The organism is uncultured Algoriphagus sp. (assembly GCF_963974835.1).
Taxonomy (GTDB): Bacteria; Bacteroidota; Bacteroidia; order Cytophagales; family Cyclobacteriaceae; genus Algoriphagus.
The window spans coordinates 57,672-115,342 of the sequence record NZ_CAXBET010000002.1 but is presented as its reverse complement, the minus strand read 5'-3'; the positions used below and the strand labels follow the sequence as shown (position 1 = coordinate 115,342).

At 40.1% G+C, this 57,671-nt stretch carries 42 protein-coding genes (2 of these 42 cut by a window edge); 28 read left to right on the top strand and 14 right to left on the bottom strand.

The annotated features are described in order from the left end of the window. Positions 1-302 carry the 3' end of a hypothetical protein gene (locus AACZ73_RS06585; RefSeq protein WP_339876514.1) on the top strand. Its footprint begins 325 nt before the window's first position, so only the last 302 of its 627 coding nucleotides appear in the window; its start codon lies off the left edge, out of view; it ends in the stop codon at positions 300-302. A gap of 45 nt (positions 303-347) precedes the next feature. Here the strand turns inward: AACZ73_RS06585 and AACZ73_RS06580 are convergent, their stop codons facing one another. Together AACZ73_RS06580 and AACZ73_RS06575 are read right to left on the bottom strand one after the other, a co-directional pair. Then, positions 348-3,212: a PD-(D/E)XK nuclease family protein gene (locus AACZ73_RS06580; RefSeq protein WP_339876512.1), complete on the bottom strand. Its 2,865-nt coding sequence runs from the start codon at positions 3,210-3,212 to the stop codon at positions 348-350. Further along, positions 3,205-6,423: a UvrD-helicase domain-containing protein gene (locus AACZ73_RS06575; protein ID WP_339876510.1), complete on the bottom strand. Its 3,219-nt coding sequence runs from the start codon at positions 6,421-6,423 to the stop codon at positions 3,205-3,207. The genes AACZ73_RS06580 and AACZ73_RS06575 overlap by 8 nt, the downstream gene beginning before the upstream one ends. Before the next feature lie 174 nt (positions 6,424-6,597). On the opposite strand from AACZ73_RS06575, the gene AACZ73_RS06570 reads away from it, so the two are divergent. Together AACZ73_RS06570 and AACZ73_RS06565 are read left to right on the top strand one after the other, a co-directional pair. Continuing rightward, positions 6,598-8,751: an alpha-glucuronidase family glycosyl hydrolase gene (locus AACZ73_RS06570; RefSeq protein WP_339876508.1), complete on the top strand. Its 2,154-nt coding sequence runs from the start codon at positions 6,598-6,600 to the stop codon at positions 8,749-8,751. 96 nt (positions 8,752-8,847) lie between these two features. Next, positions 8,848-9,333, top strand: coding sequence for a VOC family protein (locus AACZ73_RS06565; RefSeq protein WP_339876506.1), 486 nt, complete (start codon positions 8,848-8,850; stop codon positions 9,331-9,333). A gap of 18 nt (positions 9,334-9,351) precedes the next feature. On the opposite strand, the gene AACZ73_RS06560 is transcribed toward AACZ73_RS06565, so the two are convergent. Beyond that, the gene (locus AACZ73_RS06560; RefSeq protein ID WP_339876504.1) at positions 9,352-10,188 is read right to left on the bottom strand and encodes a lysophospholipase; all 837 of its coding nucleotides are present in this window, start codon (positions 10,186-10,188) and stop codon (positions 9,352-9,354) included. Between the two features lie 208 nt (positions 10,189-10,396). On the opposite strand from AACZ73_RS06560, the gene AACZ73_RS06555 reads away from it, so the two are divergent. Both AACZ73_RS06555 and AACZ73_RS06550 read left to right on the top strand, forming a co-directional pair. Next, entirely contained in the window at positions 10,397-10,972 is a 576-nt protein-coding gene (locus AACZ73_RS06555; protein WP_339876503.1) for a DJ-1/PfpI family protein, read from the top strand. 134 nt (positions 10,973-11,106) lie between these two features. Continuing rightward, on the top strand, positions 11,107-12,330 hold the full coding sequence (locus tag AACZ73_RS06550) for a serine hydrolase domain-containing protein (protein ID WP_339876501.1): 1,224 nt from the start codon (positions 11,107-11,109) through the stop codon (positions 12,328-12,330). A 68-nt stretch (positions 12,331-12,398) separates the two neighbouring features. On the opposite strand, the gene AACZ73_RS06545 is transcribed toward AACZ73_RS06550, so the two are convergent. Then, the gene (locus tag AACZ73_RS06545) at positions 12,399-13,232 is read right to left on the bottom strand and encodes a 1,4-dihydroxy-2-naphthoyl-CoA synthase (protein WP_339876499.1); all 834 of its coding nucleotides are present in this window, start codon (positions 13,230-13,232) and stop codon (positions 12,399-12,401) included. 109 nt (positions 13,233-13,341) lie between these two features. On the opposite strand from AACZ73_RS06545, the gene AACZ73_RS06540 reads away from it, so the two are divergent. The 4 genes from AACZ73_RS06540 to AACZ73_RS06525 all read left to right on the top strand — a co-directional run bounded on the left by AACZ73_RS06540 (position 13,342) and on the right by AACZ73_RS06525 (position 16,892). After that, positions 13,342-14,409 carry an AMP-binding protein gene (locus AACZ73_RS06540; protein WP_339876497.1) on the top strand — a complete coding sequence of 356 codons (1,068 nt, stop codon included), beginning with the start codon at positions 13,342-13,344 and terminating at the stop codon, positions 14,407-14,409. Next, positions 14,406-14,834, top strand: coding sequence for a DUF2141 domain-containing protein (locus AACZ73_RS06535; protein WP_339876496.1), 429 nt, complete (start codon positions 14,406-14,408; stop codon positions 14,832-14,834). The genes AACZ73_RS06540 and AACZ73_RS06535 overlap by 4 nt, the downstream gene beginning before the upstream one ends. A 140-nt stretch (positions 14,835-14,974) precedes the next feature. Then, positions 14,975-15,736 carry a hypothetical protein gene (locus AACZ73_RS06530; RefSeq protein ID WP_339876495.1) on the top strand — a complete coding sequence of 254 codons (762 nt, stop codon included), beginning with the start codon at positions 14,975-14,977 and terminating at the stop codon, positions 15,734-15,736. 70 nt (positions 15,737-15,806) lie between these two features. Then, complete coding sequence (locus tag AACZ73_RS06525; protein ID WP_339876494.1) at positions 15,807-16,892, top strand: toll/interleukin-1 receptor domain-containing protein; 1,086 nt, start codon at positions 15,807-15,809, stop codon at positions 16,890-16,892. On the opposite strand, the gene AACZ73_RS06520 is transcribed toward AACZ73_RS06525, so the two are convergent. Both AACZ73_RS06520 and AACZ73_RS06515 read right to left on the bottom strand, forming a co-directional pair. Beyond that, entirely contained in the window at positions 16,882-17,655 is a 774-nt protein-coding gene (locus AACZ73_RS06520; protein ID WP_339876492.1) for a LexA family transcriptional regulator, read from the bottom strand. The genes AACZ73_RS06525 and AACZ73_RS06520 overlap by 11 nt on opposite strands. Further along, positions 17,652-17,909: a hypothetical protein gene (locus AACZ73_RS06515; protein WP_339876490.1), complete on the bottom strand. Its 258-nt coding sequence runs from the start codon at positions 17,907-17,909 to the stop codon at positions 17,652-17,654. Before AACZ73_RS06515 ends, AACZ73_RS06520 begins: the two co-directional genes overlap by 4 nt. Positions 17,910-18,264: 355 nt before the next feature. Here AACZ73_RS06515 and AACZ73_RS06510 point away from each other — a divergent pair, with 355 nt between their 5' ends. Then, a complete protein-coding gene (locus tag AACZ73_RS06510; RefSeq protein WP_339876489.1) occupies positions 18,265-21,009 on the top strand; it encodes an outer membrane beta-barrel protein in 2,745 nt (914 codons plus the stop codon). Positions 21,010-21,696: 687 nt separating this feature from the next. Beyond that, positions 21,697-22,689, top strand: a complete 993-nt coding sequence (locus AACZ73_RS06505) for an LLM class flavin-dependent oxidoreductase (RefSeq protein WP_339876487.1) — start codon at positions 21,697-21,699, stop codon at positions 22,687-22,689. A 30-nt stretch (positions 22,690-22,719) separates the two neighbouring features. On the opposite strand, the gene AACZ73_RS06500 is transcribed toward AACZ73_RS06505, so the two are convergent. Together AACZ73_RS06500 and AACZ73_RS06495 are read right to left on the bottom strand one after the other, a co-directional pair. Next, positions 22,720-25,137: an ABC transporter permease gene (locus AACZ73_RS06500; RefSeq protein WP_339876485.1), complete on the bottom strand. Its 2,418-nt coding sequence runs from the start codon at positions 25,135-25,137 to the stop codon at positions 22,720-22,722. 253 nt (positions 25,138-25,390) lie between these two features. Then, positions 25,391-27,637 carry a Tex family protein gene (locus tag AACZ73_RS06495; RefSeq protein ID WP_339876483.1) on the bottom strand — a complete coding sequence of 749 codons (2,247 nt, stop codon included), beginning with the start codon at positions 27,635-27,637 and terminating at the stop codon, positions 25,391-25,393. A gap of 266 nt (positions 27,638-27,903) precedes the next feature. Between AACZ73_RS06495 and AACZ73_RS06490 the strand changes: the two genes are divergently transcribed. The 7 genes from AACZ73_RS06490 (at position 27,904) to AACZ73_RS06460 (ending at position 36,916) form a co-directional block, all read left to right on the top strand. Further along, positions 27,904-28,491, top strand: a complete 588-nt coding sequence (locus tag AACZ73_RS06490) for a TlpA disulfide reductase family protein (RefSeq protein WP_339876481.1) — start codon at positions 27,904-27,906, stop codon at positions 28,489-28,491. A gap of 188 nt (positions 28,492-28,679) precedes the next feature. Next, positions 28,680-31,070: a hypothetical protein gene (locus AACZ73_RS06485; protein ID WP_339876479.1), complete on the top strand. Its 2,391-nt coding sequence runs from the start codon at positions 28,680-28,682 to the stop codon at positions 31,068-31,070. Between the two features lie 5 nt (positions 31,071-31,075). Continuing rightward, positions 31,076-31,774 carry a hypothetical protein gene (locus AACZ73_RS06480; protein WP_339876478.1) on the top strand — a complete coding sequence of 233 codons (699 nt, stop codon included), beginning with the start codon at positions 31,076-31,078 and terminating at the stop codon, positions 31,772-31,774. Then, positions 31,774-33,048: a cation:proton antiporter gene (locus tag AACZ73_RS06475; protein ID WP_339876477.1), complete on the top strand. Its 1,275-nt coding sequence runs from the start codon at positions 31,774-31,776 to the stop codon at positions 33,046-33,048. The genes AACZ73_RS06480 and AACZ73_RS06475 overlap by 1 nt, the downstream gene beginning before the upstream one ends. A gap of 160 nt (positions 33,049-33,208) precedes the next feature. Then, a complete protein-coding gene (locus AACZ73_RS06470; RefSeq protein ID WP_339876476.1) occupies positions 33,209-35,545 on the top strand; it encodes a glycoside hydrolase family 95 protein in 2,337 nt (778 codons plus the stop codon). Between the two features lie 57 nt (positions 35,546-35,602). Then, positions 35,603-36,253, top strand: a complete 651-nt coding sequence (locus tag AACZ73_RS06465) for a hypothetical protein (protein ID WP_339876474.1) — start codon at positions 35,603-35,605, stop codon at positions 36,251-36,253. A gap of 69 nt (positions 36,254-36,322) precedes the next feature. Then, positions 36,323-36,916: a hypothetical protein gene (locus AACZ73_RS06460; protein WP_339876472.1), complete on the top strand. Its 594-nt coding sequence runs from the start codon at positions 36,323-36,325 to the stop codon at positions 36,914-36,916. Positions 36,917-37,016: 100 nt separating this feature from the next. On the opposite strand, the gene AACZ73_RS06455 is transcribed toward AACZ73_RS06460, so the two are convergent. After that, the gene (locus tag AACZ73_RS06455) at positions 37,017-37,625 is read right to left on the bottom strand and encodes a hypothetical protein (protein WP_339876471.1); all 609 of its coding nucleotides are present in this window, start codon (positions 37,623-37,625) and stop codon (positions 37,017-37,019) included. Positions 37,626-38,001: 376 nt separating this feature from the next. Between AACZ73_RS06455 and AACZ73_RS06450 the strand changes: the two genes are divergently transcribed. The 4 genes from AACZ73_RS06450 to AACZ73_RS06435 all read left to right on the top strand — a co-directional run bounded on the left by AACZ73_RS06450 (position 38,002) and on the right by AACZ73_RS06435 (position 43,239). After that, positions 38,002-38,772, top strand: a complete 771-nt coding sequence (locus AACZ73_RS06450) for a Ku protein (protein ID WP_339876469.1) — start codon at positions 38,002-38,004, stop codon at positions 38,770-38,772. After that, positions 38,772-41,189, top strand: a complete 2,418-nt coding sequence (gene ligD, locus AACZ73_RS06445) for a DNA ligase D (protein WP_339876467.1) — start codon at positions 38,772-38,774, stop codon at positions 41,187-41,189. Before AACZ73_RS06450 ends, ligD begins: the two co-directional genes overlap by 1 nt. 183 nt (positions 41,190-41,372) lie before the next feature. Further along, on the top strand, positions 41,373-42,647 hold the full coding sequence (locus AACZ73_RS06440) for a sorbosone dehydrogenase family protein (protein ID WP_339876465.1): 1,275 nt from the start codon (positions 41,373-41,375) through the stop codon (positions 42,645-42,647). Positions 42,648-42,852: 205 nt separating this feature from the next. After that, entirely contained in the window at positions 42,853-43,239 is a 387-nt protein-coding gene (locus tag AACZ73_RS06435) for a hypothetical protein (RefSeq protein ID WP_339876463.1), read from the top strand. A 772-nt stretch (positions 43,240-44,011) separates the two neighbouring features. Here the strand turns inward: AACZ73_RS06435 and AACZ73_RS06430 are convergent. Beyond that, positions 44,012-44,722, bottom strand: a complete 711-nt coding sequence (locus tag AACZ73_RS06430; RefSeq protein WP_339876461.1) for an NUDIX domain-containing protein — start codon at positions 44,720-44,722, stop codon at positions 44,012-44,014. A 90-nt stretch (positions 44,723-44,812) separates the two neighbouring features. Here AACZ73_RS06430 and AACZ73_RS06425 point away from each other — a divergent pair, with 90 nt between their 5' ends. Further along, entirely contained in the window at positions 44,813-46,456 is a 1,644-nt protein-coding gene (locus tag AACZ73_RS06425) for a carboxylesterase family protein (protein ID WP_339876459.1), read from the top strand. A gap of 278 nt (positions 46,457-46,734) precedes the next feature. On the opposite strand, the gene AACZ73_RS06420 is transcribed toward AACZ73_RS06425, so the two are convergent. Then, positions 46,735-48,993 (bottom strand): helix-turn-helix domain-containing protein, encoded by a 2,259-nt coding sequence (locus AACZ73_RS06420; RefSeq protein ID WP_339876457.1) that lies wholly within the window; start codon positions 48,991-48,993, stop codon positions 46,735-46,737. Between the two features lie 110 nt (positions 48,994-49,103). On the opposite strand from AACZ73_RS06420, the gene AACZ73_RS06415 reads away from it, so the two are divergent. Then, positions 49,104-49,733 (top strand): FMN-binding negative transcriptional regulator, encoded by a 630-nt coding sequence (locus AACZ73_RS06415; protein WP_339876456.1) that lies wholly within the window; start codon positions 49,104-49,106, stop codon positions 49,731-49,733. A gap of 235 nt (positions 49,734-49,968) precedes the next feature. Next, on the top strand, positions 49,969-50,343 hold the full coding sequence (locus AACZ73_RS06410) for a PRC-barrel domain-containing protein (RefSeq protein ID WP_339876454.1): 375 nt from the start codon (positions 49,969-49,971) through the stop codon (positions 50,341-50,343). A gap of 108 nt (positions 50,344-50,451) precedes the next feature. Here AACZ73_RS06410 and AACZ73_RS06405 read toward each other — a convergent pair whose 3' ends face one another. Continuing rightward, positions 50,452-52,086, bottom strand: coding sequence for a hypothetical protein (locus AACZ73_RS06405; protein ID WP_339876452.1), 1,635 nt, complete (start codon positions 52,084-52,086; stop codon positions 50,452-50,454). A gap of 270 nt (positions 52,087-52,356) precedes the next feature. Between AACZ73_RS06405 and AACZ73_RS06400 the strand changes: the two genes are divergently transcribed. From AACZ73_RS06400 to AACZ73_RS06390, 3 genes are read left to right on the top strand one after another with little or no spacing between them, the layout of a single operon-like run. After that, complete coding sequence (locus AACZ73_RS06400) at positions 52,357-53,157, top strand: endonuclease/exonuclease/phosphatase family protein (protein ID WP_339876450.1); 801 nt, start codon at positions 52,357-52,359, stop codon at positions 53,155-53,157. A 21-nt stretch (positions 53,158-53,178) separates the two neighbouring features. After that, on the top strand, positions 53,179-54,039 hold the full coding sequence (locus AACZ73_RS06395) for a DUF1080 domain-containing protein (RefSeq protein ID WP_339876448.1): 861 nt from the start codon (positions 53,179-53,181) through the stop codon (positions 54,037-54,039). A 2-nt stretch (positions 54,040-54,041) separates the two neighbouring features. Next, complete coding sequence (locus AACZ73_RS06390; protein WP_339876447.1) at positions 54,042-55,283, top strand: DUF2264 domain-containing protein; 1,242 nt, start codon at positions 54,042-54,044, stop codon at positions 55,281-55,283. A gap of 89 nt (positions 55,284-55,372) precedes the next feature. Here AACZ73_RS06390 and AACZ73_RS06385 read toward each other — a convergent pair whose 3' ends face one another. Next, positions 55,373-56,785 (bottom strand): Gfo/Idh/MocA family oxidoreductase, encoded by a 1,413-nt coding sequence (locus AACZ73_RS06385; protein WP_339876445.1) that lies wholly within the window; start codon positions 56,783-56,785, stop codon positions 55,373-55,375. A gap of 300 nt (positions 56,786-57,085) precedes the next feature. Next, positions 57,086-57,671 carry the 3' portion of a hypothetical protein gene (locus AACZ73_RS06380; RefSeq protein WP_339876443.1) on the bottom strand. The gene runs 455 nt beyond the window's last position, so only the last 586 of its 1,041 coding nucleotides appear in the window; its start codon lies off the right edge, out of view — the gene reads right to left on this strand; it ends in the stop codon at positions 57,086-57,088.

The window sequence follows — 57,671 nt, the reverse complement described above, 5'->3', positions numbered from 1 at the left end:
TGGGTATTGGGTCGGCCATTTTGGAGGAAGAAATAGAGAATGAATGGAGTAAAAGCTGGTACCGTGGGGGCTTGATGTTTAGTCCTTCCTTTGGTGTCAGCTTTCCTTCCCACAAAGGCAATTCTGCCCTTTCACTGAGTATTGCCTACAAAAGACAGGACATTTCCTATTTCCTAGGAAGTTTGGCCAATCTAGGTACACAGACCATCGCTTCGGATCAACTACCACCTGGATTCAGCTCCTTGAACCAAACTGAATATTTATATAGAAGTATAGTTTTCAGAATCGGGATTATGTATTGAACTATTTGCTTCTCTTTTTTGAGCGAAAATGATCACTATTTAAAATCACCTCCCACAAATTTCCTTATACGGACAATAACCACATTTTTTCAAATCATCTGTTTGGTCAAAAGGAACTTCAGGATTGTAGATATCCTCCAAAAGTGATTTTAGACCTGCCCTATAATCCTGTTCAAATTGTCTGTAATCATCAACTTCAATACCTGTCTTATAAGGCAGTTTCTGTTGTAAATATGGATTGAAATCATCCCCAAACATTTCCCTTAGATTGAAAATGGCGGGTTTAAGAGGCAAGGTATTGCTAGGATTTGTAGCCTGATAGATCAATCCATAAAACATCGTTTGCATCGCTGCTTTATTTCGGGACTTATGCTCACGATCAAAAAGTGACTCTACATCAGGGAAAGTCTTATTGTCCTGACCTGATTTGTAATCGATCAGCCTTACAGAACCGTTATGCTCATCCACACGGTCAATGATTCCTTTTAAAGACACTGTTTGCATTCCTGCGGAGGTTTCAATAGGCAGGCCCGCAGTATATTTTTTCTCTTTCTCCAGAGAAATCAACTTAAATGGCGTAGAATCCTCATCAATTTTCAATATCTGATGCAAATATTTCTGCAACACATCACGTGCGATGGCCATTTGCCCATTCAGTTTTGTATCTACTTCATCTTCTAAATGGTAGAATTGGCGTATGGCCTTCTCAATTGCCGGAAACACCCAATTCTTACTCAACTCATCGAAATCTGTCTTTTCCAGCAAAGTTCTATTCCTTCGCTTCGCAAAATCCTGGTATAAAATCTCCATGCTCAGGTGAGCCAGATTTCCAAAAACTGCAGCGTCGATCTCCTCACTTACCTCCTGCTTTTCCTGAATATTTGCCAGATATTGAAGGTAGAATTTCAGCCTACAATCCAGAAATACGCTTAGGGCAGACGGTGAAAATGAAGTCTGCGATTTTCCATGCTCATCGATCAGATACTTGTCCAGCAGGCTTAAAACTTCTGAATCCTTTTGGATCGTAATCTCTTCCGGAGATTTCTGATCGATAGGTATGAAAACAACCTCTTCCTCCATCTCTCTTCCAAGCTCCACTCCCATTTGCTGCATGTAACGGCTCTTTTCTCCAGCTTTTCCCTGATCGGAAGCTGTAGTATAAATCATGTGAACTTCATCCGCACTATGCAATAATCTATAGAAGGTATAGGCATAAATCGAGTCATTCTGCTCTTGCACTGGCAAGCCAAAGGCTTTTCGAATATTAAATGGGATCATGGAATTTAGCCCGGCAGAAGGCGGAAAACTATCCTCATTCATATTGCAAATGATCACTCGCTTGAAGTCAAGGTTTCTGGATTCCAACACGCCCATGATTTGTAAACCTTGTAGTGGTTCTCCTTCGAATGGCAATTTGACCTCCCGGAAAACTTGACGAAAAAGGCGAATAAAGAATTCCCTATTAATGGAAAGAATATCCTGTCCTGCAAAAATCTCTCGTAATCTCGTTAGTTGCTTGAAGCATTGATACAAGTAAGAACGCTGCAAAGGTTCCTCTTTCAATCGCTCAGCCAAAGCTTCCATTAGCTTAGCCAGATAATGAAAAAGAGAATCATTCTCCAATTTTTGGAAAATCAACTGGTATAAATCTCCCCCTTTATGAAGCTTTTCTGCTGAAACATGAATTTGGTTCAGAAGCTGCATTTCTTCCATCAAGTTCTCAGCATATCCCGGATTGGCACTTTTGAGATAGATGGAGCTTAAGAGATTTTTTACGGCAGTATGATAAAACAATATTTTCCCATCCTCTTCTTTGATGAATCGCTGCATCTCCAGCACAGCTTCCAAAAAGGAATAAACCGGCGCATTTTTCACAGGATAACCCATGGTTACGTTCACCTTATCGACTTGCACAGGAAGTGTATGCAATACAGGAAAGAGCATTTGCTCGTCTGGCAAAATCACCACGGTTTCTTCCCATGCTTCCCCAGCAGGAATTTTCTCCAGAATTGAACCAACCAAATTCGCCTGATTTGTCTTCAGAGGTGTTGCATAGGTCTTGATCTTTGCTTTTCTATCATCAATCTGGGTGGGAATATGTTCTGGAAAAGTGGGTCCAAAGATTTTGTCCTTTTGATAATCACGAAAAAATAAACCAGCTTCCTGTACTTTATCTTCAAAATAATAGGCATCGATATCCCAATAAATCTTTGCTCCAAAAGCGGTAAGGTAATGCTTGATCAAAGCCTCTTCAGTTCCTGTGAAAGCATTAAAACCAACAAAATGATGCACTTTCTCAGGTCGAGGAATGCTTTCCAAAGCCTCAGCAACTTTTCTATACAACATCCCGGAATAAGCCAAACCGGATACGGCAAGCGAAGACTGAAAACTTGTGTAAAGCGGACTGAGCAATTGCCAGAACTTCAAAAATTTCTCCTGATGATCCCTATCCTGATTTACAAATGATGCCCAAAATTGCCGAATCAAATCTATTTGACTCTCAGTCAGAAAACTCAAATCCGACTCTAATTCCTTGATTTCAGACAAATGATGGTAGAGTTTACCAGCATCCGCCATGAACTGATCCACATCATTGAAATCCTTCAGGATCATTTCTCCCCAGAAATAGAATCGATCGAAAGTCTCGGCTTCAGGATTGAGATCTTGGTAGACTCGATACAACTCAAAAATTAAGGTCAAATCATCAGCAGGTCTGTTTCCTGCCAGATCATAGAATATCTCTTCGATAGTCTTCACTTCAGGCATCCAAGTAGGTTCGCTGATCAAACTCCCAAGGTGTTGAGTGAAAAATAATCCTGCTCGCCTATTAGGCAGTACGACGGTGAGCTTTTGCAGATCAACTCCACTTTCGAGGATTTCTTTGGCTGTATTTCTTAAAAAACTATGCATTGATTTCCTCTATTACTCCTGTTTCTAAATAACATAAATAGCCCTTAGTTGGCTTCTGTGATAGCTTTGACACCAATTCCATGTATTCTCTCACTTGATTGGCATAGCGACTTTGAGCCTCACCCGTTTTAAAATCCACGATCACAGCTTCACTTTCATTTAGGATAATCCGATCTGGTCTTTTCTGCTTTCCTCCTGGTAAAAGAATCCCCTGTTCTGCCAATAAAATACCTTTGGTGCCAAACCAGGAAGCAAAAAGTGAATCTTGAAATAGATGCACCAATTGCTGCTCAACTAGCTGTTTTTCCTGCTCATTCAATCTGCCTTCGAAATAGAATGACTGCAAATTCTGTAATGCTGAAGCCTTGTCGGCAGACAATTCCAATATCTCATGCACGATTAAGCCAAACTTCTGCTTCTTCCGCTGCTCCATTCCTTCCATCGAAAAGTCAACCGCATATTTCTTAAGTGTAAGCACTTCAGCCCAGTTTTTATATGCCCATCGAAGTTCCGGAGATTTTCTAGGAAGTATTGATTTCACTTGATTTACAGGCCAGTCGCCTAACTCAAACACTTTTGACTCTGAGTCATAATGAGAAATCAAGCTTAAATTAGTTTCTGGATCGGTATGGGATTGAACCAATTGCTGAAGCTGAACTTCGATTGAATTCTGGGAACCGATTTTCTCCTTGTATGGTATAAAACCAATAAAGAAATCCTCTGCTCTTGTTAGCGCCACATATAGCATATTTAAGCTGTCTAAATAGGCCATCGTAGCTTCATCAGCATAAGTAGCGCTGAAGTCCGAATTCGCCAAATCCCCACTTAATGTCAACGGAATAATAGCGGAAAGCCCTTTCTCTCTATCCTCAAATGGTGACCACACCACATTGCCCTTCGTAATATCAAAGATGGTCCACTTCAAGAAAGGCATCATAACTACCTTAAATTGCAGACCTTTTGACTTATGAATTGTGAGAATCCGCATCGCATTATGACCATCAGGGATTTTGACGGTGCGCTTAGTCTGATTGATTTCCCACCATTCCAAGAAACCGCTCAAATCCGCCCTATTATTGGCTGTGAAGTCATATACAGCCTCTTTAAATCCTGAGATATAAGCCTTTTCCAGGCCCAACTCCATCAATCCAAGCACTTTGATCAACTCCTCCAGAGCTTCCATCAGCGGCAATTGAAGCATCAAAATTTCCTTTTCCTGAAATTGCTTAACCTGCTTTTCCAGAAAGACTGGCATCTTATCCAAAGCAAACAATTCGTGGTCTACGGGAGCGTCCATTAGCACCGCCAGATAATACCACATGGTTTTATACTGAACTTTATCGGCAGGATTGTGCAGGTAATTAAAGCCAGAAACGAGCGCTTTTACCGAAGCAGCTTTATTTAGATACATGGATTCATCGGAAAGTACATCGAAACTGTATGCGGTGTCTGGATGCTCCGCAGCATAGCTCATCATGCAATCCGCTATCGCTTCACCATCTGATCTTGTTCTCACCAGAAAAGCGATATCCTCCAGTTCATAGCCATGATCCTGCAACTCCATGACCCGCTCAGGCAATTTTCCTAGAACGATCTCATCGAACTTACCCTCCTCTTCTTCATCCTTGGGATCAATAAATTCCAGTTTAACCTTCCCCTTAAAAGTGGATTTTTCCTTTTTAGGGGAAATTTTCTGAAAGGAATCTGCATAAGCTTGAGAAAGAATTTGTGCATTTTCAACTCCATAACTTGAGCCCAAAACCTGCTCCATTGCCTGTGGCAAAACCTTAAAAACCGCATTATTGAAATTGATGATATTGGGAAGGCTGCGGAAATTCGTGTCCAGATTCTCCAATTGAATGCTTTCCTTTCCGATTTCATCTTCCACTTGCGAAAGCAACAACTTCATCTCACCACCTCGCCATCGATAGATCGATTGCTTCACATCTCCTACCAATAAATTGGTTTGCCCTTGACCAAGGGAATTTTCTAGCAGCGGTTTGAAACTATCCCATTGAAAACCAGATGTGTCCTGAAACTCATCAATCAGGTAGTTTTTGTACTGATTGCCAACTTTTTCATAGATGAAAGGCGTATCATTTCCTTTGGTGATTTCCTTTAGAAATTCATTGGCATCGGAAATAAGTAGAATATTTTCCTCGTCTTTGATTAGCGTAAGTTCGTCTAGAAGATTCCTAAAAACCCCATAGACATAACTATTCTTCGCAATGGCCTGAAGTGTGTTCCACTTGCCTGTAAGAACCAAAATTTGATGTAGAATCTGATTTAAGCCTTGATCGTAGGCTGATAGAATAGCATCAATCTGTTTACTTGACTTCGAAAACCAAGAATCTGGGTAATCAATTTTTCCTTGTTGAGAATCCGAAAGAATTGGTAGCGGCTGATTTCTATCTCCGAATTTCTCAAACAGTTTCGCAAAAGATCTAGAGCCTCCGGCAAAATCCGCCCATTCCAATCCATTTGTAATGCGAATAGCCTCTGCTTGTTTGCCTAACTCCTTTGATAAGTTGACAATCTCATTTTTACGCTCCCTTACAAAAGACTGTAGTAAAGTGATATTTTCTTTATCCTTCAGAAACTCCTTGATTTCAGGAGCATATTTTTTAAAATCTTCCTGAAAAATCTGCTGACCTAAGCCCCGGATATTGCGTCTAATATCCCAGGATTTTCCATTTTGGATTTGCTCGTAGGCATAGTCCACCAACCATTTGTGCAGAAATTCATCCTCCATTACAAGCATTACTACCCGATCTACTACGCGCTCCAAAACTGCAGTTTGATCCAATTCCACATCAAATTTGGCATTCAGGTCAATCTCCCGGGCAAAGGCTCGCACCACTTTTTGGAAGAAACTATCGATGGTACTCACAGAGAATCTTCCATAATCATGAAGAATCGCAGTGAGTGTCTGCTGAGCCAATAGTTTTAGGCCGGCTTCATCAACTTTCAAGGAGCTCATCAGTTCAGAATCCATCTTTTCATTTGGATTCACTTGATTCCGTAGTCGTTTCAGTTCCTCCACGATCCTCTCCTTCATCTCCTGCGTAGCTTTATTTGTAAAAGTCACCGCAAGGATTTGCTTAAAGGCATGAGGACTTTGCAGTGCAAGTTTTAGATATTCCAGCGTCAGCGTGTAGGTTTTACCCGAGCCGGCGGAGGACTTGTAAATGATGAAAGGTTTTTGATCCATAAGGGAAAAAGTATTGGAACTAAGATAAGGAAGGGCGTGAGTTTAAAGGCAATTGAAAATTGGATTTGACGAAAATTGTCAGGATAAAAATCAAGTATTAAAGTACTTCATTCAAAATCAAACCCTTGGATTTAGCGGTGAATTTTCGATCTTTTAGCCTCAAACCCAAAACCTATGCGTAAACCAATATATCTATTGGCCATCATATGGCTGAGCATCACCATATCAACTTTCGCCAACGACGGCTACAAACTTTGGCTGGATTATCAACCCATCAGCGATTCACAATTAAAATCTCAAGTCGAACCTCTCTTGAGTGGAGTTTACTTTTTCGGTGAAAATCCTACTTACGAAGCCATCCGAAATGAGCTGAACATGGCTTCACAAAGCATGATTGGCAAGGCCCCAACTTACTCCAAAGAGCGATTGCAAAATACAAAGCTTTGGATAGGTACACGGGAGCAACTTTCACAAGTACTTTCACTAGATCAACAAACTCAAATCAAAGCACTTGGAGACGATGGATACTGGCGGGGACCAGTGGAATTGGACGGAAAATCGTATTTTACTATAGTGGGAAACCAACCTGTTGGCGTGCTTTACGGCGTCTATAATTGGCTGAATTCTATTCAAAGTAAGACTTTCGATAAGGACATAGAAATAGCTGACAGTCCGAAAATTAAGTTGAGAATGTTAAACCATTGGGACAATCTCGATCGTACTGTCGAAAGAGGCTATGCTGGTTTCTCAATCTGGGACTGGCATAGGCTTCCAGGTTATGTTGATCCACGCTATATTGACTATGCCAGAGCCAATGCATCTATCGGAATTAACGCAGTATCGCTAACTAACGTGAATGCAAATGCCTTGATCCTCACCACGGATTTTATGAAGAAAGTGAAGGTTTTGGCAGACATTTTCAGACCCTACGGTATCAAAGTTTTCCTCACTGCTCGCTTCTCAGCTCCCATCCAACTTGGAGGTTTGAAAACTGCTGATCCTCTTGATCCAGAAGTGATAGCTTTTTGGCAAAAGAAGACTGACGAAATCTATTCTTTCATTCCAGATTTCGGAGGATTTCTGGTCAAAGCGAATTCCGAAGGACAACCTGGTCCGCACGAATATGGAAGAAACCACGCTGAAGGTGCTAATATGTTAGCTGAAGCTTTGGAACCACATGGAGGAACTTTGATTTGGAGGGCTTTTGTCTATTCACATGAGGACGATGTTGATCGGCACATGCAGGCAAACAATGAGTTTGAACCATTGGACGGTAAGTTTAAAGAGAATGTAATCATCCAAATCAAAAACGGAGCTATAGACTTTCAGCCCCGAGAGCCTTTTCATCCGCTTTTTGGCGCTATCAATGAAACAAATGTGGGCATGGAATTCCAAATCACTCAGGAATACCTAGGACAAGCCACACAACTCGTGTTCTTAGCTCCTATGTGGGAAGAAGTGCTAAAGACCAAAACTTTCCGCCCTGCTCCGAGCTCCACTGTTGCAAGTATTCTAGAGGGAAATGAAAGCGGACAAAAGCTTACCCTGATTGCTGGGGTATCAAATATCGGAACGGACCGCAACTGGACAGGGCATTTATTCGGCCAGTCGAACTGGTATGCTTTTGGGCGACAGGCATGGGATCCAAATCTGGAATCCAAGCAAATCGCCGATGAATGGATCAAACTTACTTTCGGAACTAATCCTGAAGTACTGAGCAAAATCGAAGAAATCATGCTCGATTCGCATGAAGCAGCCGTGGATTACATGACTCCGCTTGGGTTGCATCATATCATGGGCAGGAGTCATCATTACGGCCCTGGACCTTGGGTGATGGGAGGAAGAGCAGATTGGACTGCCCCTTATTACCATCAGGCGGATAGTCTGGGAATCGGCTTTGACAGAACTAGCAAGGGAAGTGGAGCTCTTGAACAATACGCCCCTGAAGTAGCTAAAGCTTGGTCCGATCCAAATGAGATTCCGGAGAAATATTTACTTTGGTTCCATCATTTGCCATGGGATTATACTCTAAAAGATGGAAACACCCTTTGGGAAGGTATAGCCTATCACTACGATAGAGGAGTGAAAGAAGTAAGAGAAATGCAAAAAACTTGGGCGAGTCTAGAATCGGAAATTGATCCTGCTGAGTTTGATCACGTTCGCCAACTTTTGGAAATTCAGGACGAAGAGGCAGAATGGTGGAGAAATGCCTGTTTACTTTACTTTCAGACTTTCTCTAAAAAACCATTCCCGGCTGATATAGAGCAACCAGAAGGAGATTTGGAGTATTACAAGAGCTTAATGTTTCCTAACGCACCGGGCATATAAATTTGAGATTTCCTATTTGAGATTTGAAATTTCCTCGGCAGTTTGCCACTAATCTGCAATCAGTTCGGTTAATTTCAAATCTCAGATTTCAAATTCATGAATTCCTACACCATCCCCTCAGCTGCCCGAATTGGGCATGTTCATTTAAAGGTTTCCGATCTTCAACGCTCTCTTGATTTCTTTCAGGGTTTGCTCGGCTTTGAGCTGGTTACTATGTATGGACAGGATGCCGCATTTATTTCCGCAGGTGGATATCACCATCATATTGGATTGAACACCTGGCAAAGTAAAGGCGGAAAACCAGCGCCTAAAAACACTGCTGGCCTTTTCCATACTGCCATAGTTTTACCAACAAGACGCGACCTTGCGGTTCTTTTGAAAAGACTAGTGGATGCCAATTACCCGCTTACAGGTGCTGCAGACCATAGAGTTTCTGAAGCTTTATATCTGGATGATCCAGATGAAAATGGTGTGGAATTGTATTGGGACAGACCAAAAGAAGAATGGCCAACGAATCCAGATGGAAGTATCATGATGTATACCAGACAATTAGATATCAATGGTTTAATGGCAGAGATATAAAGTATCAATTTAAATTTTTCAAATTCTCTTTTCTACCCAGTTCACTATTAGCTGAATCACTTCTTCCCTATCCAAATCATTGATCAATTCATGGTAGCCTCCTAGAAAAATTTGAAGGGATTTATCTGACGATTTAGCTTTTTGGAAAAGCAATTCTGACCCTTTGGGATTGGTCAATCCATCATTTGAACCGTGGATCAATAAAACAGGTAAATCAAATTCAGAGGCATGACTTTGGATGTAGCGCATGAGCTGAAGTAGTTCATACCCTGTCCGGGCGGGAATGGCTTCGGTATACACCAATGGATCATTCAAATACTTCTCTACTTCTGCAGGAATTCTAGAAACTTTATTAGCATCTAATTTCAACGCCTTCAACTTCGGGAAATACTTACTGATGATACTTGATAGGGCCATTAGGATTTTTGAAGTGCCCTCAGCCTCTTTTATGGCGGCAGAACTCAAAATTACCCCAGTGGCTTCAGGCTTATACTTTAGCACATAAGCTGCTACCAAACCACCTCCCATACTGTGTCCATAAATAAATGCTGGAAGTCCCGGTGAGTATGATTTGACTTTCCCAAAAAGTGCATCGATATCCTTCAGATAATCCTCTGCAGATTCGTAATAAGCAGTGGGTTTTCCTTTTTCTGATTTTCCGTGACCACGCCCATCAAAGGAGAAAACAGAAATTCCAGCCTCAACAAACTTTTCTGCTAAATTAACATATCGCGAACTATGCTCTCCTAGCCCATGAACGAGAAGCAAAGCTGCCTTCGGAAATTCCGGCATCCAGGCCTGCAGATGCAATTCTTTGCCATCATGCGTTTTATAAGTGGTTTCTAGATGATTCATGGTGCATTTAATAACTGGTTAGAAATGATAAGTTGCACAGAAAATCGTAAGCTAAAAATAGCTGGCCTCAAATACCTGGCTTTTACTTGTTGCGTTTAGCAAAACTTAACCAAGGATTAACCTCAGTGCTTTTTCATTTTCTTAAATTAGATAAACTAAAAAAGGTAGAGTCTCTACCCACTTTTCTAACCAACTAATTCAAAAACAAATGAAAAAGATATTATTCCTAACCGGAGATTTTGCAGAAGATTACGAGACAATGGTGCCAGTGCAAATGTTGGAAATGGTAGGCTATGAAGTGCATTCTGTATGTCCTGAAAAGAAAAAAGGAGAAACCATCAAAACGGCCATCCATGACTTCGAAGGCGATCTGACTTATACTGAAAAGCCAGGACATAATTTTATGCTGAGCTACTCTTTTGATCAAGTTGACGTAGATGACTATGTAGGCTTGGCAATCGCAGGTGGTCGTGCACCGGAATACTTAAGGTTGAATAAAAAGGTTTTGGAGATCGTGAAGCACTTCTTTGATACCAACAAGCCAGTGGCTGCGGTTTGCCATGGTATTCAGATCCTAACAGCAGCGGGTGTGGTAAAAGGCAGAAAGCTGACCGCCTATCCAGCTGTAGGACCTGAAGTGACGATCGCAGGGGGAGAGTTCCAAAACATTCCTGCAACTGATGCTTATGTCGATGGCAACTTGGTAACTTCTCCAGCTTGGCCAGGCCATCCCGCTTGGATCCGTGAGTTTTTGAAAGTTCTTGGAGCAAAAATCACCCTTTGATAGCTAACCAAAAAGTAATTGAGAAGGCCCTTTCGGAAAATTTCTGAAAGGGTTTTTTCTTGAGTATTAGAAATTGAAATTGCTAAATTTAGAGAAAGACCCAAGTTAACCTTTAACATTAACCACCAGACCTCATGTTTAAAAATCACTTACGATTACTTTTTATTGCGCTCCTGCTTCTCGTCAACGGAGTTTTGGCACAGACACTTCACCATGAACAAACTAAGCTTTCTCCTGAACGCTTAGAGCGCTATGACAGCTATTTGCAGAAAGAAATAGATGCAGGGAGGCTAGCAGGCGCAGTCACTTTGATTTATAAGAATGGCGAACAAGCACATCAAAAGACCTTAGGATATAGTGATTTGGATTCCAAAGCTCCGATGAAAGCAGATCAGATTTTCTATATCCAGTCCATGACCAAGCCTGTCATAACAACTGCTTTTATGATGCTTTATGAAGAGGGGCACTTCCTTCTCAACGATCCTGTAGAGAAATATCTGCCTTGGTTTAAGGATTTGAAAGTGGCAGTAGATCCTAGTAAAGGAATCGCTGGAGGAACTGTTCCTGCCGAATCGAAAATCACCATTGCCATGCTTTTAAGCCATACCTCAGGGTTATCCCATGGCATTGCTGCTGGAAAACTAGAAGAGGAAATTAGAAGTGCTATTTACAGCCCAGCACATAAAACTATTGAAAGTAGAATCAAAGCTATGGTCACGATGCCTTTGATCGGGCAACCTGGGAAACAATGGTATTATTCTGCGTCTCCTGATGTTCTTTCTTTATTGATTGAAACATTTTCAGGCATGACTACAGACAAGTTTTTACAAGAAAGACTTTTTGATCCGCTGGGAATGTCAGATACCGGGTACAATTTGAATGAGGAACAAAAAAGCCGAATGGCTACACTTCATACATATAATCAAGATGGAAAACTGATTAAAGCTCCTAGCCAAACTCCAACCTCAGGAAACACGGTTTTTGCAGGGGCAAATGCTTTGTTTAGTACTGCTTCCGATTATTCCAAATTTGCAAGAATGCTACTCAATGGTGGTGAATGGAATGGAAAACAATACCTCAGTCCAAAAACTGTAGAAATCATGACTATGGATCAAATTGATGGACTTTATCAGGCACCCGGCCAAGGTTTTGGGTTCGGGTTTGCAGTGGTGACTGACCTTGCTGATGCAAATGCTTTGGGATCAGAAGGCACATACTATTGGAGCGGCGCATATTGCACCTACTTCTTCATAGACCCCAAAGAAGACATGGTCTCTATCATGATGACTCAAACCGCCCCTTACAGTGGTTTCTATGATCAAAAAATGCGACAGTTTGTTTATCAGGCGATAGAATAGAAAAAATGGTTCGAGACACATATCTCGAACCATTTTTTTATCCTTCAGAATTTAGCTTTCTGAATTCTTTAAGGTATCCACTTATTCTTCCCAAAATCAGGCTTTCTCTTCTCCAAGAAAGCATTTCTACCTTCTTTAGCTTCCTCAGTTCCGTAAGCCAAGCGCGTTGCTTCTCCAGCAAAAACCTGCTGACCAACCATGCCGTCATCAGTCAAGTTCATCGCAAACTTCAGCATCTTTATGGAAGTTGGAGACTTAGCCAAGATCTCCTGAGCCCATTCGTAAGCAGTTGACTCTAATTCAGCATGTGGAATCACTGCATTCACCATTCCCATTTCATAAGCTTCCTGAGCGGAATAATTTCTTCCCAAAAAGAATATCTCACGCGCTTTCTTCTGCCCAACCATTTTAGCCAGATAAGCTGAACCATAGCCTCCATCAAAGCTGGTCACATCAGCATCAGTTTGCTTAAAGATCGCATGTTCTTTACTTGCCAATGTCAAATCACAAACTACGTGAAGGGAATGCCCTCCTCCTACTGCCCATCCAGGTACCACGGCAATTACAACCTTTGGCATAAAGCGAATCAAGCGCTGCACTTCCAAAATATTCAATCGGTGATAGCCGTCTTCACCCACATAGCCTTGATTTCCTCTAGCTTTCTGATCTCCGCCAGAGCAAAATGCCCAACCACCATCTTTTGCAGAAGGCCCTTCCCCACTCAATAATACAACTCCAATCGAGGTGTCTTCCTGTGCATCGTAAAATGCATCATATAATTCCGCAGTAGTTTTAGGGCGAAATGCATTTCTCACTTCCGGGCGATTAAAAGCGATTCTGGCGACGCCATCGCATTTTTTATAGGTAATATCTTCGTATTCTTTTGCTGTGATCCAGTTCATATCTTTCGATTTGGGTAAAAATCTAATTCTTTTGCAAGATAACAGGCTTCCCTGAATTTTGAAGTCAGGATTATTACCTTCGGGAAAGCCAAGCTCAAGACTAAAGCAGATGTTTCTACTTACTTACGGCAATCATACTTTCCAGACAGAGGAGGACTTTGAGTTAGAAACTAGTGACTTCCCAAACTTTGCTAAAGCAGCCATTCTATTTTGCAAGGAATGGCTTTCAGGGAAAGACACTTTTGAACAGCAAACTTCAGGCTCCACTGGAACGCCAAAAAAAATTGAGATTTCTCGAGCTCAAATGATTGCCAGCGCGCAAGCTACTCAGGCTTTTTTCCAAGCAGACAAAAACACAAACTTGCTCTGTTGCTTAAATCCTAGCTATATCGCTGGCAAAATGATGCTTGTTCGTGCTTTAGAATGGAATAGCAAAATCGAACTAATAGAACCTAGTTCAAATCCACTTTTAGAGATAAATAACATTCCTGATTTTGTCGCAATGGTTCCTCTTCAGGTTGAAAATAGCATTGTGGATAAGTCTTCACTGGAAAAGTTGAAAAGGATAAAGCATCTCATCATCGGAGGAGCGCCTATTAGCGCTGGACTGAAGGATAAACTTATCGCTAACGACATTCACGCCTTTCAAACTTATGGAATGACAGAGACGGTTTCTCATATCGCCTTGGCAAAAATACAAACAGGAGAATTGACATATCAAGTACTTCCAGGAGTAGAATTTGGTATAGATGAGCGGAACGCGCTTTGGGTGAAATCGGCAGTAAGCAAGAATGAGCAAGTACAAACTAACGATCTGGTGGTATTGCTCGATAAGGAGTCCTTTCGCTGGCTGGGAAGAATTGACTTTGTCATCAACTCAGGAGGCGTCAAACTTCATCCTGAAATTTTGGAATCAAAAGCAGAAAGTACCATTCAGAGTTTCTATCCGAATTCCCAATTTTTCTTTTTTGGAATGAAAGATGTAAGACTAGGTGAAAAATTATGCTTGGCTATTGAAGCGACGGAAAACAACCTAAATAATGCCTCAAAGCTTCAAAAAGCATTAGAAAATGTGATGAGTAAATACGAAGTACCAAAAAACACTTTTGTGATCTCTTCGTTTTCAAGAACAAGTAGCGGCAAAATAAACAGACTAAAAACCATTGATTTGCTATGAAGCTGGCACTTTTAAGCTTTTTCTTATTCATTAATTTCACACAACCAAAAAGTGAATTGGGGACTATTGAATTGGTTGTTTCAGAAACCTCCTCTGATGAAGGTGTAATTCAACTTCTTATTTTTGATCAAGAAGACGGTTGGCCAGATTCACTCGATGAGGCTTGGAAAATGGTCACCATTCCAATTAAAAATGGTATTGCTAAGAAAACCATACCTAATGTGTCCCCAGGAAATTATGCGATTACCGTTTTTCATGATCATGATAAAAATGGCCAAATCAGAAAAAACAAAGTTGGATACCCTTTGGATGATTTTGGCTTTTCTAACAATCCGAGCATAGTCTTTGGAATCCCTTCTTTCCACAAATGCAGCAAAAAAGTGGCTGCAGGCAAAGCCACACTTTTTGAAATTGAGTTGCGCTAAGAACTTTTGAGGTAAAAGACCTACTTTTGCAGCAATGTAATCGAGCAATCCCCAAGCATCGATCAGAAGTCTGCTGATTATTCTTGCGAGATTCTTCCCGCTAGTTATCTGGGTGACTTTAAAAATTGAATTACAAACAGATGAAAAAGAGTAACGAACGCGCAAGCGGAATTGTCATTGAATTTGATTCAGGAATCATCCCACCTCCTTACAGTCATGTGTATAGAATGTCACTGGATTGGAGCAATTCTGAATTAAAGGCAGATTTAGAACTGCATTATACCGATAGAGAAGACTTGACTGAAGACGAAATTCTTGATGAAGGATTCACCTTAAATGATGATTTCAGCTTTAAAGGTACACTTGACTACGTTTGGAAAAAAGTGGTCTCAATGGAATTTGAGAAGACAAAATGGAGCGGTAGACAAATAGAAGAAGGAGGTTTGATGCTTTCGGCTTTGGAAAATGGAAAACCTGGTCCAGCAAAAGCACCAGTCAACCAAGAAGCTTGGCAGATGCTAGCTCAGGATGTGATTCAGGCAATCTATGAAACGTCCAAGAAGGAAGCTCCGCTAACTGTGAATTACCGCCAAGTGACAAATGAGGAAAGTGTTGACTGTTCCATCACGATGAATTTCTCGAATCGTGAAGCTGTTTTCGCTTTAAAAAACGAATCCAGAATCATAAACTGGGAATATGCAGTTCAGCTATTGAAATTAGTATTCTCACCTGACTATAATTATGAAATTGCCAAAGAAACACCCGGTACCAAACGTGGTTCATATATTGAATGTGGCGATGGGTATTGGCATGAGCTCGGCAAGGGGGTAATCAACCTTGACACTTCTTTCGATGCAGTTAGTAGAATAAAGGATGGTTTTGAAAACTTGATTGAAGAATAAAATTAGCCCTGCGCATTGCAATTAAGAACCTGATTCGCTTAACTTTAACTAGCACGAATCAGGTTTTTTTATGGAAAAGAATAAAATTTTTCTTAGTCACAGACACTCCGACACTCAAAGTGATTGTCATCGCATCAGAGAAACACTCCAGGAAGAATTTGGAGAAGATGCTGTTTTCTTAGATATAGAAAACCTTGAGCCTGGAATCCGATTTGCAGATGCCATCGATAAAGCCCTAAAAGAAAGTAAAGTGGTGCTAGTCGCAATAGGACCTGACTGGTTTGGTGATCCTGATGAAAATGGAATTACGCGGCTATTCCAGCCGAAAGATTGGGTTCATAGGGAAGTTAGTGCTGCTCTAGCTAGACCAGATACCCGAGTGATTCCTTTATTGCTCAAAGGCGCAAGCAGACCTACTGCTGATCAGCTACCTGAGGATTTACAAGAATTGGCCGATCTGCAAACCTTCGAAATTTCGATCACCAGATGGAAATATGATTTAGGAGTTTTAGTCGAAGCACTCGCCAAACTTATTCCTAGAAAAAAGAAACCTAATCCAGATCCTACTCCTCGCCCTACACCAATTCCAATTCCTAAACCGCAGAAAAGCTGGTGGGGGAGAAACTATCTTTGGGTGCTCGGGATTTTTGTGGTACTTATTATCATAATCATTAGTAGTGAGGATTTTCAGCAAGGTTATCAAGAAGGCTCTAATGACGTTAATAACGATCAAACCGAACAGTTCAATGATGAGGCTAGCCAAACCGACATCAATACCCTCAGGGAAGAGGTACCTATTGGAAATGAAGTCAATAGCAGTATAGGAAGTTCAGAATCGAATGGTGCAGTTAAAAATGATGTAAATGGATATTGGCTCCTATCTGATAATCAAGGCAATACCAGCACTTTGGTATTCAATCAAAACAAACAGGATTTTGAGTTTATTGAGTACAATGTATTCAATGTAGCAATAGGACAAGGCACTGGTTCAATCAACCAAAACGAACTTTCTGCTGACTATTTTAATTCGCTCGTTCAAATAAACGGTAAGCTAAACTTATCATCATCCCCAGATGGTGAGAGTTGGTCTGGAAGCATTTATTTTCCTGATTTAGAGACAAGCAGTCCTGTTACTATAAAAAGAATTAACCCTTAAGAGTCCTCAGATCAGCACGGATATCAGATATCATTTCACCAAGATCTTCTAAGGTCAAGGGCTTTTTCTTATCGCCTGGATTTGGGAAATCGGTGCTGATGAAAGCCTTTGCTTCCCAAACTTCTATTACAGTTTCACCTTTCACCTCGTAAGGTTTGTAATGTTCATTATCCGAAACCAAAAAAAGCTTTCCGTTATCGCTCAGGTAATTGAACACACGTTTATAAACGACTCCCTCTGTCTCTGTGACCAACACATAGGTTTTGCCACTTTTGATATCTTTCAACTGATCGACATAAGCACCGATAACTATGGTGCCTGAAGTCAGTGGAAGCATGGAATCTCCCGCTAGCTCAAAAGCCCGATAAGTAGCTTGCTTAGAAAGCGTAGGAATCTGAAACTGCGGTAAACTCTCCATGTATTCCGTATCAGCAAAACCGTTCAGGTATCCAGCTGAAGCCTTCTGCCCTACCAGCGTGATATTTTCCTTGTCATTTTCGTCACATGCAATTGTCAGAATATTGACTCCTCTTTTTTGGATTGCCTTTCTTCCTTTGCCTTCTATATCATGGTTAAGAAGTTCCTCCATCCCTACATCCAGTACATCACATAATTTACCAAGCGTCAGAAGCTTTGGTTCGGACCTGCCATCTTCGTAGGCAGAAATCATCGTACGTTGGACATCCAGCTGATCTGCGAGATCATTTTGAGTGATTCCTTTTTGCTTACGCAAAAACCGGAGGTTGGAGGAAAGATATTTCATGCTGAATACAAGTAAAAGTTGTGATCCTCAGGTGATGCAGGAATAGGGAAAAATGGATTCATATTTAAAGCAGAATTTCTTCTTCTCTCCATTCGCTTTTTGATTTCATCAATAATTTCACCGACCGGCTTTGGACCATTCACCAGCAAGTAGCCGTATTGTGGTTTTACTTCATCCTCGATAAAAAATTTCACTTGGCAATTACCTGATGCCAATGTCTTGGTTGTAATACTGATCTTTTCTTGGTTTTCCATAACTGATTCTTTTAACATCAGCTAAGATAGAATGTTGTTTTTATAAACACAATCATGTCTTAAAAATTAACATTTTACTGACTCAAATTGTCAAATCTTAAAGAATCTGGTTTAAGATGTTTATTATCAACATATTATTTTCCTCTAGGAAAAATTGAGTAAGAATAGAATATCTGTGGATGAAGGGAAAATATGCTGCTTAATTCAACATATTACCGCTTAGACAATAATCGCTCCTATTCCGAACCCTAAGTGTTTTTCTTTGTTAAAAATAGTATCGTATTAAAGCCAACATTGAATAATTGCTTATCAGTAAAGTCAATTATTCTTCGAATCCCCCACTTAACCAACCTTAATGAAAAGTTTTCTTTATTTAATTATCCTAACTTTTGGCATTTCCCAGGCCAGCGCACAAACCTATTCCATTAAAGGAAAAGTAAAACAAGCGGGTACTGAAATAACTATTCCTAACGCCACTATTTTACTACAAAACCTTCCTGATTCATTACAGTTGGATGGGATGATTTCTGACTTAGATGGAGAGTTTGAAATAACCAATATCAAGAGTGGAGAGTATCTTCTCAAGATTCAATATCTAGGATATGAAAATTTATATAAGTCTATAAATGTAACCCAGGATATGGATTTGGGTGTTTTGGGACTTCGGGAGCAGGCTACGGATTTGAACGAAGTGACCATCAGCGCAAGAAGAGCCCAAGGTGAGCAAAAAGGCGACACCACACTTTTTAATGCTGATGCATTCAAAACCATGAAAGATGCAAGTGCCCAGACTTTACTGGAAAAACTCCCAGGAGTCATCTCCCAAGATGGAGGCCTTCAGGCTCAAGGGGAAGCCATAACGCAGATTCTGGTGGATGGCAAACCTTTTTTCGGAGGGGATATTAATACAGCATTACAAAATCTCCCAGCTGAAGTAATCCAAGGAATAGAGATCTTTGATCAAAAAAGTGACAAAGCCATTCTTAGTGGATTTGATGATGGTGAACGAATGAAAACTATTAACATCATCACTAAAGCAGATAAAAGGAAAGGTCAATTCGGAAAAGTAACAGCCGGATATGGAACTGATGACCGTTACCTAGCTGGAGCAAGCGTCAATTCCTTCAATGAAGATCAGCGCATTACGTTTACAGGTCTGAGCAACAACATCAATGTGCTTGACTACTCCAGCGATGCAAATGCCCAAAGTAACAACCGACCACAAAACGGATTGATTACTACCAATATTCTAGGTATAAACTACTCGGATAATTGGGGTGAAAAGATAAAGATCAGCGGTAGCTATCAATACAATCACCGCAAAAATACTAACCTGTCTAGCCTGTCCCGAGAATATGTAACTGGCTCTGAGTCAGATCAAATATACACCGAAGACAGTAGAGAGACCCGCACTAGCCAGGATCACCGCTTCGATATGAGATTGGAGTATAATATTAATGACAACAATAGAATACTTTATCGTCCTAGAATCTCAGCAAATTTCGAAAACGAAAACTCCGGATTCTTTGGACAAAGTGTGAACAATGCCGGCCCATTAAACCAGACAGAAAATATACGAACAGCTGATAACGAAGACTATGATATGTTTCATCGCTTGTTCTATAGTCACAGGTTCGGAAAGGAAGGAAGAAGTCTTACACTTAGCGCAAATACTGGAAACCACGGCAATAAAGATGATGCCTATCGTACCGCTACCAATATTTACTACCAGCCCGATGAACGTACCGAAGTGATCAATCAGAACATTACCAGAGATAGATCTGGAAATGATTGGGAAACAGGTATTTCATATACTGAACCTATAGGAAAAAATGGGCAGATGGAACTGGAATATGAAATTGGAAACAGATTTAATGATTCGGATCAATTGACTTTTGACATCTTAAATGATGACATTAATAATCCAAATCTTTCACTTGATACTGCTTTGAGTAATTCTTTTGAGAGTAAATACTTAAGACAGGAAGTTGAGCTGGGGTATCAGTATCAGCTTGAGAAGTTGAAGTTTCAGGCAGAATTGGAATATCAAAACGCAAATCTGAAAAATGATCAGCTTTTCCCTGCGGTAGGAACCATTGACCGGACTTTTGAAAGTTTCATGCCGACTGTTAGGTTTGATTACACCATTTCTTCTACAACTAATTTTGAATTGGATTATGATACTGACGTGGACGCACCATCGGTAGATCAACTTCAAAATGTGATAGATAACTCTAATCCTCTGCAGTTGAAAACAGGAAATCCTAATCTGGAGCAGTCCTATTCCAACCGCTTGAGATTAAGATTTAGAAGTAATAATCCTGATAATGACAGATCTTGGTTCGTATTTGCTCAATATAGGTTAGTAAAGGATGCCGTATCTAACAGTACGTTCACTGCAGAGGAAGCTACAGAATTGCCTGGAGGAATTATATTGGAAAAAGGCTCTCAGTTATTCAGACCTGTGAATTTGGATGGGTTTAAAGACTTTAGATCCTGGGTGAGTTATGGAATTCCGCTCGATTTTGTGAAGTCAAACTTTAACATCAATGGCGGGTTCAGCAGCACTAAGCGACCTGGTCAAGTCAACAACCAACTGAGCTTTAATAATTCTTCAAGATTAAGTACGGGAATTTCATTGAGTAGCAATATTTCTGATCAAATAGATTTCAATATATCTACCCGTTTTTCTTACTACGATGTGGAAAACACGCTGAATTCCAATCTTAACAATAACTATTATAACCAGCGCTCAAGACTGAACTTAAGCTGGATTATATGGGAAGGTTTTGTTTACAGATTGGATATTAACCATCAACTCAACTCAGGTCTTTCGGCAGGATACGATGCAAATGTGGTCTTAATGAATATGAGTGTAGGTAAAAAAGTGTTTGGTAATCAGCGAGGAGAAATCTCTTTAAATGTCTATGATTTACTTGGACAAAATAGAAGTGTATATAGAGACGTCACTGATGCTTATGTACAGGATGGTCAAAACAATGTGATGCAGCGCTACTTTATGTTATCATTCTCTTACAATATCCGCCATTTTAACAGAGGAACAGACATGGATGATTACAACGAAATTTATAATGACTAAAAAAAAGGCTGAACGGAAATATTTCTGTTCAGCCTTTTACATTTTATAATTTACTTTTTAAGCTAGCATAGCCTCGCATTCAGCTATACATTCCCGACAAGCTTCTGCACATTTGATGCATTCTTCATGCTCATGTTTTTCGCATTCCTGAGCACAGTTGTAGCAAGCATCAATACACTGCTGCATTGCAATAGCTCGATCTCCCGAGTTACTTTCATTTGCAGCTATACAGTCCCTGCAAGCATCTATACATCGTTCACAGTATTTAACACAATCCTGCATTCCAGGTCGGTTACTACATGAGTCAATACAATTTGTACAAGCTTCTATGCATTGTTCGCATGCGACAATACACTCATTCTCAGATTTGATAATAGAATTCATAATATTGTTTTTTTTGGTTAAAAGAATTGTTTGAAGGAATCAACCAGAAGCTAATTAATCAAACATTGGGTTTAGAGTTATTGAACTAAATATAAATACTTACACCTCAATAAGCTAGCCAAGCCATGAATTCCTTTTAATAGCGAAATAGGGATTTGATTATCGAGTAACTATCCTGATAACCAAAACTATATGAGGCTGAAAATTCACAAGTTGAGTATTTCGGAAACATGAAAAAATGTCAATAAGAAACTTTCCTGTTGAAAATTCTATTTGACTAGTAACTACAAGAAATCACCTGTTTTGAAAACGAACTTACCCTATTCTATTCTTGATCTTGCTATTATCCGAGAGGATTTTGATGCCAATGATGCATATCGAAGAAGTTTACAACTTGCCCAGCACGCCGAGAAACTTGGCTATACCAGAATGTGGCTTGCCGAGCATCACAACATGGCTAATGTCGGCAGTTCTTCACCCCAGATTTTAATTGGCTATCTGGCAAACGGTACGTCGAAGATCCGTCTAGGCTCTGGAGGAATTATGTTACCAAATCACAGCCCACTAATCATCGCTGAGCAATTTGGAACTTTGGCAACACTATACCCAAACCGAATCGACCTGGGACTAGGCAGAGCTCCGGGTACGGATCAAACTACGGCTTCGGCCCTAAGACGAGGCAGACATGAATCTGTTCAGGAATTCCCAAGTGATTTGGATGATCTTCGCCGATATTTCTCTGAGGATAATATAGACTCAAAAGTGAGGGCTTTTCCTGCCGAGGGACTTGATATTCCTATCTATCTACTTGGATCAAGCATGAGTAGTGCAGTATTAGCTTCGCAAAAAGGACTTCCCTATGCTTTCGCAAGTCACTTTGCTCCGGGCTATCTAATCAATGCTTCGAAGTATTACCGTGAAAATTTCCAGCCTTCTGAAACTTTATTAAGTCCATACTTCATCTCCTGTGTAAATGTCATCGCAGCAGACACTGATGAAGAAGCACATTATTTGGCTACTTCCTTTTACCAAACAGCCTTAGGGATTATTCGAGGCAGATCCTATCCGATGAAAAAACCGGTAAAAAGCATGGAAGGAATCTGGTCGGAACCCGAAGCCGCAGCAATTCAGAATATGATGGCCTGTACTTTTATCGGAACCAAAGATTCACTTAAACCACAATTCGAAAGCTTCTTCAGACAGGTAGAAGTGGACGAATTAATGGTCTCATCAAATATCTACGATCCTGAAAAACGGTTAAGATCGCTGGAGATTACGGCGGAGGTGTTAGGGTAAAAAAAAGAGGAGCGATCGCTCCTCTTTTTTTTATTCATCCGCTAAACTATCCACGGGATTGCCCAAGGCAGCCTTCACTGCTCTGTATCCCACTGTGGCCGCAGTAATTAGCAGAGAAATCAGAATGACCAAAACATATAAACCTATTGGAACGGAAGTTTTATAGGAGAAATTCTGCAGCCACTGATCCGTGAGGTAATAACCCAGAGGCACAGCGATCACAAATGCAATAAGCACGAGATAAATAAATTCTTTTGAAAGCAAGAACGTGATCTGAGTAGCCGAAGCTCCAAGTACTTTTCTGATTCCTATTTCCTTTAGCTTTTGCCCTACCAAGAAAGAAATCAAACCATACAAACCTATGGAAGAGATAACTATCGAAAGCACTGCGAAAATTTTATAGACTAGTGAAAGTTGATTTTCCCTACGGTAAAAATTCGCAATCGTCTCATCCAAGAACTGACCTGAGTAGATAGCATCTGGATATATATTTTTGAATTCTTCTTCTATGCTTGAAAGTGTCTCCTGACCGGCAGAAGCATCCAGCTTCACGCCTACCACATAGTATAACTCCTTCCGAGTAGCGATAATAAAAGGTTTAACTTCTTCTCTCAAGGAATTTTGGGCAAAGTCTTTTACAACACCTGTAATCGTCATCCAGAGTCCTCCACCACCGATAGTGATTGTTTTTCCAATAGCTTCTTCAGGATCGGATATATTCAGTCTTTTGGCCATGGTTTCATTGATCACGGCTTCTTTTAATGTATCACTTTCAGAGAAACCATTACCTGCGGCAAACTGAAGCCCATAATTCTCAAAATAATCTGCGTCACCATATTTCAGAGAAGTCATAAATGGCAAATCTTCACTTTTATCATCAAACCAAAAATTCGAGCCCCAATTGTTATCTGAAGAAGGAACATCACTTGACATACTCACACTTTTAATTTTCGAATTAGCCTCCAAACGCTGTTTAAGCACATCCAATCTACTATCTCTAGTCTCGTCAGATGGAAGATCAAAATAGTATATTGCTTCCTTTGAAAATCCGAGATCTGCATTCTGAATCTCCGTCATCTGCTTTACCGCAATCACCGTAGCAATCATCAGCACCTGAGCTATTACAAACTGCATCACAACCAAACTCCTTCTTAGTGATATACCACCGATCTGTGCTACCTGAATCTTGTTTTTCAATGCCTGTATAGGCTGAAAGCCAGAAAGTATAAGTGCTGGATAAAGCCCTGACAAAAGCGTAACTCCGAAAATTATTCCTATAGAAAACAAAAGGAATGTAGGAGTAATCAATGGAATAGATTCTGGAACTTCAGCAACTTTACTGAGGTAAGGAAGTAAAATAGTGGCAGCCAAGGTGGAAATAACCGCAGAGATCAACACCACTATAAAAGTCTCTCCAAAGGATTGGAGGACAACTTGCCCTCTACTTCCGCCCATAACTTTGCGTATTCCTACCTCCTTACTTTTCCCAATGGCTTGGGCTGTGGAAAGATTTACAAAGTTAATCGATGCCATGATCAGGATAAAAATCCCAATGATCCCCAAAGTATATATAGTTCCTTTGCGAATCATTTCCCCACTGATCGGATCAAAGCGAGTATCAAAGTGAATATCATTCATCGCCTGCAGAAAAAATGACTTTTTGGAGGTTCCTCGATCTTTATAGTTCTTTTCCGCGAAAGCTATTAATTGCTGGTTAACCTGTTCCGGATTTTCAGCTTCAGGAAGTTTTAAATACACCTGAAAATTACTGCCAAAACTTCCCCATGAATCGAAATTGATATCAAAAACTTCCTCATTACTCTGCATGGTCTTGTAGGACACTAGCATGTCAAATCTGAAATTACTATTATCAGGAATATCAGCAACGATACCTCCCACTGAGGCTTCAACACGTTTTGACAAAAGCACAGATTTTCCGAATGCATTTTCCCAAGTCCCAAAAAGCTTCTTCGCTTCTGTCTCTGTCAGGACTACTTTTCCTGGGTCATTAAGGGAATTTAAATTCCCCGCTAAAACTTCCACATCAAACAGCGAAGAATAATCTGCAGTAGTAAAGAAAGCATCTTCCACTATGAAATTATTCTCTCCAGTGGCAGTAACTGCATCTTCTATAGTTACAAAAACAGAAGAATTAACTACCGGCACAAGAGCATCTATTCCTGACAAATCACTTTTGAGCGCTTCTGGCATCGGAGGAGACACACCTGGATTATGGCTGATTCCGTCAGAATACTCATCCTGAGTGACTACCCTGTAAATTCTATCCGAGTTGGATTGGAAATTATCATAGCTCAGCTCATAACTAACAACTTTGAAAAGCAAGAAAGCAGCGGTGATTCCTAAAGTCAGGCCGAAAATATTGATCAGTGTGACACGCTTGCCTTTTTTGAGATTTCTCCAGGCAATTTTAGAGTATATTTTCCACATAGGTTTTAAAGTATAAAAGAGTCAGGTTATGCCTCATTTATCCAAGATCAAACCAGAAATAATATGCGTATAAAGCCAAATTAAAAGGGTTTAATCAATTTCTCTTAAAAAGATTCGAACATTTTTGTTCGCTTTCGGGCGAAGGTAAATTGGGAATTGTAGTTTCACTTCGACAAAATCCTTAACCATAAAACCCCGAGACTTTCATCTCAGGGTTCTTTTCAAATTCTTTTACAATTCGCCGTTTAAACCATCAACCTCCAAACTTCCCTTTCAGTGCAGCCAGTTTATCAGCCATAGAGCCTTCCTGTTCCTGACGTTGAGGTTTGGCAGCAGGCTTTTTTTCCATCTTTTTCCCTCGCTCCGCAAATGGATCTGATTTCATACTCAGCCCAACTCGCTTTCTAGGAATATCAACTTCCATCACAGTCACTTGCACTTTTTGATTAACGGAGACGATTTCATTTGGGTCTTTCACAAAACGATCAGCAAGATGACTCAAATGAACCAATCCATCCTGATGAACTCCCACATCCACAAAAGCCCCAAAAGCCGTAATATTGGTCACTACGCCGGGTAGCTTCATTCCTACTTTCAGGTCAGACATGCTATTCACTGATTCCTCAAAAGCAAAAACTTCGAATGTCTCACGGGGATCTCTTCCAGGCTTTGCAAGTTCCTCCAAAATATCCTGAAGCGTAGGCAGACCAACCGTTTCAGAAACGTACTTCTTTAGGGAAATCCGATTTCTCAAATCCTCCGAACTCATCAAATCTGACACCGAGGCATTCACATCTTTAGCCATTTGCTCCACCAAAGCATAGCGCTCCGGGTGAACTGCGGAAGAATCCAGCGGATGCTTTGCCTTGCTAATTCTCAAGAATCCAGCTGCCTGCTCAAATGCTTTATCTCCTAATCTTGGCACTTTCTTCAATTGTGCGCGACTTTTGAATGGCCCATTCTCATTTCTGAATTCAACAATATTCTGAGCCAAAGTTGGGCCCAAGCCAGAAACGTAGGTCAACAGTTGCCTGGAAGCAAGATTCACTTCCACTCCTACTCCATTTACAGCAGACATCACGGTATCATCCAATGCATTCTTCAAGGCATTCTGATCTACGTCATGCTGGTACTGACCCACGCCTATGGATTTAGGATCGATTTTCACTAACTCCGCCAAAGGATCCATGAGTCTCCTCCCGATAGAAACTGCGCCTCGCACAGTCAAATCCAGATCTGGAAATTCCTCACGTGCTACATCTGAGGCAGAATAAATGGATGCTCCTGATTCGTTCACCATGGTTACGATCACAGATTTTGAAAGACCCAGCCCTTTTATAAAAGCTTCTGTCTCACGCCCAGCAGTTCCATTACCAATAGCAATTGCTTCTATCCCATATTTCTCCACCAAACCTTTTACATTCATCGCAGCTTCCTGACTTCTGCGATTAGCTTCATGAGGAAAAATAGCTTCATAGTGTAAGAATTGGCCTTGTGGTCCTAGGCATACCAATTTACAGCCTGTTCGGAAACCCGGGTCAATTGCCATCACAGACTTTTCTCCCAAAGGTGCTCCTAGAAGCAGCTGACGAAGATTCTCAGTAAATACCTTGATTGCTTCCTCATCAGCTTTACGTTTGGTAAGCAATCGAACTTCAGTTTCCATGCTTGGCTTAAGCAATCTTCTGTAGCAATCTTTGATCGCTAGCTTCACTTGATCCACAGAAGAATTGGAGGCGTCCTCCAAAATCATCTTTTCCATCTGATAGATAGCCGAAGCCTCTTCAGGAACAGAATCCAACATTAAAAACAATTCTTTCTCTCCTCTTCTCATCGCCAAAACGCGGTGAGATGGAGCCGATTTTATCGGTTCAGACCATTCGAAGTAGTCCTTATATTTTATGGCTTCCTGCTCTTTTCCTGGCAAAACCTTCGAAGAGAAAACTCCCTCTTCCAAAAACAGCTTACGCATTTTCTCCCTTAATTCAGCCTTTTCATTGATCCACTCTGCCATTATATCGCGGGCACCCTGCAAAGCCTCCTCTGTATTGTTTACTTCCTTAGAGGCATCCACAAACTTCTCTGCTTCAGCATACAGATCAATAGATTTTTGCTCAAAAATCTGCTCAGCAAGTGGCTCCAAGCCCTTTTCTCTGGCAATGGTTGCCTTTGTTCTACGCTTAGGCTTATAAGGCAAATAGATATCTTCGAGCTTTGACATAGTCTCCGCTGCCTCCACTTTACTTTTCAATTCATCAGTCAATTTTCCTTGCTCTTCAATCGACTTAAGCACAGCTTCTTTTCGCTTTGCCAGCTCTCTCAACTGTAACACCCGGTCACGAATAGCAGCTACTTGCACCTCATCCAGCTCACCAGTTGCTTCTTTTCTATATCGGGAAATAAATGGAACCGTTCCGCCTTCGTCCAGTAACTGCACCGTAGCATTTACTTGATGGGGTTTGATTTGGAGTTCTGCGGCTATTTGTACTTCGTAATTCATATGTGAATGGAAATTCTAATCTTAATTTGTGCTGCAAGTTAAACCTCCTTTTGGAGACAAAAAGTGTGTAATGTGAGGGTTGTCACTAAGAGTCTGATTTTAAGATTGTAAAATTGGAAGATTTTAAAATTGAAAAATTTCGTCAAATCAAGTGGTTCTACCGTAAATCGTATTTCGTACTTCGCAAAATCATTCTTAATTAAAACTTAAAAGAGTTAAATGTGCTCCCTCTTTGGACTTGGTACATTGGACTTTGGACTCAAATAATGGATTGGAAAAAAGAAATCAAGAGCTGGGGGATTATGCTCAGTATGGTTGCATTTTTATATTTCACGGGGCTTCTGCCGGTTATCATCGGTGGTATCCAGTCAGTTTTACTTTCCACCGGATTGATCAAACCAAAACTCGAGGTTCCAGATCTGACAGATAAGCAATTCGATTATAGAGGGAAGTTTCAAACCTTTGACCAAAAGCAGCTTAATCTGGAAAGCTACCGAGGCAAAACCTTATTTATAAATATATGGGCTTCCTGGTGCGGACCTTGTCGAGCAGAAATGCCCCATATTTCAGAATTGTATAAATCAGTCCAAAATGAACCTGATTTAGAATTTCTTCTTATTGGCATCGATAACGACATCGAAAAAAGCACTGATTTCTTAGAAGGAAAAAGCTGGACTTTCCCTACAGCCCATGCGAGTTATGGATTAAATCAAAGTCTTCAAAGCCAATCAATTCCAACTACATTAGTCGTAAATCCAGCAGGAAAAATCGTTTTCTATCAGGAAGGAATGAGCAATTTTAACACAAACGAATTCCGTGAGTTTTTAAGAAACCAATCCAATATTTCAGAATAAGACTACTACCAAAAAGACTGGAATGGTAGAGATTTTAATGAGTATCTGTCAAAATTTTTATAATTTATCATTTCCCTATCGGTTTAATACTTGATTAAACCATTTAACTTAAACTTTCGCTAGAACAAAAATCAACTTGGGTTTTATAACTCATTTTTCTTTTTCCTAGACTTCCATTTTCAGCATCTATGAACGAAAACAGTCCTTCCACACAAGAATTCGAAGTAAACGAAGGTGAATTGATGGAACCTGTACTTCAGGAATTCCACCAATTCAATGCTGGACTAGCTACGCAAAATTCCCCGGATGAACTCTATTCTTACCTTCTAGACCATGCTAGAGTTTTACTGGAAACATATTGCAAAGCTGGAGAAGCTTGCCAAGCAATTAAAGGAGACGATATAGAATTAACTGATCCTGACCATTTTTTGCTTCATTTCTCGTATCCTGATAGATTCAAATCCATCATACTACTTATAAGAGATAGTTTATTGCAACTGAGCATTGCTAAGCTTCGCTCCCTGGAGAATCTAACTTCGGAGGGAAAAGTGCTGGATCATTTTGAGGAAACGAAGGACTTACTTCAAACTGAATCAGAAAAAACACTTAAATACTTTCAGGTAGAGCGGAAAAGCATTTTGGAAAAACCGGAAGTTCTAAAGCGTAAACTTGATGCAGTAAAGCATTATTCTAATCCCTGGAAAACCTATCATTCCCAATTTCAAACCATATTTAGTCAGTTCAAAGATATTGATCTGACTCATAAGGCACTCAAAAAAACCATAGCGCAATATCAGTTGATAAGCGAAATGGTGCTCCAAATGAGAACTGATGTGCAAAAAACCAATGCTCTGTTTGCGAGCAAGGTCAACCTCTGTCTCCAAGGTTTAGAAAAAATCAGTGAAATAGAACAACTCAATGATACGATCAAGTTATTTGATGATCTGATTACATCCGGAATCAGCCAGAATATCCGGCCAGAAACCACCATCCGTGATTTAGAGGACTCTGTAGATAAGCTTTCTTCGCTTTCAGTTCCAGTTGCTACCAGAGACGGCTACTTGGTTTTGAAAAAGATAGATTTCAAAAAATCTGCTGAAAAGTGGTTGGATTATGAAATCCTCCCCTACCTCTCTGATTTATGGGATGGTCAGGAAGCCAATTTTTCACATCTCCTGAATGTAGCTTCGCAAATCAAAAGCAGTTTGCAGGTAGCTAAGAAAACCCAGCGTCTAAACTCTTTTCATGGGGAATTTGCTTCTCTGAACTCTATCAATCAAGAGCAGAAAAATACGATTTCCCAAAGTGAAGATGCAGCTCGTCATATAGAAGAGAAGCTTGCCCAAAAATTTAAAGTCACTGTCATCTACAATGAAGATGAATACCTCAAGGTTCCTTTACAGACTAATTTTTCGATGTTATCCAGCCACAAAACCGGTAACTTCAGAAGTTTATCAACAAAGCTAGCCCAGGTTTTTAAAAATGTTGGAAAGCAAGTAAAAGATGTTCAGGAAAAGACTCCGCATCAAAAGTTAGAAATAGCTTTGGAGATACTGGAAACAAGAAACGAGAAAGAGATCCCAGACCATTATCACTCCTTGTTCTTAAACAAAAATTTCATCGGAGATCTATTTCTGGTCAAGCGAACCCGTCAGGAAGAAATGTTGGAAAAAATCATAGGCTATTGGAAAAAAGGTCAGAGCCGATCTATTGCAGTAGTGGGTGATCCGCTAAGTGGTAAATCCACTTTGATGGAATTTGCCACGCACAAATTCAAGTCAAATGATGCCCATTACCTAGTACCCGGAAATGAGATTAGCATAGAGGGCAGAAAGCTCAAAATGGGTAGAAATTTGGAAGAAGTCTTAAGCTTTGTACGAAGGTCCATCAGCAATTCAAAACCAATATTGATATTGGATGATCTTCACTTATGGAGAGATTCAGAGCGATCTCTAATTTCTAATGTCACCGCTTTGTTGGACTTTATAAGTTTAAGCGCATCCAAAGCCTTTGTGATCGTCGGTATGAATAATTCTCTTCGATTACATTTAGACTGTAGAATTCCATTTTCCCAAACATTCACAAATATTCTTGACACGAATATTTCCTCCACTGACGAAATCTACAGGGCTGTTTTGCTTCGCCACGGTGCATCTCATCGCGCCCTGTTTGAAAAGGAAGGCAAAATAATGACTGAAGAGCAAATCAGAAAAAAGATAAGCTGGCTAACGAAAAAGTTTGATTACAATGTCGGCGCAGTATTACAGGCATGGATTTTCTGCACAGATGTGCAGGAAGATGGCTCTATTCAATTTTCAGAAAAAGAAATTCATCTCAACGATTTTCTATCTACAACAGAACTGTTGATTTTAAAAAATTGCTTGCTTTTTGGATACAGCAGTGATCTTGAATTGAAAAATCTATTTACTGACCGGTTCGAATCTGAGTATAAACCAGCAATTAGAAAACTATTAAATATTGGCGTTTTAGATAGAGACCCAAATGGTTACTTAATAGTGAAAAACACCGTCAGGCAGGATCTTTATTCTATTTTGAAATACCGTGAACTACTTGTCTAAACGATATGAATAACTGGAATGATCTTTACATATTGATCCTAATCGTCTTTGCGGTTTACTTTTTCCTATTCCTGTTTTTTTTCGGATTCACTCGATATCTGAAAAAAAGACGGATTAACGATCAATATTTAGCTTTAATAAATAAGATAAGGCTGTTTTATAAGCCAGTAGCATGGCTTGTTATCATTGGAGGTTTTATCGCTTTAGACCCAATGACTCATGGATTAATCATTTTATTGGTTGCCGGATTTGGATACAAACAACTGGGTAACTACATCAGTGGCTTATTCATCCGCGCCAGTCCTATGGTGGTGACAGATACCTTAGTGAAAGCTGGAAAAATCCATGGGAGAATTAATCGAATAGGGAGTCTGGGAATGGTACTTGGCACAGACCAAGGAGAACGCTGGGTTTGGTACAATTTCTTCGATAAAACTGGATTTACGCTAATTTCCAATCAGACTAACGTGCTGCAACGGGCACTTTATTTACGCACAGACCTTGGCAAGGAAGGGATTTTGGATTTGGTTTTCAATCATCCCATTATAGCCTTGGGTAAACCTGTAAATGTGAAAGAACTCCCTAATAAAAACATCTTCCTGATGCACTATACGCTTGTGAAAGGCGCAAAACATGAAGACTTTATAAACTATTTGCATGGCCACAACGTCATGACCAATTCCACAGAAAATTTTGATGCCTAATGGAAATCATCTCCTCATATAACCTGATCATTGAGTTTTCAGTGATCATTATTCTTTCTTTCCTCTTTAATGGTTTGTCTAAAAAAACCAACATTCCTGCGGTATTAATGCTAATAGCATTAGGGGTGATTTTGCAATACGTTTTACAGTATTTGACCTCTGTCACCATTGATTTCTTTCCGATACTTGAGGTTCTTGGTATAGTAGGATTGATCATGATTGTATTGGAAGCTGCTCTCGAACTGGAGCTCAAACGTGAAAAGCTGGTGCCAATTCTTAAATCTCTTGCTATTGCACTGATCGGACTTGGACTTTCTACTTGGGCAGCAGCAAGCATACTTTATTATTTTATTCCTGATATGTCCATGCAATCAGCTTGGCTGTACGCAACGCCTTTGTCAATCCTGTCGAGTGCAATTATCATCCCGAGTGTTGCCGGATTGCGGGGCAAAAAAAGAGAATTCCATATCTATGAAAGCACGTTTTCCGATATTCTGGGCATTATGCTTTTTTACTTTCTCACCGGAAAATTAAATCCTGCTGAAGACTCAGGGTTGGTTGGCTTTGGGGGGAATTTCCTTCTGACTATCACCATTTCTTTGATAGCCAGCTATGCGATTATTTTGGTTTTCCAGAAGATTAAAAGCAACGTTAAACTCTTTCTAATGATCGCAGTTTTGCTTTTGCTTTACGCACTAGGCAAAAAAATGCATTTATCGTCACTGATTATAATATTGATTTTTGGGCTAGTAATTGCCAATATGAAGTTGTTTTTCAAAGGACGGAAACTTTCTCGTTTGCTGGATTATGACAAAGCGCATCAGATTTATCATGAGCTGCATACCATTACAGGAGAGACAGCATTTGTGGTTCGGACACTTTTCTTCGTGATTTTCGGCCTTACTATCGCTATCACTTCACTTTTTAACACCCAAGTAGCATTGATCAGTAGTATGCTGATTCTGTCCATTTATGGAATTCGGATCGTCTTGCTTTTGATTTTTGAAGGTAAGGACATTATCCCCCAAGCTTTTATTGCTCCAAGAGGATTGATCACAGTTTTGCTCTTTTATGCTATTCCTGAAGAAGCCGAGGTAGCTGGATTCGAACCGGGGATTTTGCTATTTGTAATTATTGGTACCAGTTTGATCATGACGTTTGCCATGATTTATGAAAAAAGACGATCTGCAAAAGCTGTGGATGTTGCAAATAACCGCGCGGTTGGGTCAGTGAAATGGAAAGTTCCAAGTGTATTGGAGAACGAGGAAAAATAGAGTCAATTGCTTACCCAGTATCTTTGGAGTATGTTATTAAAATGACTATAAAATAGGACGCTCATTCTCACCGTATTTACTACAGCACCGGAATTTTAGAACGTTTTAGGTTGGGGAGGTCAAAGATTTATCGTAATCTTATTTTTTGACCCAAAATATCATGAAAAAGTTCTTCCTAAGTGTCCTAATCACGCTTTGCCTATATAACTTAAGCTATTCCCAATCCTCTCCAATTCTTTGGTATAACCAACCTGCAGTAGAATGGGAAGAAGGTTTACCCGTAGGAAATGGTCATCTCGGAGCTATTGTAATGGGCTTACCCGGAAAGGAACATTTACAGCTTAACGAGGATTCGCTCTGGCCCGGTGGATATGATGATTGGGGACTTGCTGAGGGAAAAAGAGCCGATTTAGATCAAATCAGAACTTATCTATTGGCTGGCGAAAACAAAAAGGCCGATTCACTTTTGGTATTAAAATTCTCCAGAAAAGAAGTGACTAGATCTCACCAAACTATGGGGGACCTATGGTTTGATTTTGATTGGTCAGAAACCACTAATTACAGAAGAAGTCTAAACCTGGAGACAGCAACAGTTCTCACGCAGTTCAAAAGTGAAGGATATGAGATAAGCCAAGAGGTAATTGCCTCTGCACCAGATGATGCCTTGATCATAAGATTTAAGACTGATCATCCAAAGGGCTTTAACGGCAAAATCACCATGAACCGTCCTGAAGACAATGGTTTTGCGACAGCAAAAACAATTGCGTTGAATCAGAGCCAACTCGAAATGTCTGGCAAGATCACACAGAGGGGTGGTCATTTGGATTCCAAGCCTATTGAGATTTTAAATGGTGTGGAATTCCAAACCTTGCTTTTTGCGCAAAACCAATCAGGAGAAATCTCCACCTCTGATTCTACTTTAATTGTATCGGGTGTACAAGAATTTACTCTCAAACTGGTCTCTGAAACTTCATTTTACCATGAAGATTACGTAGCCGAAGCAGCTAGACAATTAGAATCAATTCAGTTGAAAAGCTGGGGTGAAATCCTCCACTCTCATGAGAAAGAATATGCAACTTGGTTTGAGCGGATGAAGCTAGACTTGGGATCTATAGAGCCGGACAATATACCAACGGATAAAAGAATAGAGCGTGTAAAAGATGGAGCCACTGACTTGCATCTTGAGAAAATACTTTTCGATTACGGTAGGTATTTATTGATTTCTTCCAGCCGCCCAGGAACGAATCCAGCAAACCTTCAAGGAATTTGGAACAACCATATTGCCGCGCCATGGAACGCCGATTACCATGTAAATATCAATCTTCAGATGAATTATTGGCCGGCAGATGTGACCAATTTAAGCGAATTAAATCAGCCACTTTTTGATTTTATAGACGGTGTAATCGAGAATGGTAAGCTTGCCGCCCGAGAGAATTTTGACATGAACGGGTCTATGGTCCCTCATACCACTGACTTGTGGCAAGTAGCATTTTTGCGAGCTGCCACAGCCTATTGGGGAAGTTTGATAGGTGCTGGGGGATGGATAGGCAGGCATTATTGGGATCATTATTTATTTACTCAGGATCATAAATTCCTGGAAGAGCGAGCTTTTCCAGCATTGGAAGCGATATCAGCTTTTTACTCGGATTGGCTGGTAGAATATCCAGAAGACGGATCCCTTGTATCCTCTCCTTCCACATCACCGGAAAATCAATTTATCAATGCAAAAGGAGAAAAAGTAGCTGCCACTATGGGAGCTGCGATGGATCAACAGATTATTGCGGATGTTTTCAATAATTATTTGAAAGCTTCTGAAATCCTTGGCAAACAAACGCCACTTCAGGAGAAAGTAGCAGCGCAATTAGAAAACCTTCGTCCAGGAGTTAAAATAGCTGAGGATGGAAGAATTTTGGAATGGGATCAGCCTTATGAAGAAGATGAACCTGGCCATAGACATATGTCCCATTTGTATGCCTTTCATCCCGGAGATGCAATTACCAAAAGTGAAACCCCGGAAGCTTTTGCCGCAGTCAGAAAGACACTAGAATACCGACTGGCTAATGGCGGAGCTGGCACTGGATGGTCAAGAGCTTGGCTGATCAATTTCTCAGCGAGATTGCAGGATGGGGAGATGGCTCACGAGCACATCCAGAAGTTGCTTTCCCAATCACTTTATCCAAATTTATTTGACAGTCATCCGCCTTTTCAAATTGATGGAAATTTTGGCTACACGGCTGGTGTGGCAGAGATGTTGGTTCAGTCACATGAATCAGGCATGATCAGGCTCTTACCAGCTTTGCCAAAGGCATGGAAAAATGGTAGCGTCTCCGGTTTGAAAGCTAGAGGAGACTATACAATAGATATGAGTTGGGAAGAAGGTCAGTTGAAATTTTACAGAATTTCGGCCGGAAACAACGGAAAAGTCATGGTGTACTATGATGGGTCTGAAATGGATCTGGATTTAGAAAAAGGCCAGAGCTTTGAGATAGAAATGTAAACTATCAGAACGTCCCCATTATTTAACCGTCATGCAGTATGCTTAATCAAATACATCATGAATAATAACTTTTATATTTTAATTCTAGCAGCGGGCCTTTTGACTAGTGCTTGCTCCCCTTCAAGAAATTCAGATACTGAAAATGAAATGAAGGAAGATTCTCAGGATTCCAATGGCTCTATAGCTGAGTCTGCATCAGCTATAGACAATAGCTTAAAATTTGACCAAGAAATCACTTTGCAAGGGATTACTTTTACAGTTTCAGCCAACAATCAAAAACCGATTAACTCAGTAAGGCTAGCTACATCTGGCCTCCAGAGTGATGGCGAACCGCAGACGATAGAAATCGCCGGTGTCTTACTTAAAGCAGAAGCTGAAGACATGAACTCGGATGGATCGCCTGAAGTAATTTTATTTTTTAACAGTTACGATTCTATTCCTGAAGAATTTGCCATTGGCTTTTCCGTGAACAACCTGCTTTCAATGAGCAGAGTGACTATTCCACCGCTGACTCCAGAGCAAGAGCAAGGATATCAAGGAGGTGGTGATATGGCAATAGTAGAAACTAAACTGGTAAGGAGATTTCCGATCTATGAAAAGGAAGGAACCCAATGGGTAAAAACTAATAAAATGCGCCAAATGCAATATTCTCTCAAAGAAGGAGAAGCTATGCGACAATTTGTTTTGGACAAAACCATTGAATATTAGATGTTTCCTATACATGTTGCCAACGTTCTCAATAAAGGTTAAATTACTTCTCACTAACCCTAAAAGACCATGAAAATCTCAATAAGTATATTTTTAATAGGATTGGCTACCAGCCCAGCTTTCTCCCAAGATGCGGTAGTATCATCCAAAGAAGTTCAAATTAAAACTGCCCTGCTGGCAGCTCCTGAAGAAAAGCAGGACGGCGCAAAAGTACTGGGTTACGATGAAAATGGTGAACTAGTCGAGCTAAGGCAAGGAACAAACGAGATGATCTGTATGGCTGATGATCCTAACGGGAAAGGCTTCAGCGTTTCCTGCTATGCGGCAGATCTGGAGCCATTTATGCAAAGAGGAAGAGAGTTAAAGAAAGAGGGTAAAGATTTTCAGGAGATTTTTGATACGAGAGAAACTGAAGCAAAAAGTGGGAAGCTGAAAATGCCAAAAGAGGGTGCTACCCTATTTGTATTAAGTGCAGAAGATGAAAATTTTAATAAAGAAACAGGAGATATTTCGGATTCATATTTAAGATATGTGGTGTACTTACCTTGGGCAACTGCGGAAACTACCGGTCTACCTTTGAAACCAAGTGCACCCGGAATGCCGTGGATCATGGATCCAGGTACTCATAGAGCGCATATTATGATCACTCCTCCGAGAGATTAGAAAGATGAAAAAACAGATCTATTACTGCTTTCACTAAAAAAGCTCTGATATTTTAACTATCAGAGCTTTCATTTTTGACATTATACCTTCTCAATAATAATCAATTCTGTAGAGATCGATCCATATTCAGATTAAGTCCCGAAACTTCTATTTTTTCTACTATGTAGCAATTGGTCAACTTGGAAACCCATTCGTAATCTTCCAGATGGACGTTTGCTAGGCTAACTTTTTTACCAAGATATTTTGCCCAAGTTGCAGCAAAAACAAGCTCATCAGAAAAAATATTATTGATTTTGTCCGAGCTATTCATGCGTTGGCGTGGATCTTTATGCAATTCAATTTCATCGAAATATTGGCCATGATAATGTACAAAGCATTCGACCACCTCTGATAATGATTTTTTACTTTCGTTACTTTCATCTGATTCAATTTCAGATTTTGTATGATTATCAAAACATAGCTTGAGCTTAAAATGCTGACCTAGCGTTGGTATAAGCCAATTATACCAGGACTTCCCTTTTTTAGTACTTGCCTCATTACAATTTATCCCAACTCTAATTTGAGTAACTCCAGATAATTTATTTGAGGAAATAAATTGCTCGATGAGATGCTGCTCATGGAATAGAAACCAGTGGATCGCATCCACACTTTTAGTTAATTCGGAAACTGTTGAAACTCTTTTTTCTGAGTTTTTGGCGGTTGTTATCATGGCTATATTTATTAGTAGATCAGATTCTTGCTGGCATGTAATTCAAAATTCATATCGAGTAAAAACTATCACACCTTTAGACATAAATAGAAAAAGAACGCTTCGATTTAGGATCAAAATTTTTACCATTTTAAAAGACCTAGTTAATAGCATGATATAGAAGGAATTGAAGTTTAGCTCAAAAATTTTGAGAGGTTTTTTTTACCCAATTTGAGCAGCAGAGAGCACAGTGAAAAGCAATAAATAACCGACCTTATTTTTTAAAACCATCCTATCCATAAAACAGAGCTTTTACACCTGTTCTTAGCTTAGTATTGAGCTAAATGAAGTTCCGTGGAATAAAAATTGAGCCTGTTGATTTCAAAATCGACTAACTATGAAATCTCTTTGGAACGGCTCTATCAGCTTCGGACTTGTTAATATTCCTATCAAAATGTATTCTGCCTCCGAGGATAGACGCATAGACCTGGACATGCTGGACAGCAGTGATCATGCACGCATAAGATATCAGCGTGTCAATGAAAATACAGGAAAAGAGGTAGAATGGAAGGATATCGTTAAGGGCTATAAAAAGGATGATAAATACATCATTTTGGATGATGAGGATTTTGAGATAGCAAATGTCAAAAAAAGCAGTACGCTTGAGATAGAGGCATTCGTCGAAGAAACAGAAGTTTCTGACCTACTTTTCAAAAAGCCTTACTATTTGGAACCTCAGAAGGATGGTGGAAAATCTTACAACTTACTTCGAGATAGTCTGAAAAAATCCAAAAAGCTGGGGCTCGCCACGTTCGTCATGCGCCAAAAAGAAAATCTTGCCCTGATCGGAGTTTATCAAAATGTACTCGTCGTTCACGTCATACGCTTCTCCGAAGAAATAAGAGATCCTTCGGAAGTCAAACTGACAAGTACTAAAGTTTCAAAAAAAGAACTGGAAATGGCTGAGTCTCTCATCAAGCAATACACAGAGAAATTTGACTTACAAGCTTATAAAGACACGTATAATGATCAGCTGATGAAAGTGATTGAGTCCAAATCCAAAGGGAAAAAATCAGTTGTCAAAAAAATGAAAACTGAAGCGACTCCGTCTAAAGATTTAATGGCTCAATTAAAGGCAAGCTTGGAAAAACGTAAAAAAGCGTCCTAATGGCACTGGAGGAGTATAATAAAAAGAGGGATTTTAGTAAAACCAGCGAACCAAAAGGTAAACAAGAGAGGTCGAAAGGACAATCCCGATTTGTTATTCAGCGACACGATGCGAGTCATTTGCACTTTGATCTGAGACTGGAAATAGACGGCGTACTCAAAAGCTGGGCTGTACCGAAAGGCCCATCGCTAAATCCAAAAGACAAACGGCTGGCAGTGCAGACGGAAGATCACCCGATGAAATATTTGAATTTCGAAGGCACCATCCCGAAAGGGAACTACGGTGCAGGAGAAATGGAAATCTGGGATTCGGGAACATTTCAGGCAACTTCTAAAGATGCATTGCCGAAAATGTTTGATTCAGGAGATATGAAACTTACTTTTTTTGGCGCCAAAATTCGGGGGGATTTTGCCTTGGTAAGAACAAAGACGGAAGGCAAAAAGCCACAGTGGTTGCTCATCAAGAAAAGGGATGATTTTGCCACTGACTTGGATTATGATGCAAATCTGCATCTTACACCTGTGCCTAATGGCAAAGCTGAAAAAAATTACCATCAGGTGGATTTGGCCACGCCTATCTCCCCTATGCTCGCCGAAAACGGAAAAGTCGATGCATTGAGTAATTCTAAGAACTGGATACATGAAATCAAATGGGATGGCTACCGCATGATCTCACACATTCATGATTTCTCTGTTGCGGGTTATTCCAGAAACGGAATTTCCTACGAAGCAAAATTCCCGGAAATTTTGGAGAGTTTAGAAACGATCCCTCACAGTGCCATCTTGGATGGCGAAGTTGTCAGTTTGAATAAAAAGGGAATTCCTCAATTTCAATGGCTTCAGCATTATGAAAAGGAGCCCAAGGGAGATTTAAAATACATGGTTTTTGACCTACTTTTTCTTGATGATCATAGCCTCACACATCTTCCCCTTACAGATAGAAAAGAACTACTTAAGGAATTGCTGACAAATATTCCGCATGTTGAATTTTCTGAGCATGTTATAGGCAATGGCAAAGCTTTTTACAAGAAGATAGTGAATAAAGGATTTGAAGGAATCGTTTCAAAAAAAGCAGATTCGAGTTATATACCTTCTTCAAGATCAAATAATTGGTTAAAAATTAAACCTGTTGATACCATAGAAACCATCATTTGCGGCTATACACAGTCCGAAAGTAGACCGTTCGGATCATTGATTTTGGGAATGTATGATCAGGACAAATTACGCTACATAGGTAACTGCGGAACTGGATTCTCTGTCAAACAGCAGCGGGAAATGATCTCAGAATTCAATAAAATTGAACAAAAGAAATCTCCCTTTCAGGATAAAATTGATTTAAAAAGAAGGAAGCCTACCTGGATTTCCCCGGTACTGATCGCAGAAGTAAGCTTTGCAGAATGGACCGATGAAAAACGGCTGAGACATCCCGTATTTAAAACACTTCGTCAGGATAAATTTCCAAACGAACTGAAAGTAGACGGCGGTAATGGAAATACGGATTCTAAAAGTAAAAACTCCAAAGAAAGTCTGGACATCAATGGACGGCAAGTAGCAATCACTAATCTCGAAAAGCAACTTTGGCCGAAGGATGGAATTACCAAATATGATCTTATTGATTACTATTTAATGATATCAGAGTCCATTTTGCCCTTTCTTAAAGATCGTCCAGAAAACCTGCACCGCCATCCAAATGCAATTAACCAACCAGGCTTTTATCAGAAAGATACGCCAGATCATGTGCCTGACTGGATCAAAACTATAGATATTCATGCCGAGTCCAGCAATAAAGATGTGTCCTATTTACTTTGCCAAAATGAGGAAACACTTATCTATCTAGCCAATCTTGGCTGCATTGAGCTTAATCCTTGGAACTCTAGAATCGACTCCATAGACAAGCCTGACTACATAGTCATCGATCTAGATCCATCAGAGAAAAACAGTTTCTCGCAAGTGGTAGAAGTGGCCCTAGCATTCAAAGACCTGCTGGATGAGATAAAAGTAAAAGGCTATTGCAAAACTTCCGGTTCAAGTGGACTTCATATTTACATTCCAATGGGAGCGAAATATACCTATGAGGAAGCGAGGAATTTCTGCAAGCTATTATGCGTGATCGTCCATGAGCGGCTACCCGATTTGACTTCCATGGAGCGTAAGATAAAAGATCGAAAGGGAAAACTCTACCTGGATTACTTACAAAATCGGGAAGGTCAGACGCTTGCTGCCCCCTACTGCGTACGTCCCAAACCTTTGGCAACTGTCTCCACTCCATTGCTTTGGGAAGAAGTTACTTCCAAATTAGACAAGGACGAATTCACAATATTCAGTATGAAAGAGCGAATCAAAAAACATCCTAAATTATTTGTTGAGGTATTAGGCAAAGGTGTTGACATCGAAAAAGCACTTGAAAAATTGAGTTGATTCAAACCATCCATAGTCTACGTCTTGGGAAAAAATCACCACGACAAAAATTTCTAGCCAGATTTAAGTGCCCTTTAATTTTCTCATAACCCTCGCATACTCCCTGCAATCAGCGATTTTGGTTCTAAAAATTCTTTGGCTGGCACATTGTAGCAACTAACAATAATTAAACCAGCACAAACTATGAGATTGAATACACCCTGCATAGCAGTTATAGCAGCGATCAGCCTAGCTTCTTGCCAAGATAAAATTTCCAAATCTGAAAAGGAGGAACTATCCGAACAACAACCAGACACTGTCCAAACGGCATTAGGTGAATTAGTCCTGCCTCCTCCATACGCTACTGAGGCGACCTCAAACCAAAGTAAGGTAATTGGATGGCCAGATGATAAAATGCCCGTCGTTCCTGCTGGATTTATGGTACAGAAATTTGCAGAAGATCTGGATAATCCCCGTGCAACCTATGTGGGATCTAACGGTGACGTGTTTGTGGTAGAAAGTAACACAAAAAAAAGTGCAAATCGCATCACAATTTTTCAGGATAAAGATCAGGATGGAAAATATGAAATTAGGGAAGTTTTCAAGGAAGACCTGAATCAGCCTTATGGAATGTTAATCATTGGAGATTCATTCTATGTAGCAAATACTGACGGGCTTTATCAATTTCCTTACAAAGCTGGACAAACCAAATTAGAGGGTGAAGGCAAGCTTATCGTTGAGCTTCCAGCAGGAGGCTATAATAATCACTGGACAAGAAACCTCATTGCGAATGAGGATAATTCAAAAATCTATATTTCTGTAGGATCTGCCAGCAATGTAGCTGAGCATGGGATGGAAGAAGAAATAAGAAGAGCAAACATTTTGGAAGTAAATCCTGATGGAACAGGTGAAATTATTTATGGTAGTGGCCTAAGAAATCCTGTAGGAATGTCTTGGAATCCGGCGACTAAAGAACTTTGGACAGCAGTAAATGAGCGGGATAATCTAGGCAATGAACTGGTACCAGATTATATCACCAGTGTGAAAAAAGGCGGATTTTATGGCTGGCCATACTCTTATTATGGACAAATCGCAGATCCGCGAATGGAAGGCCAAGGCATGGATCTAGTGTCCGAGGCCATTGTCCCTGATGTGCCCGTCGGAAGTCATACGGCTTCTTTAGGGTTGACTTTTTATGACGGAGATTTATTTCCTGCAAAATATAAAAATGGGGCCTTTATAGGACAGCATGGATCATGGAATAGAAAAGAGCTAAGCGGCTATAAAGTGCTTTTCGTCCCATTCGAAGGAGGAAAGCCGACTGGTGATACAGAGGATTTCATGACAGGCTTTGTTTCAGATTCAGAAAAATCTGAAGTATATGGTCGACCGGTGGATGTGTCTGTTTTACCCGATGGTTCCTTGCTTGTAAATGACGACAGCGGAAATACGATTTGGCAAGTGATATCTGTACAATAAAGCCAATATAGAAATCGAGGAAATAATTGCCCGATTTGAGCAAAAGCTAATATAAATTTAAGCTCATATCTGTAAAAATGTGCCCATATATCAAAAATAGCTGCATTCACGCATGCTATTCGTTTGGGTCGAAATTTGCAACTTCTCATCAAGAGGAGTTGCATTTTTACGTAATAACCTACCTAATTAAAGAAGAAATACATTTATGAAAATTCATCCAATTATTTTATCATCCCTTATAGGTTTTGCATTGATTTCTTGCAAAGAGAATAATAGCACAGAAGTACTGGAAGTAGATCAGGAAGTCATAATGGAAGATACTGAAATAGAAAGTGATTCTGTCACCGAGCTGGCCGATGGAAGTAGGGTTCCTGTGGTTATAGAACTTACTGATTCCATTAACATGCCGCAGAAACTTGTTGAAGTGATAGAAAACACCAACGGACTCAGTCCAGATAGCATTCTAGTGAAAAAGCGATATAAGGAAAATAACATCACCTACTATGAACTGGAATTCAAGATGGACGGAGGGAAAAGTGAAACTTTCACCTTTGATGAAGAAGGTAAAATAAAGTCCGAAGACAAAAAATGATCAGTTTGCTCCATTTTAAAAACTACAACTCTTTCGGATAGTATGTATATATTTTTTATGTAAATCAAAACGATGAAACAATCGCATAGCTGGGGAAAAGCTTGTTACTAGGAATAATTTCTTAAAATTGCTCACTTAAAGTAGCAGCACTAGAAATTATTTTCCACATGTCTTATCAAACTGAGCAGCATTTCAAAAATATAGATTTCACCAACGAAGCTTTAGAAGCAGCAGAATACGAGCTCTGCGTCTTCGAACAGTGCATATTTTCAGACCTAAACCTAAAAGGCTTTAGTTTTGAAAATTGCACTTTCAAAAATTGTGATCTCAGTAATATCAAAGTTCCGGATGTCCCTTTTCGACAGGTAAAATTTGATGGTTGCAAAATGTTAGGGATACACTTTCATTCCAGCAATCCATTTTTGTTGGAATTTACTTTTAAAGACAGTCAGATGGCTTATTGTAGCTTTTACAATCTTAAGATCAAAAATTCGAAGTTTTTAAGGTGTAAATTGACAGAAGCGGATTTCACATAGGCTGATCTCAGCGGTGCGGACTTCCAAGGTTCTGATCTCAGCGGAGCAACATTTGATCAAAGTATTCTTGAAAAAGCTGATTTCCGAAATACCATGAATTTTAGCATAAACCCGGAGCTTAACCGAATCAAAGGTGCTTATTTCGATTTGGATGGATTGCCTGGTCTATTAGGGAAATACGGGATAAAAATCGGTTAGCCATTTAATGGGGCTCCAAATATTGCCATTCTTTTGAATTACACTTTTACAGCAGAACTCTTAAAGCTATAAAGGAAAGGAGCTTTGTGTGAACCTCCTGAAAATAGCTTTTCGTGTCTTTCCAATATATTCAAACTGAGCATTTTCCGCTGAAAATTTGCCCTGTTTTGTTCTTCTCCCAAAATTGCTTCATATACCTGTTGCAAATCCTTCATCGTGAAGCGCTCGGGAAGCAAATTGAAGCTCAGTAGTTTATGGTCCAAATTTGACCGAAGATGTTCAAGTGCCTTTTTCACAATTTCGTTGTGATCCATCATCAGCGGAGGAAGCTTATCAAAATCATACCACTCGATAGAGTCTGAAAGTTCATCCGGCTTCGGGACTACATTTTCATAATTGATCAAAGCATAGTAACCCACTGTAATAAATCTTCCCAATACCCAATGATCCTCGACAAAATGCCCCTGTTCTTCTAAAATTCTTCTCATGATCTCTGGATTAAAACGCTCCATGGATCCAAACGTGTGAAACTGCTCTAAATATATCTCGTCCAAGCCAGTGCGCTCCGAAAGCCCACGCTTTACTGATTCATCTAATGGTTCATTTTCTCTCACAAAACCTCCTGGCAGGGCAAAAGTCTTCATGTTATGGTATTCCAAAACCAAAATTTTCAGCTTTTCTCCGGAAAAACCGAAAATAACTGAGTCATAAGAGATATTTGGAAGATATCCTTCCTTGGGTAAAAGCATATACAAAACTATGAAATACTGATATTAGAAATAGGAATTTTAAAAATAAGCATTTACTATTGTTTCACAAAGAAACAATAATTTTATCCCATGAAACCTTACCTTTTAACAGTCCAGATTTTCACGTTGATATTCTGTATTGGAATATCTATCTCAATTAACGCGCAGACCAACAATTCATTTAAAGTGCAAGCAAAAATCAAAAACGGAATTATATCTGGGTCATACGATACCAAAACAGGTATACAAAAATACTTTGGGATTCCATTTGCCAAGCCTCCTGTGAATGAATTACGATGGAAAGCGCCTCAGCCATTGGACAATTGGAATGGTGTAAAGGAAACCAAGAAATTTGGTGCACGAGCAGTTCAAGCACCTGTCTTCGGAGATATGGATTTTAAGTCTGACGGCATTAGCGAAGATTGCCTATATCTTAATGTATGGACACCTGCTGATAGAAAGACAGAGGGTTTACCGGTTTTGGTATACTTCTACGGAGGAGGATTTGTAGCTGGTGACGGATCTGAGCCACGCTACAATGGTGAAGCAATGGCTCAAAAAGGTATAGTCGTAGTGACTGTAAATTACAGATTGAATATTTTTGGCTTCTTTGCTCATCCTGACTTAAGTGCAGAATCAAGCTATAATTCTTCCGGAAATTATGGGCTGTTGGATCAACAAGCCTCTTTGAAATGGGTTCAGGAGAATATTGAAGCCTTTGGTGGAGATCCTAAAAAGGTGACCATCGCAGGTGAGTCAGCAGGCTCTATTTCAGTAAGTTATCAGATGGCTTCTCCCATTTCCAAAGATCTAATTGCAGGTGCAATCGGTGAAAGCGGCGCAGGAATCAATCCAACTTTGGCACCTTTACCCTTGCCCGAAGCTGAGAAACAAGGTGCAGAATTCGCTTCCAAAGCTGGATATAGTAGCATAAAAGAGCTACGTGCACTTTCTACAAAGGAGATTTATGAGATCTACAATGAATCCAAACGCTTTGGTTTCCCGGTAGTTTTAGATGGCTATTTTCTTCCAAAAACACTTCCTGAGATATTCGAAGCTAAAGAGCAATCCATGGTGCCACTTCTTGCCGGATGGAATTCTGCAGAGATTCCAGGTATGGCATTTATGCAGGGTCAACCTTATACTCCAGAAGCATTTATTGCCAAAGTGAAGGAAACTTATCCTAATGATTACGAAGAAGTTTTGAGTTTGCATCCGCATGCTGATGCTAAGGAAGTGGAACACTCAGCGACTAATCTGGCTGCCGATAGATTCATTGCATATTCCACTTGGAAATGGCTAGATCTACATGCCAAGAACTCAGATCAGCCAGTGTATAGATATTTATACAGTAAGCTTCGTCCACCATTGAAAGATTCAAATTTGACCACTGGCCTAGCAGGAGGAGTGGTAGAAGGTGGACCAAAAGCACCAGAACCCATAGGTGCTCCTCATGCCTGCGAAATCGAATATGCCATGGGTAATCTTCCGCTTGTGGATGTCTTTGCCTGGACAGCTGATGATTATAACGTTTCAAAAACCTTTATGAATTACTTTGCAAATTTCATCAAAACAGGAAATCCAAATGGCGATGAACTACCTGAATGGACCGCTTTAACTGGAACTGACACTGCTCCGCCTGTAATGGTAATTGACACCCAAAGTAAATTGGTAAAAGCAACAGACGATGCCAGATATCATTTTCATGACAAATCTTACGGGAATGATAAATAAAAAACCAATCAACCAATAATGTAAAAAGAGAGGCTAATAGCCTCTCTTTTTACATTATCATCTTCCTTTCCATTTGAATAAGGAGAAATAGTCAAAGGCACAAATGAACTAATTATTCTAAAAGAATTCTTTCTATCTATTTTAGGATTATACCGCAATCAAAAAGCATTTTCCGGTCATCTCCGTCAAATCAATACTTACTTCCCTTGGTCTTGCCAGATAAGCGATGAAAAATGAGCCAGCTGACGATCATGCTCCTCTTATTTGATTTTTTCTATTTAAGTATCACTTTTTCCGGCCACTACCATTTTGATCGTATTGTAATCATATTTTCCTTCAAAATGAATCCGCAAGGCCTGCAAATTCCTGATGTTTTCAATTTGCGAATTGATCTCCGCAATAACCTCCAATGGTAAGCAGTCCTCCAACTCCACTCTTCCCTCTTGAATTCCCTTGGCCAAGTGACTTTTAATTGTTGATTCCGCCAATCCACGGGCCACGACGATATCTCCTATGCTCTTACCATCATTGATCATCCCAAATGTAATCTCGTAGGTCTCTCCTACTTTTCTCTTGAGATTTGCTTTGCCGCTCTTTTTCCTACCGGATTTATTGTTGGCAAATTTGGGATTGTCAGCTGCAGCTTGTTTGGCAGACTCAGCCAATCGAAGTCTCAGATTGATTTGATCCTGTTCCAGATCATTCATCTTTCCGGGAATTTTGCCTTCCATAATCGAGGAAATCAACTGACTGACCTTGCTGATCTCTCCATATTTTCTCAGTAAACTCACCTCTATCTCTTCCAGATTATTTGCATAAGTTTTGGTTCGTGAATACCGCTCCACTTCAGCCCGGTGTATAAGGATTTTTTCCAAAGCCTTTTTCAAAAAATCCTGAAAATAAGAAGAGCCCTTATCCAACCGCTCCATTAATTTCTCTTTATCATTTTGTTGTAAAAGAAAGCGAAGTTGATTACTGAATTTACCTGCAGTCACCACCTCATTTTTGATCAAAGCTGCGATCTCACCCACTGCCTTTTGCATCCCGGGATCTTCAAATTCAAGCGAGCTATCATTTTTACGTTGAAAGCTATTGATCTCTTGGATTAGGCCTGTTAAATCGAATGTTTCTCCAGTCAAAAGCGAAAGGTATCGCTGCTGGTAAGCGCCCAATAATTCATCTAGCTTTGAATTTTTCTTGGCACTTTCCACAAAATTCTGCACCTGAGAATCCGACTGTAAAGAATTGTTCTGAATTCTTGTTCTTAAGATTAACCCTTCGAGACTTCTCAAGCGGCTTAAAGCCACATACACTTGCCCTGGAGCAAAAGCATTTCCCACATCTATAATCGCCTGATCGAAAGTCAATCCTTGGCTTTTGTGCACTGTGACAGCCCATGCGGTTTTGATTGGATATTGACTGAATGTGCCAATCACTTCCTCCTCCAATTCCTTGGTATCCGGATTGATCACGTACTTCTTGTTTTCCCAGATTTCCTTTCGCAACTGGTATACATTGCGCTTCCCTTCCAAAATCACCTTAATGGAATCATCCTTCAATTCCTCCACAGTTGCCAGCTTACCATTGAAGTAATCCTGATTTCCTGAAGAATCATTTTTGATAAACATTACCTGAGCACCAACCCGAAGTTCAAGTGATTTTGGAAGTGGATAAATATTCTCAGGAAAGTCATTTTCTATGTCAGCTTCGTAAAACTTTGATTCATTTTTTAGGGCCATCAAACGATCCCGATTGATTTGGTCAGCTTTATAATTGTGTGTGGTGATCGTAATGCAGTCTTTGACTTCAGCTATCTCATCCTGCGTTTTATAGTGCTTATTCAATAGCGCGATGTCCCGATCAGTCACCGCATACTCTCTCAAATGATTAAGTACCTGGATAAAGTCCTCGTCTTGCTGACGGAAAATCTTATCCAACTCCAAATAAACCAATCCTGAATCCTGCAAAACCCTGGCTTCGAAAAAGTGCATGCTCGGATAAAACTTTCTAAGCACCTGCCATTCATTTTCCCTAACAATCGGAGGAAGTTGAAAAAGATCTCCAATCATCAAAATCTGCACGCCACCGAAAGGCGTATTAAAGTTTCTTTTCACACTCCTAAGTCTGTAATCTATTGCATCTAGCACATCAGCCCGGAGCATACTGACCTCATCAATCACGAGAAGTTCTATAGATTTCAGTACGTTTTTTCTGAGGGCATTCAGTGGGTGTTTTCTAATCAAGGTATGCTGAGTAAAGCAACCGTATTGGTCAGAAAAATTACCCTCAGGTTCATTCACTGGAAGAAAAAATCCAAGAGGAAATAGAAACTGGGAATGGATGGTCACTCCACCAGCATTTAGCGCCGCTATACCCGTAGGGGCTACGATTACATGGCTTTTATGGGTTTGCAATGCAAGGTTTTTCAGAAAGGTAGTCTTCCCTGTCCCTGCTTTTCCAGTCAAAAAAATCGGTGCTCCGGTATTGTTGACAAACTTAGCGGCTAGCTCTAACTTGTCAGTACTTTGATTTTCCATTAAGCGAAACTACTATTTTTAAAAATGAATAAAATGGAGTTCTAAATCTTATACTTTCTACTCCAATTCCTAATTTCCGTTTTTTAAGCATAAATCTGAAAATAATTGCCATGTATATCCACCTACTTAACCGCTGGAAAGACGATGCTGAAGTATTGGCTTTTTTAAAAAAGAATGCTTTTGCCACGCTTGTTTCCCAGATTGACAGCAAACCATGGGCAACGCATTTACCATTGGTCATAGATGAAAATGAAGATGGGAAAGCTGTACTTTCAGGACACATAGCTAAAGCAAATCCGCAATGGAAAAACCTAGCTGATGATCAGGAAGTAATGGTAATCTTTCAAGGACCTCACGCGTACATTTCTTCTTCTTGGTATAACCACGAAAACGTCCCTACATGGAATTATCTAGCCGTGCATGTGTATGGAAAAATCAAACTTATTCGGGGAGAAAAGCTAATGGATCATCTAAAGAAACTGGTAAACACTTATGAAGAAGGAAGGCCAAATCGGGTAAGCATAGACACTATGAGTGTCGATTATGTAGCCAAGCAGATAATGGCTCTAGTTGGTTTTGAGATCCTGATAACTGAAGTGCATGGAAGCAGAAAACTTTCGCAAAACCGAGATGAAATCAATCATAAGAATATTGTAAAAAATTTGGAGGAAAGTTCAAATTCATTGGATAGAGAAATATCTGAGGAAATGAGAAAAGAAAGGTCCAGCTCATTAAAATAAAAGCCTACATTTTTTTATCTATTATCAAGTCAATTTCCTTATTTAGGATAATCGGTTTTATGCGGATTTTTCTATAATTCCATCTGTGAAATTCATTACCCACTTCGCCCTTCCAAACCACATAAAATTTCTTAAAAAAACTTGTCAACCCTCTCAAAACCACGTTTTTGGGACATGGCATGAGCTTGGATTATTAATATTAATAACAATAATATTCACATAAACCAACTTAACCATGAATACCGATTATCATTTTCCGATCAGTAGTTCCACTGCTGCTAAATGCACAGTAAAGACAATAAGAGATGAATCAGTAGGATCTATTAAGGACATCATGCTTGACACCGAAACCGGAGAAGTAGCCTATGTTGTTCTGGCAGTAGATTCAGGTTTCCTAAATCTTGGAAGTAAGTTGCTAGCTCTTCCTTGGGAGGCGTTTGATTTTCACGGTCACCAACGTGATGTAATCATTGTGAACGTCGACAAGCAAAAGCTAGAAAACGCTCCAGGTTTTGATAATGACAACTGGCCAGTAGGTCCTCAGCATGAATTCATCAATGATGTCCATACATATTATGGATTTGACAGAAGAAGAGCACTAATTGAATAGGCGTGGTGCTTGGACTCTGCATAAGGCTCTCCAAATTGGAGAGCCTTTTTTTGTGATTCTGATTGGTGAATGGTCTATTAGAGCAGTTTAAAATAGAGTAGTTCTAAATTATCTTCTCTTGCCCTTATCCGCAGGATCTTGTTCGTGAAGCAATAGTTGCATTAGATCTCCTGGAGCAATTTCCAACATTCCCTCCCTTAAGGACTCCCATATTAGATTAAATGTACCACGGTATTTATTTCTAACAGTTTGGAAAGATGCCGTTTTATAATTCCTGTTTTCTGGCAGATTATTACTCGAAATCAAAATATTTGAAATTGTGGACATGAGCTTCTTCTTTTTCTCATTCTCGTCTCGAAGCTCCAGTTTCAGATCCTTGTAATGGAATTTCATGAAATTGGAAGAAAAGCGAGGATTTGCATCCATGGTGATTTCCAGCTTTTCCATGGTTCCTGAATTGATATTTACAGACACCAAATCTCCGAGTATACCATTTAATGAAGGTAATCCAAATGGGTCCACACTTGCCTCAAGATGAAACTTCTCCTCCGCTTTATCTTTACCATAAGGTACGGTCACATCCATTCGCATGGGAGCAAAACCATTAAGAACTGCTTCGCCATGAATATTCATCTCGCCGGACTGAAGTGAATCTATTGATACAGCATGAGTGATAAGTGCTGAAAGCTGCTCAAAATTAAGGCTACCTGGTTTTGTCTTTCCTTCAGAAATCTGAGAATAGGTTATTTGGGAATTAAGGACTTTTATGGTGTCTACTTCGAGTGGAAAGGGAATAAGCTCAACCATCCCTTCAAACATTGGCTTCTCGGGTTCATCAATGGGACGTGGCTTATTTTTATTTCTTAGGTCATGAAGAATCAGACTATCTATAGTCATCAAGTTTGCAACAATAGACCAATTCCCATAAATGCTACTACGCGCATTTATTTGTTCAATCTTCAGATGCTTCAAGTCAATTTCAATGTAATCTTTTTGCACATCTGATCTCCTGGCTACTTCCAGATTCGAATCGTCATAAGCCAATTTCATATCGTAGAAATCGAATGAATCTTGCTTCGAGTCATAATTCAATTCGCCCAAAGTAAATGTCTGCTCTTTATCGATGTTAATCAGTAAATTCTTCAGACGGGTATTTATGCTTTCCAGCTTGAAAGGAATGGCATAATTCAACCTGATAGAATCCGTTTCCAGATTGACAGCTGAAATATGAAAGCTATCAAAACTTCCAAATTTCCTCAAAGAATCAGATTGGGTATAAAACTCACCTGAACCTTCATTCAAGATAAAATTATGGATAACTCCCCGGGAAACTATATCTCCAAAAAATCCCTGAAATGCCATGGATACATCCGCCGGTTTTTGGGATATGGAGTCGTTTCTGATCAAAATAAATTTAGGGACTTCCAGTCTTAGCTCTCCAATATCCAGCACATTACCAAATATGAATCCAAGCATATTCAATCCACCCAGCCTAAGGGTCTCCATAGTACCTGTAATCGTAGTCGCCATACTATCCTTCACCGGTCGAAGCGAAATATGCTGAAGTTCTATACTTCCTCTGAACAACTGCACATCCACATCTTCAAACAGAATATCGTAAGCTCGATCCTCTTTTGCATTAATCCGCTCAGGCAGTGTTTTTATCAGCCATTTTTCAACCAAAAATATTGAGACAACGCCTAGCAGAATTACAATTCCCAAGGCCCATAGAATTTTTTTCAAAGGATAGATATTAACATAACTGATAAAACAACTTTAAAACCACCGTGGAAAAGAATGGTTGCAATAAGATACAACTATTTCACAACTAACCATTCCTTATCCCTCTACGCATACTCTTACCAATTAGCTTAAATAAACCGTAAAAATAAAAGGGAAGATGCCAAAGTCATTTTTGATTCCCATCAATAGCTAAAATCATTATCTTCCATTCTGATTTATTTAAATTCTATTTTCGACATACAGCATAGCCTAGGGAAAAATGATCATGTTATGATAAAAGCATCTCTACTCACTATTACTTTTTTACTGACTTTGACATGGACTACTTTCGCACAGGAGAAAAATCTAGAATTTAAAGTGCTTACTTATAACATTTACCATGGTGAAAAACCCGAATCACTGGGAAAACCAAATCTGGATGAGGTTGCAAATCTCATACTTAAACTTCAGCCGGAAGTGGTGGCACTGCAGGAAATGGACAGCATGACTACTCGTTTGGAAGGAATTTATGGTGAGAAAATCAATTGGGTAGCTGAACTTGGGAAAATGACCGGCTATCAAAGTTACTTCGCCAAAGCAATGGATTATGCCGAAGGAGGTTATGGTGAAGGCGTATTGGTGAAGAATGGTATAAACTTCAGTACACAAAATTTGCCAACTCCCGCTGGTGGAGAACCTCGAGCTGCTGCCTGGGTGAAAATACAATTAGAAAATAAACAGGAACTTTATTTTGGAGCGACACACCTATGCCATCAATTTGAAGAAAATAGAACTGCTCAAGTAGCTGCGGTTACGTCCTATGCCGATTCGCTACCCCAGCCAGTATTATGGGCAGGGGATTTAAATTTTGCCCCATCCTCAAAAGAATATAAAAGTATCTCTTCAAAATGGAGTGATGCCGGAATGCTAGCAAATGATAAATCACCCACCTACTCTTCTGAAAATGGAAAGAGGATAGACTATGTCTGGTATGATTCAAAAAGCTTCGAGCTGGTTGATTACAAAGTAATTGATGTGCCATTCTCCGACCACTACCCAGTTTTGGTCACCCTGCGATTAATAAACCCCTAAACAATAATGAAATCGAGCAAGATGAAAAAAATTATGCTAATTGGAGTCCTTTGCCTGGCAGGCTTTGGCTTTGCATTTAACTATGCCCATGTCGAAGCTAAAAAACCAAAGTGGCAAACGCTTTTCAATGGAAAAGATATAGACGATTGGTCTATAAAGATCCGTACGCATGAATTGAATGATAATTTCGCCAACACTTTCCGTGTGGAAGATGGATTGATGAAAGTTCGTTACGACGGCTATGATCAGTTTGACCAACAGTATGGACATATTTTCTTCAATAAACCATTTTCCAATTACCTTCTTCAGGTGGAATACAGATTTGTAGGTGAGCAAGCAAATGGAGGTGAAGGCTGGGCTACCCGAAATAGTGGGGCAATGCTTCATTGTCAGGACCCAAAAACTATGTTGAAAGATCAGGATTTTCCAATATCTATCGAAGCTCAATTCCTAGGAGGGAATGGCACCGACAAAAGAACTACATGTAATCTCTGTACTCCAGGTACCAACGTGGTGATGGAAGATAAACTCATCACTTCTCACTGTATCAATTCTACTTCAGAAACCTACCATGGTGATCAGTGGGTAACTGCCAATTTCATTGTTTTGGGGAATGGTGATGTGCACCATCTCGTTGGAAAGGATACTGTAATCAGCTATACAAAACCTCAAATGGGTGGTGGAAATGTAAGTCCAGTCGATCCAAAAGTAAAAGTAGATGGCCAGATGCTGAATGGTGGATGGATATCACTACAAAGCGAAAGTCATCCAATTGATTTTAGAACCGTTCGTCTGATTGATCTCACTGAATATATGGGTGATCAGAAAAAGCTGGATCAAGTCGTCAATGAAGGTTTGGCATCTGCCCCTGCCAAAAAATAACAATGTTTAAAAGAAGAGATTTTATTAAAGCAATCCCTGCTTTGGGATCACTTATGGGATTACCGACCCTTGCCAGCGCCAGTGAGGAAAAAGCAAAGGCAAATAGTGATCGCAAAGTTTGGGTCGACCTCCTGTATAAAATATCACATCCGGTACTAGATGCCATGAGCCAGGAAAAACTGACGGAACTCATGCCTTTGGAAACTCCTCCTGATGCTTACGCAGACCGTGCGTCGGTTACCTATTTGGAAGTTTTAGGAAGAACTCTAGCCGGATTGGCGCCATGGCTTGAATTAGAAGATATCAGTTCTGAGGAAGCGGGTGCCCAGAAAGAGCTTCGGGAGAAAGCTTTAAAAAGTATTTCTAATGGTGTGGACCCAAATTCTCCGGATTATTTAAACTGGACCAAAGGTGCTCAGCCGCTGGTAGATGGTGCATTCCTTGTTCATGGAATTATGCGCGCCCCAAAAGCACTGTGGGAGCCATTGGATGCTGACACAAAAGCAAGATTCATAAAAGAGATCCATGCACAAAAATTAGCGATTAAACCTTTTTATAATAATTGGTTGCTATTTGGAGCAATGCTGGATGCTTTCCTGTTTTTTGTAGGTGATCAGGGAGACATGATGCGGATTGATTTTGCAGTGAAGAAACATCAAGATTGGTACTTAGGAGACGGTTGGTATGGCGATGGTGATGATTTCCATCTGGATTTCTACAATGGATATGTGATTCAGCCTATGCTAATCCAAGTTTTGGAAGTGGCATCAAAAGTCCAAAAATCCTATGAAAAAGATCTTGAAGAAGCTGTAAAGCGTATGCAGAGATTTGCCCGGCAGCAGGAATTAATGATTTCGCCAGAAGGCACCTATCCTCCTATCGGAAGATCGATTTGCTACAGATCGGGGGCTTTCCAGCCATTGGCAGAAATTGCTTACAAAGGACTTCTTAACGAAGAACTATCACAAGGTCAGGTTCGGTCTGCTTTAACGGCAGTTTATTCTAAGCTTTTCGGAGCAAAAGGTACATTTGATGAAAATGGATGGCTACAACTTGGGCTGGTAGGACACCAACCTAGTCTAGCCGAACCTTATATCAGCACGGGATCCCTTTACTTGTGTACTTTAGGATTTTTGCCATTAGGTCTTCCAGCTACCCATTCATTTTGGACCGATCCCGCTGAGGATTGGACTTCCAGAAAAATTTGGAATGGAATAGATGTGCCGCGTGATCACGCTATGTAGAAAGCAATGCATTTAAAAGCCCGCTCATTATTTTAATCAGCGGGCTTTATTTTGACTTTTATTTGAAATGTGATCTCACATCTCCCAAATTATACTCTCACTCCTGTGGTACCTCCACCTGAGAGGGTTATGTTTACTGGAGCATTGGTTTTCCAGTTTCCACCCGTGAAATCAGGTACATCAATAGAATTGGATCTATTTGCTACTGACCACTCACTCAAAGGAGAAATACAGCTCCAAAGTGCCGCATCATACACATCCTGATCTAGGGGAAGGCCGTTTCTCAAGCAATCTATTAGTCGCCAATCCATCATAAAGTCCATGCCTCCGTGACCGCCCACTTTTTTGGCCAACTCCCCTACTTTCTGAATAATCTCTGGAGTGTATTTGGTTTCCAAATCCTTGAATTCTTCCTCCTTCAACCAACCATGTCCTTTTGCTACCTGTGGTGTTGGATATTTCTGGGCATATGCCTCTGTACCACTCACTACATGAAGTCTGGAATATGGACGAGGTGATGACACATCATGCTGAATCATGATCGTCTTCCCATTCTTGGTCTTCACCACTGAAGTATTCATATTTCCTCTGAATTTCTTGCCTGCGTAGGACGCAAAGAAATTATCCTGTTCAGCTAATTTCTTTGCCTCAGCATGCATCGAGAAATCATTGGAAGAAGTGGAAGTCAAATAATCCATCTGATCACCTCTGTTGATATTCAGGATTTGACAAATTGGACCAAGTCCATGTGTAGGATAAAGATTTCCATTCCGGTAGTTCTCTTTCAGCCTCCACATATCCTGGTAGCCATTTTCCTTATTGAAATTTAAGGAAAGCAAATCGTGGATGTACGCACCCTCTACATGCAATACTTCTCCAAAATAACCCTCACGGGCCATTTTCAAAGTCATCAACTCAAAGAAATCATAGCAACAATTCTCCAACTGCATACAATGCTTCTTAGTGCGCTCCGAAGTCTCCACCAATTGCCAGCATTCATCAAGTGTCCTAGCAATAGGTACTTCGCAGGCAGCATGTTTGCCAGCTTCCATAGCATAGACTGCCATTGGAGTATGCCATTCCCAAGGAGTAGCGATATATATCAAATCAAGATCATCACGATCCATCATTTCTTTGAAAGAATATGCGTTGCCAGAATAGCCCTCTGGGGTATGTGGTGTGCCTTTCAGTTGCTCCTTAGCCTTTTCTACTCGCTCAGGAAGCAAATCACAAAGCGCTTTAATTTCTACATTTTCTATTTTGCTCAATCGATCAACGGCCCCAGGGCCTCTCATACCAAGTCCAACAATCCCAATACGTACAGTATCAATTTTGGGAGCAGCAAAACCGCTCATATTGAATGATTGAATTCTATTTACTCCCTTTTTAGCTTGAAAAGGAAGTGCTTCAAATTCATTGGCGAGGGTACTGCCCGCTCCGAAAAGCCCTAAACCAACCATTCCGGTGGATTTCAAGAACTCTCTTCTTTGGTTATTTTTCATATAGCATTATTCAATTGACATTTCTAATTAATAAAAAAATAAAGGAAGTACTGTCACCTTACAAATAAAAAAACCGAAAGCTTTTGGCTCTCGGTCATCACAGCGTAACAAATGAAGTTAGTTACTTTTCACATCTGTATGGGATACATTTTAGGAAACTAAATGTAGGCTTAAAAGTAATAGGCGATTATTCACTTTTCCAGCAAATTTCTAAAGGAAGGACTGTTTGGATTCTTCGGTGCAAAAGTAAGTGGTTACGAATCTTTAAAAAATGACTTAGATCAAATAATCCGCTAAGAATCAATCTGCTAAAAAGTATTTTGACATGACCTGCTCAGCCATTTTTCCTTGAGGAGTAAAATCTGGATCGCGATGCTTTCCTTCCGGATACCATTTCCAGAAGAACACTCCTGCCATCCAGGATTCTTTCCAAGCAGTTTCAAAAAATGCCTCATAGCAAAGCGCCTGCATCTCTTCAGAAAGCTCTGTTTCCCTGCGTTCATTTGGCCAAACCCACGGTTCTTTTGCTGCGTCAACTGTATTGCAATAGCCAATCTCTGTGAACATCACGGGTTTTTGATATTTTCTGACGACTTTATCGATTCTAGGTAAATTTTTCTTCCACCCTGATTTGAGGTCAGATAGATCTGGATTTGTTTTGGTGGAAAGTGGAAAATATGCCTGAATACCGATGTAATCCAAGGCATCCCAAAATTCGACATGCTCAAACTCAGTAAAATTGGCTGCATAAACGAGCTTTCCGGAATAGACTTTTCGAATCTCCGCAATCACCTTTCTCCAATCTTCTTCCCGATCTGATGTCATTTCCAGCTCAGTTCCTACGCAAAGCATAGGGATTTTATGCTCCTCGGCCATCTTTGCATAA

What these genes read in the sequence shown, in the direction of transcription:
- AACZ73_RS06580 (WP_339876512.1), bottom strand. Translation starts at nt 3,212, where the DNA reads ATGCATAGTTTTTTAAGAAATACAGCCAAAGAAATCCTCGAAAGTGGA.
- AACZ73_RS06575 (WP_339876510.1), bottom strand. Translation starts at nt 6,423, where the DNA reads ATGGATCAAAAACCTTTCATCATTTACAAGTCCTCCGCCGGCTCGGGT.
- AACZ73_RS06570 (WP_339876508.1), top strand. Translation starts at nt 6,598, where the DNA reads ATGCGTAAACCAATATATCTATTGGCCATCATATGGCTGAGCATCACC.
- AACZ73_RS06565 (WP_339876506.1), top strand. Translation starts at nt 8,848, where the DNA reads ATGAATTCCTACACCATCCCCTCAGCTGCCCGAATTGGGCATGTTCAT.
- AACZ73_RS06560 (WP_339876504.1), bottom strand. Translation starts at nt 10,188, where the DNA reads ATGAATCATCTAGAAACCACTTATAAAACGCATGATGGCAAAGAATTG.
- AACZ73_RS06555 (WP_339876503.1), top strand. Translation starts at nt 10,397, where the DNA reads ATGAAAAAGATATTATTCCTAACCGGAGATTTTGCAGAAGATTACGAG.
- AACZ73_RS06550 (WP_339876501.1), top strand. Translation starts at nt 11,107, where the DNA reads ATGTTTAAAAATCACTTACGATTACTTTTTATTGCGCTCCTGCTTCTC.
- AACZ73_RS06545 (WP_339876499.1), bottom strand. Translation starts at nt 13,232, where the DNA reads ATGAACTGGATCACAGCAAAAGAATACGAAGATATTACCTATAAAAAA.
- AACZ73_RS06540 (WP_339876497.1), top strand. Translation starts at nt 13,342, where the DNA reads ATGTTTCTACTTACTTACGGCAATCATACTTTCCAGACAGAGGAGGAC.
- AACZ73_RS06535 (WP_339876496.1), top strand. Translation starts at nt 14,406, where the DNA reads ATGAAGCTGGCACTTTTAAGCTTTTTCTTATTCATTAATTTCACACAA.
- AACZ73_RS06530 (WP_339876495.1), top strand. Translation starts at nt 14,975, where the DNA reads ATGAAAAAGAGTAACGAACGCGCAAGCGGAATTGTCATTGAATTTGAT.
- AACZ73_RS06525 (WP_339876494.1), top strand. Translation starts at nt 15,807, where the DNA reads ATGGAAAAGAATAAAATTTTTCTTAGTCACAGACACTCCGACACTCAA.
- AACZ73_RS06520 (WP_339876492.1), bottom strand. Translation starts at nt 17,655, where the DNA reads ATGAAATATCTTTCCTCCAACCTCCGGTTTTTGCGTAAGCAAAAAGGA.
- AACZ73_RS06515 (WP_339876490.1), bottom strand. Translation starts at nt 17,909, where the DNA reads ATGGAAAACCAAGAAAAGATCAGTATTACAACCAAGACATTGGCATCA.
- AACZ73_RS06510 (WP_339876489.1), top strand. Translation starts at nt 18,265, where the DNA reads ATGAAAAGTTTTCTTTATTTAATTATCCTAACTTTTGGCATTTCCCAG.
- AACZ73_RS06500 (WP_339876485.1), bottom strand. Translation starts at nt 25,137, where the DNA reads ATGTGGAAAATATACTCTAAAATTGCCTGGAGAAATCTCAAAAAAGGC.
- AACZ73_RS06495 (WP_339876483.1), bottom strand. Translation starts at nt 27,637, where the DNA reads ATGAATTACGAAGTACAAATAGCCGCAGAACTCCAAATCAAACCCCAT.
- AACZ73_RS06490 (WP_339876481.1), top strand. Translation starts at nt 27,904, where the DNA reads ATGGATTGGAAAAAAGAAATCAAGAGCTGGGGGATTATGCTCAGTATG.
- AACZ73_RS06485 (WP_339876479.1), top strand. Translation starts at nt 28,680, where the DNA reads ATGAACGAAAACAGTCCTTCCACACAAGAATTCGAAGTAAACGAAGGT.
- AACZ73_RS06480 (WP_339876478.1), top strand. Translation starts at nt 31,076, where the DNA reads ATGAATAACTGGAATGATCTTTACATATTGATCCTAATCGTCTTTGCG.
- AACZ73_RS06475 (WP_339876477.1), top strand. Translation starts at nt 31,774, where the DNA reads ATGGAAATCATCTCCTCATATAACCTGATCATTGAGTTTTCAGTGATC.
- AACZ73_RS06470 (WP_339876476.1), top strand. Translation starts at nt 33,209, where the DNA reads ATGAAAAAGTTCTTCCTAAGTGTCCTAATCACGCTTTGCCTATATAAC.
- AACZ73_RS06465 (WP_339876474.1), top strand. Translation starts at nt 35,603, where the DNA reads ATGAATAATAACTTTTATATTTTAATTCTAGCAGCGGGCCTTTTGACT.
- AACZ73_RS06460 (WP_339876472.1), top strand. Translation starts at nt 36,323, where the DNA reads ATGAAAATCTCAATAAGTATATTTTTAATAGGATTGGCTACCAGCCCA.
- AACZ73_RS06455 (WP_339876471.1), bottom strand. Translation starts at nt 37,625, where the DNA reads ATGATAACAACCGCCAAAAACTCAGAAAAAAGAGTTTCAACAGTTTCC.
- AACZ73_RS06450 (WP_339876469.1), top strand. Translation starts at nt 38,002, where the DNA reads ATGAAATCTCTTTGGAACGGCTCTATCAGCTTCGGACTTGTTAATATT.
- ligD (WP_339876467.1), top strand. Translation starts at nt 38,772, where the DNA reads ATGGCACTGGAGGAGTATAATAAAAAGAGGGATTTTAGTAAAACCAGC.
- AACZ73_RS06440 (WP_339876465.1), top strand. Translation starts at nt 41,373, where the DNA reads ATGAGATTGAATACACCCTGCATAGCAGTTATAGCAGCGATCAGCCTA.
- AACZ73_RS06435 (WP_339876463.1), top strand. Translation starts at nt 42,853, where the DNA reads ATGAAAATTCATCCAATTATTTTATCATCCCTTATAGGTTTTGCATTG.
- AACZ73_RS06430 (WP_339876461.1), bottom strand. Translation starts at nt 44,722, where the DNA reads ATGCTTTTACCCAAGGAAGGATATCTTCCAAATATCTCTTATGACTCA.
- AACZ73_RS06425 (WP_339876459.1), top strand. Translation starts at nt 44,813, where the DNA reads ATGAAACCTTACCTTTTAACAGTCCAGATTTTCACGTTGATATTCTGT.
- AACZ73_RS06420 (WP_339876457.1), bottom strand. Translation starts at nt 48,993, where the DNA reads ATGGAAAATCAAAGTACTGACAAGTTAGAGCTAGCCGCTAAGTTTGTC.
- AACZ73_RS06415 (WP_339876456.1), top strand. Translation starts at nt 49,104, where the DNA reads ATGTATATCCACCTACTTAACCGCTGGAAAGACGATGCTGAAGTATTG.
- AACZ73_RS06410 (WP_339876454.1), top strand. Translation starts at nt 49,969, where the DNA reads ATGAATACCGATTATCATTTTCCGATCAGTAGTTCCACTGCTGCTAAA.
- AACZ73_RS06400 (WP_339876450.1), top strand. Translation starts at nt 52,357, where the DNA reads ATGATAAAAGCATCTCTACTCACTATTACTTTTTTACTGACTTTGACA.
- AACZ73_RS06395 (WP_339876448.1), top strand. Translation starts at nt 53,179, where the DNA reads ATGAAAAAAATTATGCTAATTGGAGTCCTTTGCCTGGCAGGCTTTGGC.
- AACZ73_RS06390 (WP_339876447.1), top strand. Translation starts at nt 54,042, where the DNA reads ATGTTTAAAAGAAGAGATTTTATTAAAGCAATCCCTGCTTTGGGATCA.
- AACZ73_RS06385 (WP_339876445.1), bottom strand. Translation starts at nt 56,785, where the DNA reads ATGAAAAATAACCAAAGAAGAGAGTTCTTGAAATCCACCGGAATGGTT.